Genomic DNA, 57,671 nt, shown 5'->3' with positions numbered 1-57,671 from the left:
ATCTCCTCCGGCAGCACCAGGTCGGAGAGGCCGTCGCTGCACATCAGCCAGGCGCTGGGGTCGGCGGCGTCGTCGCGGCCCACGTGCGGGACCATGCTGCCGCCCGAGCTGCCGCCCAGGGACTGGGTGATGAAGTTGGTGGTGACGGGGCGGCCGTCCTCGGAGGGGGGCAGCGCCGGGGAGTCGTCCTCGGACAGCTGCACCAGGCGGCGCCCGTCCAGGCGGTAGGTGCGGGAGTCGCCGACGTTGAACCAGAAGTTGCCGTCGCTGTTGAGCAGTACGCCCGCGACCGTGGTCCCCATCCCGGCGAACTCGGTGTGCTGGAGGGCGTGGTCCTTGATCTCCTCGTCGATGTTGCTCAGCAGCTGGGCGATCTCGTCCGGCCCGCCGAGCCGCGGCCCCATCTCCGCCATGCGGTGCACGGCGTGCTCGGAGGCGATCTCACCGGCCGCCTGGCCGCCGATGCCGTCGGCGACCGCCAGGATGACGGGTTCGCTCACCGGCAGCACGCAGCGGACCGGAGAGGTCATGTTCGCACTGGCGACGGTCAGGGCCCCCATGACGATGGCGTCCTCGTTGGCGGGACGGATAGCGCCCCGGTGCGTGAGGGCCGTGACGATGACTTCCCCACCAGCGACACCCATACGCCCTTCCTCCCGTTTCGTCGGCCGTGGCCGCTGCCCGACTCGTGCGCCGGACCCTTGGTCGAATCCCGTTCAACGTCTGGATTCTGCAACCGTACCGAGCCACTGCCGGGGTAGGTCAAAATCCGGGTACATCATGACGGAAAACACCCGGATATGCAGTTCCCGCACGGGATTCGAGTGCCGAAAGTGCTGCCCGGAGTACGTGTTGCTCCGCATTGACAGTAGCGGCCGCGGCGGGTGTCCGGCAGGGTCCCCCGCACCCTGCTTTACGGGCGGTCCCGATCGGCCGGTTCACGCTGTCCGACAGCGGTCGAAAACCTCCGGCCGGTTGTCCGGGGCGACGGGGTCTGACATAATGACCGCGTTGGGTGTCTAAGACGCAGACACACACGACCACCACTGTGCATCCACATACGGTCACGCACAGTGGCGAATGATACCCCTTCGAACAGGTCGTCTGGTGTGGTTCCCGTGCGTCTGCCCTTCTCCTTCCTCCCCCCTCTTCTTTCCCTTTCCCACAGCGGGCGTCGTGCGCCCGCTGCCCGGGCCGCCGCGCATCCACCGCCGAGCGCCCTCCTTCGGCATGTCCGCCGACGGTGAGCCGACAGCCCTCCTGAACCATCCACCCGTCCCGGGGGACTCCGACCCCGCTCCGGAGTCCCCCGGGCACCCCCAACGGGCACACCCGCTCGTGCCCTAGGAGCTCAGCCTCGTGAAGATCGCGATCATCGCCGAACACACCAACCCACTCCCCGCCCACCGGGGCGAACCGGCCTGCCCCGCGAGCCTGCACCTGTGCGCCCTCTCCCGCCAACTGGCCAAACGCGGCCACAAGGTCACCGTCTACGTCCGCCGCAGCGACCCGGACCAGCCCGAGGGGCGCACCCGGATGGCGCGCGGCGTCTCCGTGACCCACCTCGACGCGGGCCCGGCCCGCACGCTGGACGAGCAGGAGCACGCCGAGCACACCGGCGCGTTCGGGACCGCCCTGGCCGCCGCCCTCGACGAGGACCGGCCCGACGTCCTGCACGCCATCGGCTGGACCAGCGGCCTGGCCGCCCTGCACGCCCAGGCGCACAGCGAGCGCGACCAGAGCGCGATCCCCCTGGTGCAGACCTTCCACTCCCTCAACGCCGGCGAGCAGCGCTCCGGGCTGGACAGCGACCCCCAGCGCGCCCGCATGGAGTCCATCCTGGCGTCCCGGGCCGACCGGGTCCTGGTCGGCTCCACCGACCAGCAGAACGAGCTGGCGCGCCTGGGCGTGCCCCGGCACCACGTGAGCGTCGTGCCGTTCGGCGTGGACACCGACCACTTCACCGTGGAGGGCGGCACCTCCTCCGACCACTGGCGCTCCTCCCGCGGCGAGCGCCCCCGCCTGGTCGCGGTCACCTCCCCCGACCGCCCCGGCGGCGCCGAGCGCCTCGTGGAGTCCCTGCTGCGGCTGCCCGAGGCCGAGCTGCTGCTGATCTCCACCACCTCCCACACGGACGTCTCCCTGGACGAGAACGCCCGTCGACTCGAACTCCGGGCCAAGGAGGCCGGCGTCGACGACCGCCTGCACCTGGTCGGCCCGGTGGAGCGCAAGGAACTCCCGCGCCTGCTGCGCTCGGCGGACGTGTACGTGTCCGCCGCCTCCTACGACCCCTACGGAGGGGCCGTGCTGGAGGCCATGGCGTGCGGCCTGCCCGTGGTGGCCACCGCGACCGGGGCCGTCCCCGGCGCGGTCCTGCACCGCACCAGCGGCGTGCTGATGCGGTTCGGCCACCCCGACGAGGTCGCCCGGGCCGTGCGCTGGGTGCTCGGTACTCCCACCATGAGCACCGCGTACGGCATCGCCGCGGTGGACCGAGCCCGTTCCCGGTTCACCTGGCAACGGATCGCGATCGAGACCGAGATCGCCTACGACCGCGCCCGGCCCCGTCCCGCCGAGCGCGACGAACTCGACGAGGAAGCGGACGGCCTGGTGCTGTCCGCCGCCGCGCACTGACCCTCGTGGACCTCCTCGCTCCGCGTCCGCGTTATCGGCCCCCCGGTGTCTTCTCCGGGGGGCCGCAGCGGGTACATCTCGGACGGCGGCGCCCGCGCCCGGGCGCCGTGACCCCCGACCCGCCGACCACGGATCCATGACCTTCGAACACCAGGGCCTACTCTTCCGCCGCGACCGGTGGTTCCGCGAGGCGGTGACCGGGCTGCTCCGCTCCGCCGGGGACGTCCGCGCCGTCCTCGCGGTCTCCGACGAACGCGTCGACGGGCTGCTGTCCGCGCTGCCGGAGGCCGTGGGGGCGCGTGTGCACACCGTGGACCGCGCCCGCCTGTACGCCTCCCCCGGGCGCGCCCTGGCGGCGCTGCACCGGCTGGCGTCGGCGCACCCGGGCGGTGTCCTCGTCGTCACCGAGCCCCCGGCCCCGCGCGGGGCCCTGGAGACCCGCGAGTGGCGGCGCTGGGAGTCGGTGCTGTGCACGGCCCTGGCCCCGGCCCGGATGCGCCTGGTGTGCGCGCACGACGAACGTGTGCTGTCCCCCCGCGACCGGGCCGCGGTGCTGGCCACCCACCCGGTGCTGATCGGCGCCGACGGGCCGTACCCGAACCCGTCGTACCAGGGCACCGCCGCGTTCGGCACCCGGCCGCGCGCCCCCGAGCCGCTCCCGGTGCAGGGGACCGTCCACCGGTTGGAGATCGGCCCGTCGCTGCCGCGGCTGCGCCGGGAGCTGACCGCGCTGGGCGAGGCCGAGGGGATGGACGCCGACCAGGTGGAGCGCCTGGTGACGGCGGTCAACGAGCTGGCCGCGAACGTGCTGGAGCACGGGGCGGGCAAGGGCGGCGTGCGGGTGTGGCGGACCGAGGACCGCTGGGTGTGCGACGTGTCGGACGAGCGCGGCGGGCCGATCGACCCGCTGACCGGGTACCGGCCCTCCGACGGGCTGCGGCCCCGGGGCTACGGGCTGTGGATCACCCGGCAGATCTGCGACTTCCTGGAGATCACCGGCGGCGGCGAGGGGTCGTCGGTGCGGCTGCACTTCCTGGACAGGCGGACCGAGGACGTCCCGATCCCGATCCCCTAGTCCTTGAGGTCCTGGACGGCCCGGTCGACGGTCTCGGCGATCGGGATGACCTGGTCGATGCCGGCGATCATGAACAGGCGCATCACCTGGCGCTGGGGCTCGGCGACCACCAGCCCCACCCCCAGGTCGCGGGCCTGCCGGTAGGAGGCGACCAGGACTCCGATGCACCGGGAGTCGCAGAACCCGACCTTGGTGAGGTCGATGACCACGCCGTGCGGCGTCTCCGACGTCAGGACCCCGTCCAGTGCCTCGGCGAGTGCGGGCGAGGTCACCGCGTCCATCTCCCCCACGGGGGTCACGACGACGATCCCGTCCTCGCGACGGATCGGGATGTCTGATGACGTCACGCTCGCCACTCCTTGTCGCCGTCGGATCGGCCGGTCACCGCACCCGGCCCCTGCCCATCATGGCGTCTTTCCATCACGCTCGGGACTCATCAGCCCTCGTGCCCGGGCCCGCGTTCTCGGCGACGAGGTCCCGGGCGACGTCCACGACCCGTTTGCGGTTGCGCTGGGCGACCTCGCGCAGCGCCGCGAAGGCGGTGTCGGCGTCGCAGCCGCGGGCGTGCATGATGATGCCCTTGGCCTGGTCGATGACGGTGCGCGCGGTCATGGCGCGGCGCATGTGCGCGCTCTGGCGGGCCTCGTCGGTGCGCCGGCCCACGTTGAGCAGCGACGCCGCGGCGTGTTCGGCCAGCAGCGCGGTCAGCGGGGCGACCACCCCCTCGTCGAAGGCGTCCGGGCGCACGGAATGCACCCCGAACGTGACCACCCGGTCCGCGTCGGCGCCGTCGCCGGGCAGCGGGCTGGGCAGGGTGAGCGAGGATCGGTCCCCGCACTGCACCGCCATGCTGGTGTAGCGCGGCCAGCGGTGGGACTCGCGCAGCACGTCGCCCACCCGGACCCGGCGCATCTCCCGCACCGCCTCCACGGCCGGGCCCTGGTCGGTGGTGTACTGGTGCTCGAAGGCCGCGGCCAGGTCGGCGTGGGAGGCGCCGTAGTCGACGACGACGTGGCGCACCGACCCGTCGGGGCCCGCCACCTCGCGCCAGACCACCACGAGCGCCGCCGAGCAGCCCGGCACGCCCAGCGCGGCGGCGCGGCCCATCTGGTCCAGGGCGCGTTCGAGGGTGGTGCCCTCGCTGTGCCCCAGCGCGCCGATATCGCGGGCCAGGCGCTCGATCCACACGATCCGGCCTCCTTGCTTCTTTCAGGACCACGGTAGCCCCGTGCCGCCACGGGAGGGCACATCCGTTAGCGTCGTGATGGTCATGGCCGACCGCGACGACAGGGAGAGCCCGCGTGCACCTGGCGGAGCTGCAACGAGAGATCACCGCTCTGGGCGAGCGCATCGCGGCCCTGCGCGATACGCACACCATGTACCCCGACGACGGGCAGAGCACGGCCGAGGCCGCGCTGGCCGAGCTGGAGTACGCCGAGCGCCTGCTGGGCGAGGCCGGGTCACAGCTCGCTCAGGCGCACGCCGACCCGCCCGAGCAGCGCCGCCAGAACGACGACGGCGACCGCACCCTGCTGCGGGCCATGTTCACCGAGCTGAGCGTGCCGGTGGTGCTGCTCGACCACGAGGGGTACATCCGGCGGATCAACAACGTCGGCGCGGCCCGGCTGGGGAGCGGCCCCGGCTACCTGACCGGCAAGCCGTTCGTGCACTTCGTGGACCTGCGGCGGCGGGCGGCGATGCGGTCGTGGCTGGCGGCGGTGGTGCGCGGGGACGGCGACGCCGACCTGGAGTCCCGGCTGGCCCAGCGCGGCTGGGCCGAGGACGTGCACCTCACCCTGACCCGGGTGGAGCTGCCCACCGAGCCGAACCCGCTGGTGCTGGTGGCGATGTCGCCGCCGATGAACGGCGGCGAGGAGGAGGGCCCCGCCCCGCTGGAGACGGAGGTGGAGGACCAGGTGGTGGTGCTGGCCGCCCGCCGGCTGGACGTGCTCACCCGGATGACGCGGCTGCTGCTGCGCTCGGCCGGCCCGGGCGGGGCCGGGGAGCCGCTGGCGCTGACCGACGCCGCCGAACTGCTCGCCGACTCCTACGCCGACTGGGTGATCGTGGACGTGTGCGACCTGCCCGATCCGCTGGCGGCGCGGCGCGCCGTGGTGGCCGGCCCGCCCGACGCCACCGAAGAGCAGCGCGGGGAGGTGTCCGGGGCGGTGCCCGAGGACGCCGACATCCCCGGCGAGGTGCTGGGCCGCGGGCAGTCGCTGCTGTTCCCGCTGATCGAGGAGGAGGGCGTGCTGGGCCGCGCCTCCTCGGGGGCGCCGCTGCTGTCGGTGCTGGGCGCCGGTTCGCTGCTGTCGGTGCCGCTGCGCGGCAGCCGGGGCGTGCGGGGGGCGCTCACCCTGATCCGGCGCAGCAACCGGGGCAGTTTCCGGCTCGCCGACCTGGGCCTCATCGAGGAGATCGGCGAGCACATCGGCCTGGCCCTGCCGCCGCGTCCGGAGTAGCCGTGCCCGCTTCGGGCCGCCGCTTCGCTTCGGCCCGTCGCTCGGGTGCTCAGTCCTCGGGGCCGTGGAGGGTGTCGATGAGGGTGGACAGCCGGGAGAACGCGCGGTCCACCCGGCGCACCCCGTCCACCAGGGGCTGGTCGGTGTCCTGGTAGGCGTCGACGATGTGGCGGCGCAGCTCGGCCAGCTCCTCCTGCACCTGCCCCGAGCGCAGGGCGAGCTGGTCGGCCAGGACCCTGCCGGGCTCCCCGGTCTCCTGGCCCAGGTCGCGCTGGAGGGTGCGGGCCTGCTCGCGCATCTGCGCCTTGAGCTGGTGCAGCTCGACGAACACCTCGACCTTGGAGCGCAGCACCCACGGGTCGAACGGCTTGAGCAGGAAGTCGACCGCGCGCGAGGCGTAGCCGCGGAAGACCTGGTGCCGGTCGATCTCCTGGGCGGTCAGGAAGATGATCGGCACGTCCTTGGTCTTCTCGCGCTGCTTGATGTGCGCGGCCGTCTCGAAGCCGTCCATGCCCGGCATGACCACGTCCAGCAGGATGACCGCGAAATCCGTGCCCAGAAGGTGCTTGAGCGCCTCCTCGCCGGATCCGGCACGGACCAGGTTCTGGTCCAGGGACGTGAGGGCCGCCTCCAACGCGATGAGGTTCTCGTCGCGGTCGTCCACGAGGAGGATGTTGGCCTTCTGGGTCACGGCGGTCACTCCAGGTCTTGGGTCGGGTCGTCGTTGCCGGTGTTCCCCTTGGGGCCGGTGTCATCCCCGAGACTGCTGCGGTTGCTGTCTCCCTCCGCGCCATTGTGCCGGGTTCGGGCCCCGACCGCTGCCGCGGCCCCCGGGTCGGTGGCCGACCCGGGCGCGCTGTCGGCCGGGTCGACGGTCAGCCAGTGCCGCATCACGTCCAGCAGGTGGTCCAGGTCCACCGGCTTGGTGACGTAGTCGGTGGCGCCCGCCGCCAGGCTGCGCTCGCGGTCGCCCTGCATGGCCTTGGCCGTCAGCGAGATGATCGGCAGCTCCGCGAACTGGGGCATCTGCCGGATGCGCTCCGTGGTCTGGTTGCCGTCCAGGTCGGGCATCATCACGTCCATGAGGACCAGCGAGATGTCCTCGTTGGCCTCCAGCTTGGCGATGCCCTCGTGGCCGTTGTCGGCGTACAGGACCTCCAGGCCCTGCGCCTCCAGGGCGCTGGTCAGCGCGAACACGTTGCGCACGTCGTCGTCGACGATGAGGACCCGGCGCCCGGACAGCACCGCGCGGCGCTCGGGGTCGGTGCGGGCCTCGCCCTGGCGCTCCGGTTCGGGCTCGCCCGCGGACGCCGCCGGCTCGACGACGGGTTCGGGCGCCTTGAGGACCGGGACGGCGGGCAGCGCCTCGGTGCCCGGGTCGGTCAGCGCCGCCACCGCCGCGTCGAACTCCTCCGGGGGCATCCCGAAGTCGTCGTCGCGGCCGGACTCCAGGGCGGGCACCGCGTCCAGGCCGGTGTCCTCCCCGGCGCGCTCGGCGGCGTCGTCGGGCAGCCGCACCGGCAGCAGCAGGGTGAACGTCGACCCCTGGTTGGGGACGCTCTGCACCCGGATCTCACCGCCCAGCAGGCGGGCGAAGTTGCGGCTGATGGACAGCCCCAGCCCGGTGCCGCCGAACCGGCGGGAGGTGCCGCCGTCGCCCTGGTGGAACGCCTCGAAGATCACCTGGAGCTTGTCCTCGGCGATCCCGATGCCGGTGTCGGCGACGGTGAACGCGATGATCTCCTCGTTCTCGACGAACATCTCCAGGTCGGCGTCGTCCAGCGCCCACGCGGGTTCGATGAGCAGCCGCACCTCGCCCTGCGGGGTGAACTTGACCGCGTTCGACAGCAGGTTGCGCAGGATCTGCTGGAGCCGCTGCTCGTCGGTCCACAGGGTGTCGGGGATGTCCGGCGAGACGTCCACCGAGAACGCGAGCCCCTGGTCGCTGGTGACCGGCCGGAACGTGGCCTCCACGTAGTCGACGAGCTGGTCGATGGAGACGTCGCTGGGCGAGACCTCGGCCCGGCCCGCCTCGACCTTGGACAGGTCGAGGATCTCGTCGATGAGCAGCAGCAGGTCGCTGCCGGCCTTGTGGATGGTCTGGGCGAACTCCACCTGCTTGGGGGTGAGGTTCTGCTCGGCGTTGTCGGCCAGCAGCCGGGCCAGGATCAGCAGGCTGTTGAGCGGCGTGCGCAGCTCGTGCGACATGTTCGCCAGGAACTCGGACTTGTACTTGGAGGAGACCTGGAGCTGGTGGGCGCGCTCCTCCAGCGCGTTCCGGGAGCGCTGGATCTGCTGGTTCTGGAGCTCGATGGCCCGGTTCTGGTTGGCCAGCTGGGTGGCCTTCTGGCGCAGCTCGGCGTTCTTGTTGCGCAGCTCCTCCTGCTGGCGCTGGAGCTCGTTGGAGCGTTCGCGCAGCTGGTTGGTGAGCTGCTGGGACTGCTCCAGCAGGTCCTCGGTGCGCTTGTTGGCCAGGATCGTGTTGATCGTGGTGCCCAGCAGGGCGACCAGCTGGCGCAGGAAGTTCTTGTGGATCTCGCGGAACTCGTCGTAGGAGGCGAACTCCAGGACGCCCAGCGCCCGCTCCTCCGACAGGATCGGCAGGATGTACAGGTGGCGCGGCTTGGCGCCGCCCAGCCCCGAGTCGATGGTGACGTACCCGTCGGGGAGGTTGCCGACCTCCAGCTCGATCTGCTGGTCCAGGGCCTCCCCGGCCAGTCCGACGCCCTTGCGGATGCGGCGGCGCTGCTCGGAGGGCTCGAACCCGAACCCGGCGTAGAACAGGAACGCCTCCTCGTCGTCCATGTCCTCGGGCAGGTAGCAGGCGGCGTGCTGGGCGTTCATCAGCGGCGTCACCTCGGTCATGATGAGGCGGGCCAGCTCGTGCAGGTCGCGGTGCCCCTGGATGTGGCCGGAGATGCGGGCCAGGTTGGACTTGAGCCAGTCGGCGTCGCGCTGGGTGGCGGTGGTCTCGCGCAGGTTGGACACCATCAGGTTGATGTTGTCCTTGAGCTGCTCCATCTCGCCGCGGGCGTCGACCTGGATGTTGCGGGTCAGGTCGCCCTTGGCGACGGCGTTGGCGACCTCGGCGATGGCGCGCACCTGGGTGGTGAGGTTCCCGGCCAGGCCGTTGACGCTGTCGGTGAGGTGCATCCAGGTGCCCGAGACGCCCTCGACCTTGGCCTGCCCGCCCAGCTGGCCCTGGCTGCCCACCTCGTGGGCCACCCGCGTGACCTCCAGGGCGAACGCCGACAGCTGGTCCACCATCGTGTTGACCGTCGTCTTGACCTCCAGGATCTCGCCCTGGGCGTTGACGTCGATCTTCTTGGTGAGGTCGCCGGCCGCGACCGCGGTGGTGACCTCGGAGATGTTGCGGACCTGGGTGGTGAGGTTGTGCGACATCGAGTTGACGTTCTCGGTGAGGTCCTTCCACATGCCCGAGACGCCCTTGACGTCGGCGCGGCCGCCCAGCTTGCCCTCGGTGCCCACCTCGCGGGCCACACGCGTCACCTCGTCGGCGAAGGCCGAGAGCTGGTCGACCATCACGTTGATGGTCTCCTTGAGCTCCAGGATCTCGCCCTTGGCGTTGACCGTGACCTTCTTGGTCAGGTCGCCGGCCGCGACGGCGCGGGTGACCATGGAGATCTGCCGCACCTGGTAGGTGAGGTTGTTGGCCATGGAGTTGACGTTGTCGGTGAGGTCCTTCCAGACCCCGGACACGTCGCGCACGTGCGCCTGGCCGGCCAGCTTGCCCTCGGTGCCCACCTCACGGGCCACGCGGGTCACCTCGTCGGCGAACGCGGACAGCTGGTCCACCATCTTGTTGATGGTGTCCTTCAGCTCCAGCATCTCGCCCTGGGCGTCCACGGTGATCTTCTTGGTGAGGTCGCCGGCGGCCACCGCCGTCGTCACCTGCGAGATGTTGCGCACCTGGTAGGTGAGGCTGTTGGCCATCGAGTTGACGTTGTCGGTCAGGTCCTTCCAGATGCCCGACACGCCCTTGACGTTGGCGCGACCGCCCAGCTTGCCCTCGCTGCCGACCTCGCGGGCCACGCGGGTGACCTCGTCGGCGAAGGCGTCGAGCTGGTCGACCATCGTGTTCACGGTGTTCTTGAGGGCGAGCATCTCGCCCTGGACGTCCACCTGGACCTTCTGGGTGAGGTCGCCGCGGGCCACCGACGTCGTCACCTGGGAGATGTCCCGCACCTGGTTGGTGAGGTTGTCCGCCATGGAGTTGACGTTGTCGGTGAGGTCCTTCCAGATGCCCTGGACGCCGCGCACGTTGGCCCGGCCGCCGAGCTTGCCCTCGGTGCCCACCTCGCGGGCCACCCGGGTGACCTCGTCGGCGAACGTGGAGAGCTGGTCCACCATCGTGTTGACGGTGTCCTTGAGCTCCAGCATCTCGCCCTGGACGTCGATGGTGATCTTCTTGCTGAGGTTGCCGCGGGCGACCGCGGTGGTGACCTCGGAGATGTCGCGCACCTGCACGGTGAGCCGGGAGGCCATCTGGTTGACCGCCTCGGTGACCTCGCGCCAGGCGCCGGAGACGCCCTCGACGCGGGCGCTGCCGCCGAGCTTGCCCTCGGTGCCCACCTCGCGGGCCACCCGCGTGACCTCCTGGGTGAAGCCGCTCATCTGGTCGGCCATCCGGTTGACCGTGGTGGCCAGGCGCAGCAGGTCGCCCTTGAGCTCGCCCCGCCTGCCCTGGGTGGAGGCGCGCAGGGTCAGCTGGCCCTCGGCGACCGCGTCCAGGACCCGGGCGACGTCGGTGACCGGCTCGGCCACCTCGTCCAGGAGGGTGTTGAGGGCCATGGCGCTCTCCGCCCACGCGCCCCGGGAGGGGTTGACGTTGATGCGCTCGTTGAGCCGGCCCTCGTTGCGGACGATCGCGTCGACCCGCTTGACCTCGCTGCTGAGCTGCTCGCTGTGGTCGACGACCTCGTTGAACACCGAGGCGATCTCGCGGATCGTCCCGCTGCCCCGTTTGCGCAGGCGCACACTGAAGTCCCCGTCGCGCATCCGGTAGAGCGCGCGCAGGATCTCGTCCAGCTGGTCGTCGGCCACTGCACCGACCGCCTCGGGCATCGAACCCCTCCTCCGTGACCCTGGCATCGGCCACCATCGGGCTGTGAGCGGACGTATCGACTTACACTAACCGCCCGCGTCGACCCGCACAGGAGGGTTCGCGATGTCGATCCCCTCCCGGGACACACCCGGGAGGCGCCCGGGGGCGATAGGGCCGGATGGACCGGCCCGGGTGGCCGGGGCCGCGTATCGTGTCAGTGTCCACACCTCGTCCACACCTGCCCCCTCGTCCGTATCCAGCGACGAACCCAGTGATGAAGGACCCGACGGCTTGCCGGCACATGACACCTTGAAGGTCGCTCGACGAGAGTTCCCGCCCGCGCCCGAGACCGCGGCGGCGGCTCGCGAGTTCGTCCACGACACCCTGCTGTCCTGGGGGGTGCCCGACCCGTTCGACGACGTGATCCTGTTGGTCAGCGAACTGGTGACCAACGCGGTCATCCATGCCCGCTCGTCCCTGGAGGTGACGGTGCGCCGCCTGGAGGGCGCCGTCGAGGTGATGGTGACCGACTCCGCGCCCGAGCGCGCGGTGCCCCAGGCCGGCCCGCTCTCCGTGGACGCCTCGCCGTCCCGCGGCGAGGAGCGCAGCGGCGGGCTGGGGCTGGCCCTGGCCTCGGCGATCGCGTCCAGCTGGGGCGTGAGCTACGGGCGCGCCGACAAGGCGGTGTGGTTCCGCATCGACGACGCGGGCGAGGGGGTGTCGTCCCTGGAGGCCCCGGCGGCGGTGCGCCGTACCCCCAGCCGCCCCACCCGTCCCGCGCCGTGGTCCTCGCTGGACGCCGCGCTGGGCTCCCGGCTGAGCCTGCCCCAGCTGCTGGAGCGGACGGTGGAGTACGCCGCGACGGCGCTGGGCGGGGACGCCGCCTACATCGCGCTGGCCACCTCCGACGAGACCATGTGGGAGGTGCGCTCCGCGGTGGGGCTCACCTCCGGCGGCGCGCCGTGGCGGCCGCTGCGCATCCGCACCGAGGAGGCGTTCCCGTCGGCGGCGCCCGAACCCGGCGCGGTGATCAACGACGACCTGATGATCGCGCGCGCCCACCGGGGCCGGCTGTCGCGGGCCGGGATGCGGTCGCTGGTGACCGCCCCGCTCATCGTGGACGGCCGGGTCACCGGCCTGCTCGGGGTGGCGTCGCGGCGGGCCCGGCACTTCGCGGCGGCCGCCGCCAAGCGGCTCCAGGAGGGCGCCGACCTGATCGCGCTGCCCGTGGAGCGCGCCCGGCTGGCCGAGGTGGAGCTCAACCGGCGGGCCTCGCTCAGCTTCCTCGCCGAGGCCAGCGACCTGCTCGCGGGCACGCTGGACGAGCGGATGACGGGGGCGCTGGCCGCGCAGCTGATCACGTCCCGGCTGGGGCGCTGGTGCGCCATCCACACCATCAACGAGCTGGGTGTGCCGCGGCTGACGCACGTCATGCACGGCAACGAGAACTACAACGACGTGCTGCGCGAGCTGCTGGCCGGGGAGCCGCCGCGCGAGCAGCGCGACCCGCAGCCGCTGTGGGGCCCGGCCGACTTCATCGACGCCGACGGGCGGGAGATCGACGACGGGCTGGTGCGCGAGCTGGTGCGCGGCCCGGCGATCAGCATCCCGCTGGTGGCGCACGGGCGCGAGCTGGGCCGGATGACCATCGGCAAGAACGAGTCGGACGACTTCACCCGCGAGGAGGTGGACGTCTCCGACGACCTGAGCCGCCGGGTGGCCTCGGCGATGGAGAACGCCCGCCTGCACGAGCGGCAGGCCTCCATGAGCGTGGCGCTACAGCGCAGCCTGCTGCCCGCCAGGGAGAAGGAGCCGACGATCCCCAGCGTGGACCACGCGGTGTTCTACCGTCCGGCGGACGAGAAGAACGTGGTCGGCGGCGACTTCTACGACGTGTTCGCGGCCAGCGGCCGGTGGTGCTTCGCCATCGGCGACGTGTGCGGGACCGGCCCGGAGGCGGCCGCGGTGACCGGTCTGGCCCGGCACACGCTGCGCGCGCTGGCCAAGGAGGGGTTCACCCCCTCGCACATCATGCAGCGCCTCAACATGGCGATCCTGGACGAGAACACCTCGACCCGGTTCCTGACGATGCTGTACGGGGAGATGACCCCGGCCACCGACGGCGGGGGCGGGATGCGGGTGCGCATGGTGTGCGCCGGGCACCCGCTGCCGCTGCGGCTCACCCCCAAGGGCGAGGTGGAGCCGTTCGGCACCTCGCAGCCGCTGCTGGGGGCGTTCGAGGACGTGGGGTTCACCACCGAGAACGTGGACATCCGCCCGGGCGAGGTGGTGCTGGCGGTCACCGACGGGGTGACCGAGCGCCGCAGCAACTCCGACATGCTCGGCGACGACGGGCTGGAGCGGATCTTCACCGGCTGCTCGGGCCTGTCGGCCCAGGCGGTCATCAGCCGCATCGACCGCGAGCTGGAGGAGTACGCCCCGGGCGGCCACACCGACGACACGGCCATGCTGGTCCTTCGCTTCCTCTGATCCGGGGCCGGGAGATCCGCGAGGCGCCGGCGGGGTTCTGGAGGCCCTGGAGGAGAAGTCTTCGAGGAGAAGCCTGTGGCCGCAGGCCGTCCGTTGAGGGTGGCGGTGGGCGACGGGTGGGCCGAAGCGGAGCGGAGGCTCAAAAAATTACAGCCAGCCCATGTCCTGGGCGGTGCGGATGGCGGCCATGCGGTTGTCGGCGCCGACCTTGCCGATGGCGTTGGAGAGGTAGTTGCGGACGGTGCCCTCGCTGAGGTGGAGGGTGGCGGCGATGCGGGCGACGGTGGCGCCGTCGGCGGCGGCGCGCAGCACCTCGGTCTCGCGTTCGGTGAGGGGGCTCTCGCCGCCGACCAGGGCGGCGGCGGCCAGGTCGGTGTCGATGTAGCGGCCGCCGTCGTGGACCCGGCGGATCGCCCCGGCGAGCTGGTCGACGGGGGCGTCCTTGGCGAGGAACCCGCGGGCGCCCGCGGACAGGGCGCGGCGCAGGTATCCGGGCCGGCCGAAACTGGTGAGGATGACGACGCCGCAGCCGGGGGCGGACTCCTTGAGCCGGGCGGCGACCTCCAGCCCGGTGGCCCCGGGCATCTCGATGTCGAGCACGGCGACGTCGGCGCCGTGTGCGCCGACCGCGTCGGCGACGAGGTCGCCGCGCCCGACCTCGGCGACGACCTCCAGGTCGTCCTCCAGACCCAGCAGGGCGGCGATCGCCCCTCTGACCAGGTGCTCGTCATCGGCCAGCACGATCTTGATCAAGGTCGGCCCTTCGGTCTGTGTCGGTTCGGTCGCGGCGCGGTAGTGTTCCGGACATCTCGGTGCATAGGCCTCAGGGGCCGACGATCAGGACGGGGGATGTCCTCTTCGCTCGCTCTCCGGAGGAGAACGGACTCGAAACCCCGGTATATCGGGCTCTCACCCTGTTCTAACCCATGCGCCGCATGATGGAGCACATCAGATCGGAACATCGTCCCGCCAGCCGGAGGATGAGTTGAACCCCAACGAACCCACACCAGGTACCGAACCCGACGACGCGGAGAACCTGCCCGGGACCGACGCCGCCGGGTCGGTGGGGAACACCTCCGGCGAGCACGGGACCTCCGGTCCGCAGGGGCCGGAGCCCTCCGACATCCGGGGTGCGGGGGCACCCGGATTCACGGAGGGCACCGGCCCCAGGTTCGCGCCGCACGAGGCGGCGCAGGACCAGCCGCCGCGCTGGGCCACCGGCCCCAACGAGACCGACCGGGTCGCGTTCTCCTTCCCGCCCGAGGGCGGGGAGGGCGCGCGCCCGGCGGCCCAGGGGCCCGGCCCGGTGCCGCACGCCGCCGCCTCGGGGGGATTCGGGGCGGCGGGAGGGCAGGGGCCGCAGGCTCCGTACGGACAGGCCTCGCACGCACAGGCCCCGCACGGCCGGGCTCCGCAGGCACAGGGACACCCCGGGCCGCCGCAGGCCGCCCAGCACGGGCAGGCCCTGCACGGCCACGGGCCGCAGGGCCCCGGCGGGCAGGGGCCCCAGGGTCCGGGCGGGCCGCAGGGCCCCGGTGGCCCGCAGGGACCGTTCGGCGCCCCGCACTTCCCGGGCGGGCAGCCGCCCTACGGCCAACACGGCGCCGGCGGGGTCCCGCCGCAGCCCGAGCGCAAGAAGGGCTCGGGCCGGGTCGTCGGCATCGCCGCGGTCACGGCCCTGGTCACCAGCCTCATCGTCGGCCCGGCCGCCGCGCTGGGCACCGCCGCCCTCTTCCCCGACGGCCTGAGCGGCCCGGTCAGCTCCCTCACCGGTGAGCAGGGCGGGACCGCCACCGAGGGCGAGGTCGGCGAGGTCGCCGAAAAGGTGCTGCCGAGCGTGGTGTCCATCCAGACCGCCAACGGCGGCGGCAGCGGTGTGGTCATCTCCTCCGACGGGCAGATCCTCACCAACGCGCACGTCGTGGACGCCGCCCAGGGCGGCCCGCTGGAGGTGCTGTTCAACGACGGCACCTCCAAGCCGGCCGAGGTCCTTGGCTCGGACCCGGTGTCCGACATCGCCATCGTCCAGGCCCAGGGCGCCAACGGGCTCCAGCCCGCCGTGCTGGGCGACTCCGACCAGGTCGGGGTGGGCGCCGACGTGGTCGCGATCGGCTCCCCGCTGGGGCTGTCCGGCACCGTGACCACGGGTGTGGTCAGCGCGCTGAACCGGCCGGTCAACACCGGGGCCACCGAGAGCGGCAACGGGCAGACCTCGACGGTGATCAACGCGATCCAGACCGACGCGGCGATCAACCCCGGCAACTCGGGCGGCCCGCTGGTGAACATGGCCGGCGAGGTCATCGGCATCAACACCGCGATCGCCGGGCTCTCCCAGGAGAGCGGTTCGGTGGGCCTGGGCTTCGCCATCCCGATCAACCAGGCCAAGCCGATCGCCGAGCAGCTGGTCGCCGAGGGCAGCGCGAGCTACCCGGCGATCGAGGCCACCATCACCAACAGCCCCGACGGCGGCGCCGCCATCGTCGAGGTGAGCGAGGGCGGCGCGGCCGACGAGGCCGGGCTGCGCGCGGACGACGTGATCGTGTCGGTCGACGGGACCCGGGTCACGACGCCGGACCAGCTCATCGCGGAGATCCGCTCGCACCGCCCGGGCGACGAGATCACGCTGGGCGTGATCCCGGGGGGCACCGGCCAGGAGCAGGACGTGAAGGTGACCCTGGGCGAGCAGAGCTCGGCCTCGGTCGAGCAGGAGGGCGAGGAGGACTGACCCTTCCGGGAACGGGAGGGAGTGACCCCGGGGGGAGGGGATCGTTCGGAGGAACGGACACGAGGAGACCGCGGAGGCGGGGCCGTACGGCCCCGCCTCCGTCGTTCGTCCATCCGTCGTGCACCCCGCCTCCGTGGCGCGCCCGTCCTCCGTGCACCCCGCCCCGGTGTGGGGCGGGCACCACCACCGCGGGGCCCGGCAGCGCCACCACCGTGGTGGTGCGCGCCTACTGGTCCTACCCGGGGGTCGGGTCTAGCGTCGTCGGTGACGGCCCGGTGACCGACGAAGTCACCGGTCGACAACGGTGCGGTGATGAAGAGTGCTCGAACGATCACTCAGGGTATCGTTCCCTGCGTCGTGTGCTCGCCGGTCGCCACACCGTCACCCGGAGGTCGGCGATGGTCAACGCGGGTGCCCCACACTCGTGCGTACACGGCGACCCGACGTGCACCGGCTCAGGAGACACCCCGATATGACCACCTCGTTCCTTCCCGAATCCCCTCCGGCGGCCGAGGTCCGGACGGCCGCCGCGGGGCACCGCACGACCGTGCTCATCGGCACGGACACCTACCCGCCCGACGTGAACGGCGCCGCCTACTTCACCGCCCGGCTGGCCCGGGGACTGGTGCGGCGCGGGGCGCGGGTGCACGTGGTGTGCGCCTCCCCCGACGGGCACCCGCACGTGGTGGAGCGCGACGGGGTGGTCGAGCACCGGCTGCGGTCGATGTCGTCCCTGGTCCACGACAGCGTTCGGCTGGCCCTGCCGCTGGGGGTGCGCGGCCACCTGGACCGGCTGCTGGAGCGGCTGCGCCCCGACGCCGTGCACATCCAGAACCACTTCCTCATCGGGCGGATGCTGGCCGCCGCGGCGCGGACGCACGGCGTTCCGGTGGTGGCCACCAACCACTTCATGCCGGAGAACCTCTTCGACTACGTGCACGTCCCCGGGCCGCTGCGCCCGCACGCCGCCCGGATGGCCTGGCAGGACCTGGGCGCGGTGCTGTCCCGGGTGGACCACGTGACCACGCCGACCCCGGCGGCCGCCCGGCTGCTGTGGGAGCAGGGGTTCACCCGGCCGGTGGAACCCGTCTCCTGCGGGATAGACCTGGCCCGGTTCCGGCCCGTGGAGGGCGGGGACGCGCGGCGACGGCGCATCCGGGCCCGGCTGGGCGTCCCCGACCGGACGACGGTGGTGTTCGTGGGCCGGCTGGACGAGGAGAAGCGGGCCGACGAGCTGATCCGGGCGGTGGCGCGCACCGCCGCCGACGTCCAGCTGGTGCTGGCCGGGCACGGCGCCTACCGCAGGCGGCTGGAGGACCTGGCCGAGGCCGAGGGGGTCGCCGACCGGGTGGTGTTCCTGGGGTTCGTCGCCCACGAGGACCTGCCGGACGTGTACCGGGCCGCCGACGTGTTCGCCATCGCGGGCATCGCCGAGCTCCAGAGCATCGCCACCCTGGAGGCGATGGCCTCCGGGCTGCCGGTGGTGGCCGCCGACGCCATGGCCCTGCCCCACCTGGTGGAGGAGGGCGCCAACGGGTTCCTGTACCCGCCGGGGTCGCCGGAGGAGCTGGCCGCCCGGGTGGACGAGGTGGTCGCCGACGAGGCGCGGCGGCGGGCCATGGGCGCGCACAGCAGGGAGATGGCCTCCGCCCACCGGCTGGAGGACTCCCTGGCCCGGTTCGAGCGGATCTACCGGGAGGCGGCCGCCGAGGGCGTCGCCCTGCCCGTGGAGGGGTTCGCCCTCAACCGCCGGTAGCGGACTCCGGCGGGCCGGAGGGCGGTGGCGGTGGCGGCGCGGCCGGATCGACCACCGGGAGCGTGAACCCGATGGCGGCCCCGCCGCCCTCCCGGTTGCGGGCGAACACGTCGCCGCCGTGGGCGCGGGCGATCTCCCGCACCATGGACAGCCCCAGGCCCGAACCCGGCAGCCCGCGCGCCGAGGTGGCGCGGTAGAAGCGCTCGAACACCCGCCCCGTCTCGGCCGGGTCGATGCCCGGCCCCCGGTCCAGCACCTCCACGGTGCCGGTGCGGACGCGGATCTCGATGGGCGCGGAACCGTCCGGGTCGAACTTGGCCGAGTTCTCCACCGGGTTGGCCATCGCCCGCTCCAGCGCGCCGGGGCGCCCGTGCACGGTGCTGTCGTCGGCGTCCACGACGATCTCCCGGCCGGTGCGCCGCCGGGTGCGGTCGGCCACCTTGCGGGCGACGTCGGCCAGCCGCACCGCGCTGGGCGTCTCGTCCTCGTGGTCGCCGGTGGCCAGCCCCACCAGTTCGTTGACCAGGGTCGTCAGCTCGCGGGTCTCCCCGCGCAGGTCGTCGTAGAGGCTCGAACGCGCCTCCGGGGTCAACCGGTCGGCCCGGCCCAGCACCTGGATGTTGGTGTAGAGGCTGGTCAGCGGGGTGCGCAGTTCGTGGGCGGCGTCCTGGACCAGGCGCCGCTGCTCCTCCTGGGAACGGGCCAGCCGGGCCAGCATCGCGTTGAAGGCGTCGCCGAGGCGGTCCACCTCGTCGTTCCCGCCCTCCTCCCCCGCCGGGGTGTCGCGGCGCCCGGCCAGCGGGTCGAGGCGGCCGGTGGAGCTCACGTACTCGGCGGCGTCGGTGAGCCGGACCAGGCGCCCGGTGGTGCGGTGGCCGATCAGCCACCCCGCGCAGGCCGCGCACAGGGCGACGAGCAGACCCACCCACAGGATCTGGGTGGCCAGGCGGTCGAGCATCCGCTCGGTGGGCGACATCTGCTGGATGACCTGGAGGGCGCCCGCGCCCTCCCCCAGGGACACCGTCGCCACCCGGTAGACCTGGCCGTTCACAGCCTGCTCGCGGGTGGCCACGTCACCGGGTTCGGCGGCCAGGACCATCTCCATGTCCTCGTCGCTGGGGGTGAAGAGCACCACCTCCGGGGTGGCCGACACCTCCACCTGGCGGCCGCCGTCCGGGGTCAGCAGGTGGATCTGGAGGTCCTTGCTCGCCAGGATCGGGCTCCGGTCGAACGGTTCGTCCTCGCGCAGGGACACGATCTGGTCGGACAGGGCGGTGACGACGCGGTCGAACTCGTCGCGCACGTCGGCGCGGATGAGCGCGGCCGCCGTGGTGTAGGCCAGGGTGCCGACCAGGGCGATGGTGACCGCCACGACCAGCACGAACATCACGGCGAACCGGGTGCCCAGGCGCCAGCCGCTCGGGTGCAGGAGCACGCGGGGGGCGGTGCGTCCCTCGGACACGGCCCTCACCCCTGCGGGCGCAGCGTGTACCCGACACCGCGCACGGTCTGGATGAGCGGCGGACCGCCGTCCTCCAGTTTGCGGCGCAGGTAGCTGATGTAGACCGCGAGGTTCTTGGACTCGGGGCCGAAGTCGTAGCCCCAGATGCGGTCGTAGATGGTGGCGTGGTCCAGCACGATGCCCGCGTTGCGGACCAGCAGTTCGAGCAGGTCGAACTCGGTCTTGGACAGCTCGATCTCGCGGTCGCCCCGCCACACCCGGCGGGCGCGCGGGTCCAGGCCGAGTTCGCCGACGCGCAGCGTCCCCTCGTCGGGGTCGCCGGGGACGGGGGCGGCGCGGCGCAGCAGCGCGCGCAGCCGGGCCAGCAGCTCGTCGAGCTCGAAGGGCTTGGCGAGGTAGTCGTCGGCGCCAGCGTCCAGCCCCGCCACCCGGTCGGGGGTCTCCACGCGGGCGGTGAGCATGAGGATGGGGGTGCGGTCGTGCTCGGCGCGCAGCACCCGGGCCACGCCCAGGCCGTCGACGCCCGGCATCATCACGTCGAGGATGAGCAGGTCGACGGGGTCGGCGTGGACGGCGGCGAGTGCCTGGACCCCGTCGGCGACGGTCCGGACCGTGTAGCCCTCCAGCTGGAGGGCGCGCTCCAGCGACTCCCTGATGGCGCGGTCGTCGTCGGCGACCAGCACGGTGGCGGTGGTGGCGTCCATGGGCCTCATGCTGCCGTATCCGGGTGAGAGGCCGGTAAGAGGCGGTTCGGGCGCGTGTCAGAAGCCGCGGCCGTGTTCGCGCCGGTCAGGTGTGCGGGCCGGTGGGGGCGGTCCGGGCCGGGCGCCGGTCAGGCGGGCGGATGAGCGGACCGGCCGGGTGCCGGTCAGGCGGGCGGGGTGAAGGCGCGGGTGCGGGTCAGCCCCGCGGCCCGGCCCTTGCCCGCGATGACCAGGGCCATCTTGCGGGACGCCTCGTCCAGCATCTCCTCGCCGAGCATGACGGCGCCGCGCCGCTCCACGCCGGTGGCGTGGGCGTAGGCGTCCAGGATCAGCTCGGCGTGGTCGTAGTCCTCCTGGGCGGGGGCGAACACCTCGTTGGCGGCCTCCACCTGGAGCGGGTGCAGCACCCACTTGCCGTCGAAGCCCAGGGCCGCGGTGCGCCCGGCGGCGCGGCGGAACGCGTCCACGTCGCGGATCTGGAGGTAGGGGCCGTCGACGGCCTGGAGGCCGTGGGCGCGGGCGGCGGTGAGGATGCGCATGAGGACGTAGTGGTACGCGTCGCCGGTGTCGTAGCCCGGCGGCTGCTCGCCCACGACCAGGGACTTCATGTTGAGGGAGGCCATGAAGTCGGCCGGCCCGTACACCAGGCTCTCCAGGCGCGGGGAGGCGGCGGCGATCTCCTCCACGTTGGTCAGGCCCTTGGCGTCCTCGATCTGGGCCTCGATGCCGATGCGCCCCACCGGCAGGCCCGCGGCGCGTTCGATCTGGGTGAGGAGGGTGTCCAGCCACTGGATGTCGCGGGCGGCGGTGACCTTGGGCAATACCAGGGCGTCCAGGTTCGCGCCCGCGCCCTCCACCACGGTGATGACGTCGCGGTAGGCCCAGGCGGTGGTGGCGTCGTTGACGCGGACGGTGCGGACCTTCTCCCCCCAGCCGCCGTCGTTGAGGGCGGCGACCACGGTGGCGCGGGCGGCCTCCTTCTCGGCGGGGGCGACCGCGTCCTCCAGGTCGAGGAAGAACGCGTCCACGTCCAGGCCGCGCGCCTTCTCCACGAACCGGGGGTTGGACCCCGGCACCGCGAGCACCGACCGTCGCGCCCTGAGCTCACCCATCGCTTCTCCCCCTGCTCGTCCCCGCCGTGGTGCGGGCCCATCCTCCCACCCCGGCGTGCATAAAGTGGGACGGGGCCCACGGGTCCCGAGAACCGGGAGGAGCCGCCGATGTCCACCACCTCGTACCCGACCAGCGCCCACTGGGGCAGCTACCGGGTCCTGGTCCGCGACGACCGGGTGGTGGGGGTGCGGCCCGACCCGGCCGACCCTGCGCCGTCGCCCGTCATGGAGAACACGCCCGTCGCCCAGCACCACGCCTCGCGGGTGGCCCGGCCCGCCGTGCGGCGGCGCTGGCTGGAGCACGGGCCCGGGCCCGACCCGCGCCGCGGCGACCCCGACGACGAGTACGTCGAGGTGGGCTGGGAGCGGGCGCTGGACCTGCTCGCCGGGGAGCTGGACCGGGTGCGCACCGCCCACGGGAACGCGGCGATCTACGGCGGGTCCTACGGCTGGGGCAGCTCCGGCCGGGTGCACCACGCGCAGAGCCAGCTGCACCGGTTCCTCAACACCATCGGCGGGTACACGCGCTCGCGCACGACCTACAGCCACGGCGCGGTGGAGACCCTGTTCCCGCGCATCCTCGGCACCCCGGCGGCCAACAGGCTGCTGCACCGGGCCCCCTCCTGGGAGGTGATCCGGGAGCACACCGACCTGGTGGTGACGTTCGGCGGGCTGCGGGTGTCCAACATGTGGATGACCTCGGGCGGGCGGGCCGCGCACACCGCCGGGCCGTCGATGCGGGCGGCCTCCGAGGCGGGGGTGGGGTTCGTGTCGCTGTCGCCGCTGCGCGACGACACGCCCGACGACGTGAAGGCCGAGTGGGTGCCGCTGAGGCCGGGCACCGACACGGCGGTGCTGCTGGCGCTCATGTACGTGCTGTTCACCGAGGACCTGGCCGACCTGGAGTTCCTGGACCGGTACACGGAGGGCGCCGACGTGGTGCGCTCCTACGTTCTGGGCGGGCGCGACGAGCGCGGCGAGGGTCTCGGGCGGTCCCGCACCCCCGAGTGGGCGGAGCGGATCAGCGGGGTACCGGCCGCCGACATCCGGGAGCTGGCCCGGCGGATGGCGCGGGGGCGGACCCTGGTCAACGTGGGCTGGTCGGTGCAGCGCGCCCGGTACGGCGAGCAGCCGCTGTGGGCGGGGCTGGCGCTGGCCTGCTGCCTGGGGCAGGTGGGCCTGCCCGGCGGCGGGTTCGCCTCCGGGTACGGGTCCATGGGCAACTACGGCGGCGGGTCGACGCCGCTGGGGCTGCCGGTGATGCCGCAGGGCGACAACGCGGTCAAGGACTTCATCCCGGTGGCGCGCATCTCGGACATGCTGCTGCACCCGGGCGAGGCGTACCACTACGACGGCGAGGAGCGCCGCTACCCGGACGTCAAACTCGTCTACTGGGCGGGCGGCAACCCGTTCCACCACCACCAGGACCTGGCCCGGCTCACCCGGGCGTTCGGGCGGCCGGAGACCGTGGTGGTGCACGAGACGCACTGGACGGCGACGGCCCGGCACGCCGACATCGTCATCCCGTCCACGACGGTGCTGGAGCGCGACGACCTCACCGCCAGCCGGGGCGACCTCAGCCTGCGGGCGATGCCCCGGGCGGTGCCGCCGCACGGGGAGGCGCGCGACGAGTACGACACCTACGCCGACCTGGCCGAACGCCTGGGCGTGCGGGAGGCGTTCACCGAGGGGCGCACCTCCGCCGACTGGATGCGGGAGATCTACCGGCGGTGGCGGTCTCTGGTGAGGCGGCGCGGGCTGGAGGCGCCGGAGTTCGACGCGTTCTGGGCGGAGGGCCGGGTGGAGATGCCGGGCCGGGTCGAGGACGAGGCGCTGCTGGGGGACTTCCGCGCCGACCCGGACGGGCACCCGCTGCGCACGCCGAGCGGGCGGATCGAGCTGTACTCCGCGACGATCGCGTCGTTCGGGTACAAGGACTGCCCGGGGTACCCGGTGTGGCTGCCGGGTCCGGTGCTGTCGGACCCCGACGGGGAGTTCCCGCTGGTGCTGGTGGCCAACCAGCCGACCGGCCGCCTGCACGGCCAGCAGGACATGGGCGCGCACAGCATGCGCCAGAAGATCGACGGCCGCGCCCCGATACGCCTGCACCCGGCCGACGCGGCCGCGCTGCGGATCGCCGACGGCGACCTCGTGCGCGTGGTCGGCCCGCGCGGCTCCTGCCTGGCGGGCGCGGTGCTCAGCGACGCCCTGCTGCCGGGGGTGGTCCAGCTGTCGACGGGCGCCTGGTACGACCCGTCCTCGACGGAGGCCACCTGCGCCCACGGCAACCCCAACGCCCTGATCACCGACGAGGGCACCTCGTCGCTGAGCCAGGGCTGCACGGGCCAGCTCGCCCGCGTCCGGGTGGAGCGCTTCGACGGCACCCCGCCCCCGGTCCGCGCCTTCGACCCGCCCCGCGGCACCACCCCCGCCTGACCCCGGGGGCGGGGCCCGCCCGGGGCGCGGGAGACCTGCCCTCAAAATCAGGACAGAATTCGGACCGGTCGCTATAGTGGTCATCATGGAGACCATTCCGATCACGGAGGCCAAGGCGAAGATCGCCGAGCTGGCCGACCGGGCACAGCGTGAGCACGCCGACTACATGTTCACCAAGAACGGCCGTCCGGCCGTCGTGATGATGTCGGTGGCCCAGTACGAGTCCCTGATGGAGACCCTGGGCATCCTCGCCGACGGTGAGGCCCGCGCGGACCTCCGAGAGGCCGCCGAGTCTGAGGATTTCACCACCGAAGAGGACATGGCCGCACTGATGGAACAGCGGCTCGGCAGGAACTCCGCGGCATGAGGGTCGTCTACAAGAGCCCGGCGAAGCGGTCTCTGACCGAGGAACTGCCCGAGGCGGTGGCGGTGGCCGCGTACGAGTTCATCAACGGCCCGTTGCGAGAGAACCCCTGGCGCGTCGGCAAGCCCTTGGAAGAACCGTTCGCCGGACTGCACACGGCACGCCGGGGAACGTACCGGGTCATCTACAAGATCCGCCCGGACAAGGACCTGATCGAGATCCATTCGATCCGGCACCGGCGGGACGCCTACCGGGCCTGAGTCCCACCGCCCCGGCAGGCGGCGGGCGGAGCGGGTCGGCGCCCTGGCCGAGCGGTCGTTCATCGGGGTGAGCGTCCCGGCGTCGAAGGCCCGGCCCGAGTCGCGGACGGCCCGCAGCGGTTCCGAGGCGTGGGGGCCGTAGTCCGCGGCGTCCACGGACGCCTTCCAGTCCATCGCGTACAGGTCGCTCACCCGCACCTCGTGCCCGGCGGCCTCCAGTGTGGAGACCGCGAGGTCCTTGAGTGCGCCGTTGAGCGAACCCGGCTCCGGGTGGGCGTGGACGATCAGCGTCTTCATGGGGACTCCTCGGTGTCGGCTGCCTCGGGATCGGCTGCCTCCGATTCTGGGAGCCGCGGCGCCCGGCGTTCAGGGGCGCCCCTTCCGTCGGACCGGACTTCCTGGTAACGGCAGGGCCACCCTCACGGGCGCGGCCGCGGCCATACTGGAGGCATGGACACTGGGGGAATGGACGATCTCGCGGGCTTCCTCCGGACCCGGCGTTCCCGGGTCGATCCGACGACCGTGGGCATCCCCGGCGACAACCGGCGCCGGGTCGAGGGGCTGCGCCGCGAAGAGGTCGCGCATCTGTCCGGCGTCAGCTTCGACTACTACGTGCGCCTGGAGCAGGGCCGGGCGACCCAGCCGTCCGAGCAGGTGCTCGACGCGCTCGCCCGGGTCTTGGGCCTGGACGACACCGCACGCGGGCACCTGCACCGGCTGGCCCGGCAGCCCCGCCGCCGCGCGAAGACGTCGAGCGGACGGCGGATCCGTCCGGAGCTGCTGCGCGTCCTGGACCTGGTCGTCGGCACGCCCGCGGTGATCGTGAACCACCGCATGGACGTGCTCGCCGGGAACCGCCTCGCCGGGCTCCTCTACGGCCGGCCGCTGCCGGCTCTGAACACCGCACGGCACATCTTCCTGGAGGAGGACGAGCACGGCGGCCTGTACGCGGACTGGGAGGCCTGCACCCTCGACGCGGTCGGCCACCTGCGCCTGGCCGCCGGACGGTACCCCGACGACCCGCGCCTGGCCTCGCTGGTCGGGGAGTTGGCGGTGGGCAGCGAGCGCTTCCGCCGCCTGTGGGCCCGGGCGGACGTGCGCGCCCGCACCCACGGCCGCAAGGCGTACCGGCACCCGCTGGTCGGCCTGCTGGAACTGCACCAGGAGAACTTCTCCCTTCCGGACGGGTCGGGCATGGAGCTGCTGGTGCTGTCCGCGGTCCCGGGCGGCCCCGCCGAGGACGGGCTCCGCCTGCTCGCCGGCCTGGACACGGCCGACGGCGACACGCACCCCCCGGCCCGGACCCGGACCCGCGACTGACCCCACCGGGCACGACGTGAGCACACCGCTCACGTGTTCCCCGCGAACGGCCGTCCGGCCGTCGTGACGGTGCCGACGGCCCGGCACCCGTCCCGGCCGGAGGAGCGACGGACCCGCGAGGCCGTGGCCGAAAGTGGACACGGTAAACCCACCCCGGAGGCCTCTGAGCACGGGATATACGGCGCCCCGGATCTCCACCGGGGTGCCGTTCGGACCTTTCCCCACCGCAACCGGAGCCGGCGCATTCGATGACCTGCGACAACGCCCGAAAAAGGCAGGCGGCCAGGGCGTTTGGCACATCCGAAAACACCCGGTAATTTCTTTCCGGGCAACAACCCGATAAATCTTCCCCCATCAATCGGGAAAAGAAAGAGAACACCTTGAGAAGAGCATTTCTTAAAGTCGCCGCCGTTATCACCGGCGCACTGACGATCTCTCTCGCCACCTCCACAGCCACCTTGGCCGAGGAGGCTTACACGTCGGTCGAGGAGATCGAAATCCTCATCACCGATGACGGAGAGGTGCTCACCGTCGGCGAGGGAGAGGACGTCGAGAGCATCGAGGCCTACCAGGCCCAACTGGCCGACGAGACGGGAATCCGACCCTTCGGCACCGAATACGGATACTCCTCCAACGGAACGCTCCGGATCCAGTCGAATTCGGCGGCGACCTCCATCGACTACTTCAAGGACGCCGGAAGCTCCATCAAGGTGGAGTTCAGAAACTACTACAGCTCGAACAGGGGAACCGGGTGGTCGTGCCCGCAGACCATCGGTTCCGGGGGCCGGGGAGGCTGTGGCGCGAGGCACCCGTCCTGGGCCGGGTCGGCCAGGGTCCGGGGCGAGATGAGGGTCGTCGGAACCAGCACGATCATCCGGACGAAGTACACGACCCAGGCCTGAGCGCCTGAAGAACCCCCACCTGCCGGGTCCTGGCCGACGGCCGGGACCCACTCGATCAAGGCTGCCCATGTGGACCGTACTCTTCTTTGCCACGCCCGCGACCATCGGTGCGATCCTCGCCCTGCTCGCGGTGGCCTCCCTGCTCGCCACCCTGGTGTCCAGGCGCTCGGCGGCCGGGTTCTCCGGGTTCGCCCGCGTCACACTCACTTTCGCGTCGGTCGCCTATGTGGTCCTCCTCGCCGTCATTCCGATATCCGGGGTGGAGAAGGTCGGCGAATCGAACCGTAGCGTTACCTGGAACCCCTTGCAGTTCCTAGAGGAGAACCGGCAGGACCAGCAACTGGAGGAGACCTATACGACAACGCTGAACAGCGGGGAAATCGTGCTGTACAGCAGGGAGGAGCTGTCCGGCGAAGATCGCGCCGAACACCTCTCCTGGGAGCAGTACGCCTATTTCCTGCACGGAGCCCCGGACGACCTGACCGTCGTGAGAAGTGATGGCGGCGATGTCACATCCCAGGAGGAGATCCAGGTCATCGGCGAGATCGCCGACCGGATCCCCGAGGAACCGCTCGCATACGACTCCATGATGGTCGAAGAGAAATCCGTCAACGCCCTTCTCTTCGTTCCCCTGGCCTTGGTGGCCTTTCACGCGTTCTCATCATGGCCGCCACGTGTCTTTTTCGGACCCGCCCTATCGGTTCTCATCGAAACGGTTCAGTGGGCCCTGGCGTCAGGACGCAGCGTCGACGCGGGGGACGTCCTGATGAACACGGTCGGATCGCTCACCGGAACGGCGATGGCGTGGGGCTCGTACCTCCTTGTGGAGGCCCTCGCGGCGCGACGGTCCTCCGCCGGGGACCGTCGGCCGGGTGCCGGTGGTCTTTGAGCGGCGATCGTCCGCCCCGGCGGTGGAACGGCGTTGCTCCCCCGGCCCGGCACCCTCTAGGGTGCCGGGCATGAAGATCAGACCGGGTGGACTCGACGACCTCCCCACCGTCCTGGGCATGCTGGACAGCGCCGTCACGTGGCTCGTCTCCCACGGCCGCACCGGCCAGTGGGGCACCGAGCCCTGGTCGTCCCGGCCCGCGTCCGTCCAGCGCATCGGGGAGATGCTCGCCGACGCCGAGCCCTGGATCCTGGAGGTCGACGGCGAGCCCGCCGGCACCCTCGTCCTGGACTCCAAGCCCGGCACCGGCGTCGCCCCCGTCGACGAGCCCGAGGTCTTCGTCCGCCTGCTGGTCACCGACCGCCGCTTCGCCGGCCGCGGCGTGGGCGCCGCACTGCTGGAGCACGCCACCGAGGAGACCCGCCGCCGCAACGTCGACCTGCTGCGCGTCGACTGCTTCGCGGGCAACGAGGGCCGCCTGGTCGCCTACTACACCGGCCAGGGCTTCACCCCCACCGACACCTTCACCGTCGGCGACTGGCACGGCCAGATCCTCGCCAAGCGCCTGGGCTGAGGGGCCCGCCGGGGCTCAGTATTCGAGCTCCGGCCGCAGCGGTCCGCCCACCCGGTGCAGGTGGCGCAGCACCTCGGCGTAGGAGTGGAACAGGCCGGTCTCGTGGTACGCCAGCCCGAACCGCTCACAGGCCGCCCGCACCAGCGGCTGTGCGCGGCGCAGGTTGGGCCGGGGCATCGACGGGAACAGGTGGTGCTCGATCTGGTAGTTCAGGCCGCCCAGGAGCAGGTCGACCACCGGCCCGCCCCGCACGTTGCGCGAGGTGAGGACCTGGCGGCGGAGGAACCCCGTCTTCGTCCCCTCCGCCACCACCGGCATGCCCTTGTGGTTCGGGGCGAAGGAGCACCCCATGTACAGCCCGAACACACCCTGGTTGACCAGGATGAAGCACAGTGCCTGGAGCGGTGTGAGGGTCGCCAGCACGATCGCCAGGTAGCCGCCGAAGTGCGCCGCCAGCAGCGTCGCCTCCACGATCCGGGTCCGCGGCGGCAGGTCGGTCCGCTTCACGACCCCGATGGCCGAGGCGACGTGCAGGTGGAAGGCCTCCAGGAGCAGCATGGGGAAGAACAGCCAGGCCTGGCTCCGGGCCAGCCACCTCCCCGGCCCCCGGCGGCGCAGCAGGGCCTGCTCCCGGCTGAACGCCAGGGCCGCCCCGGCGATGTCGGGGTCCCGGCCCTCGTGGTTGGGGTGGGCGTGGTGCCGGTCGTGTTTGTCGACCCACCACCCGTACGCCAGCCCCACCAGCAGGTCGCCGTGGATCCACCCGATGACCCGGTTGGCCCGTTCGCCCTCGGCGATCTGCCCGTGCCCGGCGTCGTGGCCGATGAAGGCCGTCTGGGTGAAGAGCACGCCGAGCACCACGGCCGTGACCAGCTGCCACCAGGACGGACCGATCAGGACGAAGGCCGTCCAGGTGGCCAGGAGCAGGGACAGCGTGATGGCGATCCGCGCCGTGTAGTGGCCCCGGCGCCTGCGCAGCAGCCCGTGTTCGCTCACCTCCCGGGACAGGACCGCGAAGTCGCTCCCCCGTCTTCCGGGTGTCCGGGCGGGGTGCGTGGTCTCTCCTCCGGTCATGCGGCCATCGCCTCGCCCACCGTGGCGTGGATGGGCGGAAGGCCGCGCGTCCCGGTCAGTTCCAGGACCCTGGCGACCCGCCCCGAGGGCGCGGCCAGGCGCAGGTCGGTCCCCGAACGCTCGGCCCGGGCCCGTACCTCGGCCAGGAGGGAGAGTCCGGCGGCGCCGAAGAAGGTCACCCCGGACAGATCGATGACCACCCGGTCACCGTGGTCGCGCAGCACCTCGAACAGGCGGGTCCGGTACCCGGGGATCGTCACCAGGTCGACGTCGCCGGAGACCCGCACGAGTGTCCCCCTGTCGTGTTCCCGCCACGACACCGCGCCGCGGCGTGAGACGCGCGCGTCCTCCTCGTTCTCTTCGTAGAGCCCGCCGCCCTCGGATTCCCAGTTCATTTCCGGGGGTGTGCGGGGCGGTGGTGGAAGCAGGGACGCGACGTCCATGATCTCGTCGGCCTTCCTGGTGTTCGTGGACAGGATGGCCAGGTCGAGCGCCGACCAGGCGGAGAACGCCGCCACACCGGGCGGTACGACCAGCAGGCGGGTGCGCCTGCCATTGTCGCCCACCGCGACCACGAGGTCGGGCGGCATCTCCAGAGACCAGGAGAGGCGGATCGCGCGGCCGGCCACCGCGAGGAGACCCGGGCGGTGGTACCAGCCGGTCACCCCCAGTTCGAGCAGGTGGACGGGGCCCCGCCGGTCGTCGATGGCCAGGACGAGTCCGGGCAGCTCGGCGACGGGGTCGCCGGACCTGGGCCACCACCCGCCGTCCAGGACGGCACCGTGGTGCGGAATGGGGTTGAGCCTCAACCGAGGGGTCGACGGAGGGGTGTCGGAGACCGCTGGCGGGCGCTGGGTGAAGGCGGACATGAGTGGAGTACTCCACGATCCCCGGCTCGGAAGAGCCCTGCTCGCACCGGGCCGGCTGGTGGCGTGGACGCGGCGGACGCGTCACGCGCGGCGGGAGAGGGGACAGGTTCCAGGCCTGCACCGAAGTGGCGTGGCGGTCCAGAACGGCGGTCCGGATCCTGACCCGACGTCACACCCTCGTCCCGGCGTACCGGGCTCTCTCGGAACGGGGTATCGCCCCCGCTCCCTCCCAGCCTATGCCCCGGCCCCCCACCGCACAGGGGTGCGTGCACCCCTCTCCCGCCTCCTCGGCACAGCGGGGAACGTACCGGGCCCGGCGGTCAGCGGACCAGGAGGCGGTCGGCGGAGCGGGGCAGCAGCAGGCCGACGAGGCCGACGGTCGCGTACACCACCTGGCCGGGGGCCAGCATGCCGAGGACGGCCCCGCTGTTGGCGGTGGGCGAGCGCAGGAAGTCGCGCATGTGCGGGTGGGCGCGCGGCACCCCGTTGCCCGACACCAGCAGGAGCAGCACCGCGCCCAGCAGGACCGCCGCCCACACCGCGTCGAACGCGGACAGCCCCGCGAACCAGGTCTGGAGGCGCTCCAGGGCCAGCAGCGCGTAACCCGGTTCGCCCACCGGGATGTCCGGGGAGTCCACCGGGACGCGCGGCGCGGGCGCCGGGACCACCGCGAACGCCACCGCCGCCGCGGCCGCCAGCGCCGTGACCCCGCCGGTCGCCGCCAGCCCCAGCCGCCGCGCCAGGTCGCGCGCCGTGCGTGTCAGCTCCTCCTGCGACGGGTGGTGCCGCCACGGCCTGGCCCCCGACCGGGCCTCCCCCATCGCGTTCGCCCGCCGCTGCCGCAGGAACCGCCACGTGTCCCCCAGCGTCGCCGGGCCCCGGCGCGCGGCGATCGTGCAGGCCGCCAGCTCGTGCACGATCATCGCCAGCGTCGTCGTCAGCGTCACCGGCAGCTCCGCCCAGGCCAGCGCGGCCCGGCGGAACCCCGGCGCGATGTCCCCCGGCACCCGCACCCGCATCGCCACCGCGCGCCCGCGCGCCCGCCGCCGCAGCCCCGCCAGTGGCGGCAGCCCCGGCAGCGGCGGGGTGCTCTCGGCCGCGGTCGCGATGAGCCGGTAGTCCAGCGCCACCCCGCACGCCACCAGCACCACCAGGAAGAACGGGGTGAGCACACCGCCGCCGAGCAGGCCCAGCACCACACCCGACGCCGGGTGCAGGGCCGCCCCCGCCAGCAGCGCGTTCAGGTTCAGGTGCTCCAGGAACGCCGCCAGCACCGCCAGCGGCGGCAGCGCCCACAGCCACCGGCCCCGCCCCACGACCGCCAGCCCCAGCGCCGCCCCGACCAGACCGGTGGTCACCGCGTGCCCCGAGAACGCCGCGATGACGGCCCCGGTGTCCCGGTCCATGATCTGGCTGCCCCCCGGCAGGAACCACCCGCCGCCCCCGGAGCCGCCCACCGTGAGCGCGGTGACCAGGTGTTCGGCCAGCTGGAACCCGGCGCCCGAGGCCGCCGCCAGCAGCGCGAAGTCCACCGCCGCCAGCCGCCGGGCCCGGCGCGGCGCCACCAGGGGCAGCAGCGCGAGCGGCAGCAGCTTGCCGAGCTCCTCCACCGTCACCGCCACGTAGGTGTACGGCACCACGTCGTAGGTGCCCGCGCCCAGCGCCCCGGTGACCGCCCGTTCGACCAGCGCCAGCGGCCACAGCAGCAGCGCGCCCAGCGCCGCGACGCGCAGCAGGGAGGCGAAGGACACCGTTCGGGACCGGGCGATGAGCGCCAGCTGGAGCAGGACCGCGAACAGCACCGCCAGCGCCGGGAGCACCGGCCCCCGCACGTCCGACACCGCCAGCGGCGCGATGGCCGCCACCGCCAGAGCCGTCCACCCCGCGGCCCCGCGCAGGGCGCGCAGGCCGCGGGCCGCCGACCCGCGCCGGAACCGGTCGGCCCCGGCGGCGGCGCGTTCGTGGAGGTCGGGGCCGGGCGCCCGGCGCTTCCCGGTGTCCGCGCACCGGTACAGCGCCGCCGCCCGCACCAGTTCCGGGGTCTTCTCGATCTCCGCGCGGGACGCGAAGTGCGCCCGGGCCTGGGGGATGTCCGCCCCCACCAGTTCGCGCACGAAGTCCGCCGGGCCCGCCGCCACCGTCAGGTCGTCGGCGGTGATGAGCACCGCGGCCGAGAAGTCCTCCACGCATACCAGGAAGTCGGTGGGGTCGGGGCCCCAGCCGCGCACCAGGTCGATGAGGGTGTCGGTGTCCAGGGGGATCTCGGTGACGGGTTCGTAGGAGAACTCGGGCCGGGTCCGGCACACCAGCAGCCGCTCCACGCCCATGGAGCGCCCGGCCGCGATGACGGCGCGCACGAGGTTGCGGTCGCGCGGCACCAGGAACGGTGTGGTGACCTTGCCGTCGACCCGGATCCACTGCGGGTCCAGCTCGGTCGCTCCGGCGCACACGCGCAGGACCAGGTCCCGCGCGAGCATGGCCTGTTCTTCCATCGGGGTCCTCGTACCGTCGGGGGGCGAACGGGTCGGGGCCGGGGGTGCCCTGGGGGTTCGTGTCCCGGGGCGTTCCGGCCCGACCGAGCATAACGGCGGGGCCCCGGGCCGTCAGGGGGCGGGCTCGGGAGCCGTCCTGGGGGCGGGGACGGAGGCGGGATCAGGGGCGGAGGCGGGCTCGGGAGAGGGGGCAGGGGTGGAGCCGGGGGCGGGCTCGGGGACGGAGCCGGGTGTCCGGGCGGGGCGGGGCCCGGCCCCGAACGCGTCGGTGGACAGCTGCACGAAGTGCCGCACCCCGGGCAGGTCCAGGATCCAGCCGGTGAACGCCCACCCGAAGTTGAGGTGGTCCAGCGCCCGGGCCAGCGCGGACGGTCCGCTCCAGCGGACGCCCTCGGGGTTCTCGTAGGTGAGCCGGTACAGGACCTCGGGGTGCTCGTGGGCGTCCCGGATCCGGAGGGCGACCGGCGAGCGGGCCTCGATCCACGTGCGCACCCCCTGGCACATGGAGCAGTCGGCGGCCACGTACAGGGTTCCGGCGGCGCGGTGCGGCCAGGGCCGCCAGCGGGGCAGCCAGGCCCGCACCCCGGAGCGATAGCGGTCCCAGGCCGGGCCGAACGACTCGCGCAACCGCTCGCTCTCGTGCCAGGAGGCGAACCCGGCACCGTAGGCGACCGCGACCACGGCCCCGTACAGCAGCCGGGGGTCGGCGAACACCGCCGCCAGGACCAGGTAGACGGCGACCATGGTGGTCTGCATGGGGTTGCTGAGGTAGGCGTAGGGGCCGCTGGTGACCAGGCGTTCGGGCGGGTCGTAGGGCAGCGGGGTGCCGCGGCCGACGCGGGCGAACTCGCGGGCGGCGGCCAGCCCGGGCAGGGCGGCCAGGCCCAGGAGTTGCAGGGCGACCGGGAGGCCGCCGGGGAGGGCGGTCCCGGTGGTGATGTCGGTGGTGGGGCCGGTGCTGGGGCCGGTACCGGTTCCGGTGCCGGGCAGGATGCCCAGGGCTGCGACCGGGAGCACCACCATCAGCCCGAAGGACAGCACCGCCTGCGCCCACATGCGCGCCCGCACGGCCCGGCCCTTGCGGGTCCAGTAGGCGAGCATCAGGGCGGGGATCAGGCACAGCGCCGAGCCGACGAACTCGCCGAGCAGCCAGGTGCCGCTCAGGACCACGACGGGTTCGGCCAGCGGCATGACGATGATGTCGGCCCACACCAGCAGCGCGGTGAGCAGCGGCACCGGCAGGAACCGGAGCAGCATCGCGGGCAGGGCGCCCCACAGCAGCGCCCAGGCCAGCAGCAGGTCGACGGGGAGGCCCGCCCACACCGCCCCCTCGGCGTGGAAGGACCACCAGCCCGCGTGCAGGGCGTAGAGGTTGAGCGGGATGAGGGTGAGCAGCGCCCAGGAGGTGGAGACGATCATGGCGGCGATCTCACGGGGCCGGGGCGGCCGCCACAGGCACAGGATCGCGAGCGGTAGGACGGGGGTGAGCAGGCCGATGCCGCGGACGAGGAGGGCGGGGAGCTCGGGGTTCACCGGTCGGCCTCCGCGGTGGGGGCGGCGGGGCCGGCCTGGGGGGCGGCCGCGGCGGTGCCGGTGAAGGTGTCGGCGAGGTAGGCGGCGGCCAGGTCGGTGGTGTAGGCCTGGATCGGCCCGAAGTACCAGGACGGCTCGTAGGTGCGCTCGTAGTCGATGGTCCAGTCCATACGGGTGCCCTCCCCCTCGGCGGTCCAGGTGGCGGTGGCGCGCCGCATGTCCATCCAGCGGGCGAACGTGGCGTCCTCGGTGACCTGGAACACGACCCGGCCGCCGTCCGCGCGGACCTCGCTCTCGACGATCTCCAGGGCCAGGTGGCGCGGGGTGGGCTCGGAGCCGATCTGGAGGGTGGTGCGCGGGGTGAACTCGACGCGGCGGGTGTCGCCGACCTCCAGGCCGGTGCCGGTCGCGGCGACGGGCTCGGGGAAGGGGACCGCGCGCAGGAACGCCGCCTCGAAGGGGCCGTAGGCGGGCGGCGCGGCCAGGGCCGCGGCGACGGCTCCGGGTGGGGCGTCGACGAACGCGGAGCCCTCGCCCTGGTCGGCGCGGGGCAGGAAGGAGATCCCGGCGACGCCCTCCAGCACGAGGACGAACAGCAGCGGGACGGCGAAGAGGGCCTGCTGGGAGCCGCGTCCGCCGCGGGCGATGTGCGTGACCAGCGCGGTGATGATGGCGACCACGCCGTAGAACAGCGGCGCGGCCATGAGCAGGCAGACCATGCCCTCGCCGAGGATGACGGCGGACATGGCGAGGACGACGGTGAGGACCGTCATGGATATGCCCATGGCGCTCTTGGGCCGGGCGGTGAACACCACGAGCAGCGCGATGCCGGTGGGCAGGCCCAGGTAGAAGAGGGCGGTCTGGTCGAGCATGCTCCAGTGGGTCATCCGGATCCCGATGACCGCCGCCAAGAGGACCAGGACCAGGGCCGCGAGCAGCCAGCGTGGGCCGCTGGCCAGGGGGTTCTGGGACACGGGATCTCCTTCATCGTTCGGTTGAATCAACCGGTTTAATCACTCGATTAAACCGTATGATGAAGAAGATCGGAAGCGGCGGAGGGACGAGGTCATGGCCAAGAGCGGCGGCGCAGGGCGGCGGAGCAGCGAAGAGACCCGGGAAAGACTGATCTCCGCGGCCGCGGAGACACTACGCGAGGACGGCTACGCCGGGGCGTCGGCCCGGGCCATCGCCGCGCGGGCCGAGGCCAACTCGGCGCTGGTCTTCTACCACTTCGGCGGCGTGGACCAGCTGCTGCTGGCCGCGTTGGACCGGTCCAGCGCCGAGCGCATGGCCATGTACCGGGAGCTCACCGCGCCCGCGCGCACCCTGGAGGAGCTGGTGGAGGCGGCCGTCCGCATCTACCGCACCGACCTGGAGCGCGGCTACATCACCGAGTTCTCCGAACTGGTGGCGGCGGCGGTCACCAAGCCCGAGCTGCGCGACGAGATCCGCGACCGCGCCGAACCGTGGATCGCGTTCATCGAGCAGGAGTGGGAGCGGGTGCTGGGCGGCTCGCCGCTGGCGCGGCTGCTGCCCGCCCGGGAGGTGGCGTACGGGGCGCTGACGTTCTACCTGGGAGTCAACCTGTTCTCGGTGCTGGACGAGGACCACTCGCGCACCGAGGGGGTGTTCGAGCTGGCCGGGCGGCTGGCCCCGCGGGCCCGGCTGCTCACCCTGCGGCTGCCCCGCCGGGGGCGGGGGGCGACGGGAGCCGCGGAGGCGGAGGAGACCGACGGGGACGGCGAGGTCGGCGGGGCCGGCGAGAACGGGTGACGTGGGGGCGGCCCGGCGGGGAAGGCGGCGCGGCCGGGCCGGGGACCCGGGTGGCGGGTGGCGGCCACAGCGACCACCGCGACAGGCCGCCCCGCGGAACGCGGTAGGGCTCCAGGGCTACCGATGCGAGCGGATACCCCTGGCACGGGTGGCGGCCCCGGAATCCGGCGAGAACGGGTGACGTGGGGGCGGCCCGGCGGGGAAGGCGGCGCGGCCGGGGAGAACAGTGCGGCCGAACGGGCCCGGCACCGGAAAGGCGGTACGGCCGGGCCGGGGGACCCGGGAAGCGGGTGGAGCGGGTGGCGGCCACAGCGACCACCACGACAGACCGCCCCGCGGAAGGCGGTGAGGCTCCGAGGCTACCGATACGAACGGATACCCCTGGCACGGGTGGCGGCCCCGGCATCCGGCGGGGCCGGGTGGCCAGAGGCGGTGGCGACTGTGGCGTCCAGTGGGGTCGGCAGGGCTGGCGGGGCCCGGAAAAGCGGTCCGATCAGGACGGAACACCGCCGACCGCCCCCGGACTCCGGGGGCGGGTAGTCCTAAAGGACGAGAGGCAAGACCGGCCGAAAGTCCGAGGGCAGGCCCACCGCAAAACCCTAGGGTGGTAACCAAAGCTGAGGACTGGAGGAGGCCTGATGACGCACGGGATCGACGACATCGAGGTGGCACCGGGGATCGTCTTCCCCGACACCTCCGACGGGCGCACCCACGTGGCGGGGGCGATCATCGCTGCCCCGGACGGGAGGATCTTCGCCCAGCGGCGCTCCCCGGACCGCAAGGTGTTCCCGTACTGCTGGGACATCGTCGGCGGCCACGTCGAACCCGGCGAGACCATGCTGGCCGGTCTGGTCCGCGAGGTCGAGGAGGAGACCGGCTGGCGGCTGCGCCGGGTGGAGGCCGAGCTGTTCCGGATCGACTGGGACCCGGGCGACGGGGTGACCCGGCACGAGGTGGACTACCTGGTGCGGGTGGACGGCGACCTGGACGCGCCACGGCTGGAGGTCGGCAAGCACACCGAGTTCATGTGGGTGGACGAAGAACAGGTGCCACTGCTGCGCGATGCGCGCGACCCGGGCGACTACTTCATCACCGACATCGTCAAACTCGGCCTGGACGCCGCCCGCCCCCGCTGACCACCCCGTTCCCTGGCCGCCCCGGGCTCACTCGGCGATCCGCACAGCGGTGGGGTCCTCGGGATCCCACTCCACGGGGAGCCCGCCCCGGACATAGCGGCCCCTGACCTCCTCGACGTAGGGCAGGCCGTCGGCCTCGTAGCGCAGAACCAGGTAGGTGGTGCAAGGACCCCGACCCCACGCCTTGCAGTTGACGTCCACGATCTCGGCGGTGCCCGGCACCCGGGTCTCCGGCCGGTCCAACAGCGGAAGGACGAGTACTCCCAGTGCCGCGACCGCGAACACCACCAGCGACGGAACCCAGAACCAGCCCAGGCCCAACAGCCGGAACGGACGCGGCGGGTGCGGGGCGGGAACACGCTCGGCCCACCGGTAGGCGGCGCGGACCGCCACCGTCCCGGCCCCGACGACGCACACGGTCGCGGGCACCAGCGGCATGAGCCCCTCGGGGTCGACGGCCAGGCCGGACACCCCGCCCGAGGCCACCGGCAGTGCGGCGAGAGCGACGGCGGCCGCGAGCAGCGCCCCCGCCCCCAGCGCGGGGCGGACCAGGTCGCGACGGCTCCAGCCACCCGGTTCGGGTCCCTTGACGTGGGCCTTCGCCCGCCGCCAGGCCCAGCCGCCGCGGACTCCGGTCGGTGCCCAACAGGCGTGCACGGCGAACACCACCGCGGCCCCGAGCGGCAGCACCCACCACGGTGTCCACCGGTGGTCGGCCAGCGCCACCGGCTGCCGCCGGTCGGCCAGATAGCGGACGGTGACCTCCCGCGGATCGCCATGCCGGTACGACCCATGCGCGACGGCCGTGACCGCCCCACCGGGGGCGGTGGCCGTGGCGGCGCCCTCCTCGCCCGCGCCGGCAGCAGTGCCCTCCCCGCCGTCGGCGACGGCCACGACCCCCTCGGCAGCGGTAGCGGCCCCCTGCCCGGCGGCGGTAACGGCGGCCTCCTCACCCTCGGCGGCGTCGGTGCCGTCAACCGGTGGGCGTTCGGTGACCCCGCCGAGGTCGCCGTTCCGGTGACCACCGTCGGCGATCGTGGCCTCCTCACCCGTCTCGGAGCCGCCGACCGGCAGTCGTTCGGTGACCTCTCGGAGGTCACCGTTCCGATGGACATCGTGGACGTCGACGGTGACTTCCTCGCCGGCGGCGGTAGCGGCAGCCCCCTCGGTGGTGGACTCACTGCCGGCGGCGGTGGTCCGGTCATCGGGGGTGAAGGAGACCACGGGGTCGCCGTGGCGGATCTCCACCACGGTCGCCTCGGCGGTTCGGACGTGGTGCTCGAAGGCGGCGGCGCGGACGAGTTCGGCGGCGGTGCGGTGGACGGAGACACCGAGCAGTCCGCCCAGGACGACCACGGCGACGAGGGCGAGGACCGGGTGCGCCCGGGGACCGCGGGGGTGCCACAGGGGCAGGCCGCGTTCGTGTTTGAGGCGTTCGAGGAAGTCGACCAGGGTCCGGTCCGCGGTCATCGTGTCCACCTCACGTGTTCGGGGGCGGTGGTGGACCACTCCACGTCGACGGTGCGTTCGGCGCGGATCAGGTCCACGTCCCGGCAGGGGATCCTCACCGTGGTCCAGTAGGGCACGCCCTGGACCACGTAGCGCAGGACGGCCTCGCCGCGGCAGCCACCGCGGGAGCTCACCTCGCGGGTTCCGTAGGCCTCGGCGGTCCCGGCCTCGGTGGTGGCCATGGCCTGGTGCTCCCGGAGCAGGCCCCACGCCCAGCCGCCCGCCGTACCGCCCACGGCCAGGACCAGCGCGGCGGCCAGGAGCGCCGAGGCGGCCCGGGCCGGGAGGGTGCGGGCCGCGGCGGGCACGGTGCGGACCGGGGCACGGTCGGCGTAGCGCAACAGGGCGCGCACCGCCAGAACCGCCCCGACCGGGAGCAGCACCCAGGCGGCGAAGAGCAGGCCGACCGCCCCCACGTCGGGAGCCCGCCCCCGGTCGACCGCGGCCGCGGCCAGGCCCCACCCGGCCGCCAGGGTCCCGGCCCCGACGCACAGGACCGCCGGAACCGCCCGTGCCAGCACGGGGACCCACAGGTCGGCGCCCCGGTCCCGGTCCTGCTCGGGTCGGCGTCGGCGATTGCGGTCGCGTGGCGGACGGCGGCGGCGCCGCGTGTTCCAGGCGGCGACCAGGCCCCAGCGGGCCCACACCGCCGGAACGGCCAGGCAGACCAGGACGGCGAGCACGACGAGCCACCCCAGGGACACGTGGCCGTCCAGCACCGCCGCCCCCGGCAGCAGGGGCACGTGGCGGACGGTGACGTCGAGCGGGTCGCCGGGGAGGAAGGTGCCGTGGGCGTGGGCCCACACCGGTTCCGCGGCCCCGGTGTCGATCTGCACCACCGGGTCGCCGTCCTCCACCCGGACCACCCGCGCCGGGCGGGGCACCGTCGCGAACCAGCGCACGATCGACGGGGCGAACGCCTCGCCGATCAGGGCCGCGAAGAGCGGCGGGAGGGGCGCCCAGATCAGCCAGAAGCGGTCGGGTCGGGGTTCGGAGCGGGGAGCGCGGGGAGGTCTGCGGCGGTTCACGGGTCCTTCACCTCACTCGGACGTCGCCGGGGTCGTCGGCGTCCCAGACGATATCGACGGTGTCGTCCACCAGCAGTCCCTCGCCCAGGCTGTCGCCGACCTCGACGAAGCGGCGGTGGACGACGCCGTCCACCTCGTAGCGGATCTCCAGTTCGACCTCGCGGCTGTTGGAGCCCACACCCAGGACCTCGGCGGTGCCCCGCACGGGGCGGGCCATGGGCTCGGGGAATTCAAGCCTGATCACGGCGGCGAGCCCGACTGCCATGAGCAGGACCAGCGTCGCCCGGACCACGCCCGCGGGCAGCAGCCGGAAGGGGCGGGGGAAGCGGGTGACGGGGCGGTCCTCGGCGTAGCGGTAGGCGACCCGGATCAGCGCGATGAGGGCGCAGAACAGCAGCGGGGGCACGGGGATGAGCGTCCAGTACGTCTCGCGGGCCAGCACCTCGGTGCGGTCGGAACGCAGCAGGGCCACCACGGGGACCGCCGCGAGCACCACGAGGACCACGGCGGTGACCAGCAACGGCACCAGGCGGCGGGGGCGTTCGGGCGGGCCCTGCGCGTGGACGCGGAACCGGCGCACGAACCACCCGGCGCGAAAACCGAGCCGGTGGTGCAGGGAGCACAGCACCGCGAACAGCACCGGGGACCCCAGCAGGAGCGGCCACCCGGGCCACGGCGCCCGGTCGGCGAGCTGCGCCACGGTGTGGTCGCCGGAGAGGTAGAGGACCGGCACGATGCGCTCGGGGTCGGGGCGGTACTCCCCGTCGACCCAGGTGACGACCCTGCCACTGCGGGGCGTCAGGTACTCCACCTTCACCTGGGTGTCGTTGGTCTCCAGCACGGTGGCCCGCACCGGAACGCCCTCCTCCGCGAAGGCGGCCCGCTGGAGGACCCCGCCCACCCAGGCGGAGAACCCCATCCCGCACACGAGGCCGATGATCACGGCCAGCCCCGCCATCACGAAAATGAAAGCGCGACCGCCCGCGGGCTTGTCGTCCTTGCGAACGCGGTGGTCGGGCACGAGCCGTTCGAGGAGCTCGACGTGCGCCTGTCCGGGCCCGCTCACCGCACCCACCTCACGTACTCGGGCGCGGTGTCGGACCACTCCACGGGGATGGTGTCCACGCGCCGCAGGGCCTCCACCTCGGCACAGCTCACGTCCAAGGTGGTGCGGTAGGACAGATCGGCCGCCGTGTACACCGCCGCCGCCCGTCCCTCGCAACCGCCGCCCCGGTTGCTCGTCGTCCAGACCTCGTCGACGACGGCCGTTCCGGCCACGGTGGAGGTGGCGAACCACCACCCCGAGTGTTCCTTCCACATGATCGGGCCGATGAGACCCACGATCACGATGAGCAGGACGGTCGCCTTCAAGGACTGCACGCCCCAGCGCGGAAGCGTCCGGCCCCGGACCGGACTGCGCACCGCCACGGGGGCGTGCCCGGCGTAGTGGAACAGGGCGTTCGCCCCCAGTCCGAACCCGGCGGACACGGCCATGAAGAAGACGGTGAGCAGGGCGATCGATCCCGCCGAGAACTCGGGCACGGTGACGGCCCCCAGAATCGCACCGGCGGCACCCGCGAGCGCGCCGACGGCCAGGAGCACCGCGGCCGGGACCGCCCGCAGCAGCACGGGGACCCACAGTTCGGCGCCCTCGGCCCTTCCCTTGCGGGGATGGTTTCGGCGCCTGCGGCGCCACGAGGCCCGCAGCCCCTTGGGCGACCACACCGCGAGCACGACGCCGCAGGCCAGAGCCGCCAGGGCGGCGATCAGGGCGGGCGGCACATGGTCCCCCATGACCGCGACCTCGGGGGCGAAGGGGGCGTGGCGAACGATGACGTCCAGCGGTTCGCCGGTCGTGTACGTCCCGTGCGCCACGGCCCGGACCGGTTCACCGCCACCGGTGTCGATCAGCACCACGGGGTTGCCGTTCAGCACCGAGACCACCCGCGCCGGTCGGGGCACCACCGCGAACCAGCGCCCCGCCCACCCCATGAAGAAATACACGACGAAACCGAACATCACGGCCAGCAGGAGCGCGAGGCCGCCGAACGCCGCCAAGGGGCGGGACAGGAGCGGGCCGCTCAGCTCGCGCCATTCCTCGCGCAGCACCCTCCAGGCCGGACGCGGCGGGGCCGGGTAGGGGCCGCCGGGGCGCCCCTGTGGCCGCTTGCGCTTTCGACTCACCGAACGCCCTCCACCCGGACGAGGCTCGGGTCGTCGGCGTCCCAGGCCACCCGGGCCTCGTCGCCCGGGATGAAGTCGAAGCCCACGTCCTCGGTGACCTGGGTGTAGCGGATGCCGTCCACCTCGTATTCGAGGGCGACCAGGTCCCGGCAGCCCCGGGGGCTGCCGATCTCCCCGCCGCAGCCCGCGGCGGTCACCGTCGCGGTGCCCTCCTCGGGGTCGTCCACCCGGGTCCCCGCGGACAGGACCACCAGCAGCACCAGAGGGCCCCCGACACAGACCGTGAGGAACAGCGCCGCGTACGCCTCGGAACCGAACAGCTTCGGCGGGACCGGTTCCGTCGCTCCGGGGGCGCGTTCCAGGCACCGGCCCAGGCCGTGGACCAGCAGGTCCAGGCCGACGGGGAGCAGGGCCGCGCCGAGCAGTCCGAGGGCGATGAACAGATCGGAGTCGCTCCAGGAGTCGACGGAGGCCAACGAGCCGGCGATCAGGGCCAGCCCGCAGGCCGTGACGACGACGCCGGAGACCAGCCGCAGGGTGACGGCGAGGTTCAGCGGGCCCTCCGGCGGGCGGCCGCGTTCACGGGCCCGGACCCGGGCGCGGTACAGGACGGCGCGCGGGCCGTTCGGGTGGCGCAGCACCAGCCAGACGGCGACCGGGACCAGGGGGACCACGAAGAGGATCGGCGGGATCCACACGGCCCCGTCGACCATCGCCTCCGTCGGCCGGTCGGGCAGGTAGCGGACCGTCACCTCCGGGGAGCCGCCGCGCGGGAATTCGCCGCGGGTGGTCGTGGTGACCTCGGTTCCGTCCGCCGTGGCGAAGGTGACGGTGGGCCGCCCGCGGTCGACCTCCAGAACGGTGCCGGGGGCGGTCGCGGAGCCGGTCGCGTAGTCGATGCGGGTGAGGGCGTCCTCCACCCCGAAGCCCAGCAGGAACGCGGCCGCGATGCCGACGAACGGCAGGATCATGAAGGTCCGGACGGCGGTCGCGACCGGCCTCGGTTCCGGTCCCGGTTGCGGTTCCTCCGGGATGGTTCGGCTGTTCAGTTGTCGATCCCTTCTTCGCCCGACCGGACCCTCATCGGGTCTCCGGCATCCCACACCAGCGGGAGCCGTGCCCCCGCGTTCAGGTCCCGTCCGAGGTCTCCGACCACCGCGACGTACCGGAGTCCGTCGGCGTCGTATTCGACCACGACCCGGCCGCCGCAGCCTCTGCCGGTGTTGATGTCGCCGCACCCGGTGGAGAGGACGGTCCCGGTGCCGTGCACGGGGTCTTCGATGTGTTCGCCCCGAATCCCGACGACGAAGGCGGCGGCCACCACCACGATCACCACCGGAACGGACAGCACCCAGCCGCCGATGATCACCCCTTCCGGCAGCAGCCGCGGCGGAGCCGGGGGCTTCTCCCGGGACACATGCTCCAGGTACCGCCACCAGCCCTGGAACAGCAGGTTGAGGCCGGGGAGGAACAGCAGCGCGGCCGCAGCGGCCAGGAGGAACTCGGGATTGGCGCCCTCCCACATTCCGGTCGCCACCCGGAGCAGGGTGACGGCCAGGACGACCGCCGATCCTGTGGCCAGGACTCCCCCGGCGGCCAACCGCACCACGACGGGGGCGGTCAGCGCCGTGTCGGCGGCCCGCCGCCTGCGGGCCCGGTTGGAGCGGTGGAACCGGTGGGCGCGCTGCCGTGCCCGGTACAGGACGGCGCGCGGGCCGTTCGGGTGCTGGACACCGAACGCGATGAGGGCGAGGACCGCGGGGGCGCAGTACAGCAGGGGCGGCACCCACATGCCGTCCGACAGGGCCGCCTCCTCGGGTTCCCCGGGCAGGTGGAGGACGTCCACGTCCAGGTCATCGCCGTGAAGGTGGGTTCCCCGCGCGAGGGTGGTCACCTCGGTCCCGTCGGCGGTGGTGAACACGACCTCGGGCCGACCGTCCACGACCGCGGTGACCGTGCCGGGCGAGGTCTCGGCGCGGGTCGCGTACTCCCAGCGGGTGACGGCGTCGTCCACACCCCAGAACAGGCCGAACACGGCGAGGGCGCCCAGGATCGGGCCCATGATGAGGTTGACGGCGACGGCGTCCCGCCGCAGAGGGCTGTCCAGGAGCCCGGTCCGCGCGCTCATTCGGCCGTCCCCACCCTGAAGCCGGGGTAGCGGCCGCTGGTGGCCTCCGCCTCGTCCAACCGGACGTTGGAGGGGTCGTCGGCGTCCCACACGACCGGGACCTCCTGGCCCTCGTGGTAGGTCCAGCTCCGGGTCCTCAGCACGCTCTGGTAGAGGACGCCGTCCACCTCGTATCCGAGGGCAACGGCGTCGTTGCAGCCCCGGGCCCTACCGATCACGTCACCACAGCCCACGGCGAGCACCCTCGCGGTGCCCTGCACGGGGGTGGTGACGGGCTTCTCCTCGATCAGCAGCGCGAACACCGCCGCGAGCAGGAGCACGACGACCGGCGAGCACAGCAGGGCGAGGTGGGCCCGGTCGGAGAGCAGGCTCGGGGGCGCCGGGGGCTTCTCCCGGGGCGCGCGTTCCAGGTACCGCCATCGGGCCTGGAACAGCAGGTAGGCGGCGGGGCCGATCAGTGCTCCACCGACGATCACGGACGCGATCGTTCCGGCGGGGAGCTCTGCCTCCGCCGGTCGGGCCGAGGCCGCCATGACGAGCCCCGACGGCAGCAGCACCGCCGCGGAGATCGCGAGGACCGCCCCGGCGACCGACCGCAGCACGATGGGACGGGTGAACACGCGCTCCAGCGGTTTCCTCCGCTTGTACGCGCGGACCCGGGCCCGGTACAGGAGGTCGTGGGGACCACGCGGGTGGCGTACGGCCAGGACGAGCACGGCCAGGGCCAGCGGCAGGCAGTACAGGATCGGCGGCACCCACAGCCCTTCGGGCAGGGACGCCTCCTGCGGATCGGCGGGCAGGTAGAGGACCTCCGCCGCCAAGGGGTCGCCGTGTCGGTGGGAACCCCGTGCGACGGTGGTCACCTCGGTCCCGTCGGCGGTGGTGAACACGACCTCGGGCCGACCGCCGATGACCGCTGCGACGGTGGCCTCGGCGGTCTCCGCGCGGGTCGCGTACTCCCAGCGCGTGATCAGGTCGTCCCCGCCGCCGATGAAGCCGCCGCCGACCAGGGCCGCGGAGAACACGGCGAGCATGGCGCCGATCCCGACGGCGTCCCGGAGCGAGAGCCGGTCCAGGCGGACCCCGGCCGGGGACGGGGGGAGTTCGACGGGTCCGTGAGAGGAGCGTCCCCGGCTCGGACGGTAGGGGCGCCGCTTCGGGGTCTGCTTTCGGCGCCGGGTCACCGGACGTTCTCCGGCAGCGCGATGAGGGAGGGGTCGTCCACGGACCGGAGGACCTCGATGTCGGTGAATCGCACGGCCGCCTCCGCGGTGACGCAGTCGGCCCGCGCCGAGGAGGTGTGGGGCAGGCCGTCCACCTCGTAGACAACGGTCAGCGACCCGCTGCATCCGCTCCCGGCGCCTTCTCTGACCGAGCTCTCGATGATCCGGACCTTCTGGGGAACGGTGTCGTGGCCCGCCAAACGGTCCTCCCTGTCGTCGCGCACCGCCGACCCGATGACGGTGAGGAACCCCGCGGCGAGCACGGCCACCAGTGTCCCGGCGAGGAGGCGCGTCCCACGTGGCGGGTCGGCGTCAGGGGGACGGACGGGGGCCGGAGCGTACTCGGCGTGGATCAGCCGGGCCTCGGCCCCGAAGGCGAGGGCGTACATGAAGGAGGTGAAACCGACCGCCATGGCCCACTCGGCGTCGGGAGGGATCGGGGCACGAGGGGTCGACGCGTTCACGAGGAACACGGCCGAGCACAGGGTTATCCCCGCCGCGGCGACCGCCGCGGCCGCCCAGGCCAGCACCGGTCCCCACAGGGCGCGCCCGGTGCGGCCGCCGCCGCGCTCGTGGGCGGCGGTCCGCAGCCGTATACGGAACCGTCGCAACCGCTGGACCAGCAGGATCGTCACCAGGGTGGCGATGAGGAAGAGCATGACGACGGGGAACCACACGTAGGTCGCCAGGGGGTGGTCGACGCTGAGCAGGGTTCGGTCCATCGAGTGCTGGTACACGGTGATGTCCCGCGGCGACCCGGGGGCGTACCTCCCCGAGGCGACGGCGGTCAGGGACGGGTCTGTGCCGAGGGACGGGTCTGTGCCGGGGGACAGGTCGGCACCGACGGCGAACTCGACTTCCGGGGAGCCGCGGTGGACACCGATGACGGTGGCCGGGACCTCCACGGCGTGCACGGCGAAGTCGACCGTCTCCACGATGAAACGGATGGCCGCGCCGAACCAGAACCCGAGGAGGACGCTCGCGGCACCGGCGGGCAGGAGTGCGGCGAGGATGCGGTTCCTGCGCTGCTCCGCGTTGAACCGCGGGGTGGCGGGGCGGTGGGAACGAGAAGGCGTGCCGGGGGAAGGGGGGACGGTGGATCCCCCCGGTTCGCGGGGGGATCGGCGGGGGGAAGGGTCCCGGCTCGGGCGGCGGGGGCGCCGCTGCGGGGCCGGGCGGCGCTTCGATCGCCGCGAGCGGTGCGCGCTCATCCGGTCACCACCCGGACACGGGCGGGGTCGGACGCCGGCCATTCCACCTCGACCTCGGTGGCGCCGCGCAGCAGGTCCACGGCGTCGTCGGAGCAGAACTCCGTCACCCGATGCTCGTAGGTGAGGCCGTCGGCGGTGTACCGCAGGTCCGCGGACCACCGGCACGGGCCGCGACCGCCGACCTCGCCCTGGTGGAGGATCTCGGCCGTGGCGGTGGTGGTGGTTTCGCGTGCGAAGGCGCGGTGTTCCAGGTACAGGCCGGTGAGGCCGTGGGCCGCGAACCCCAGGGGGAAGCTCAGGAAGACGGCGCAGCACAGGATCACCCCTGTGCCCTCGGGCAGCAGCCGGATGGGGCGGGGCCGCCGCGGGGCCGGGGCGTGCTCGGCGTGGAGCAGCAGTGCCCGGGCGGCGAGGGCGAGGGCACCGGTGGCGAGGATGCCCGCGGTGATCAGGGGCGGGTAGGGCGTGGTGGCCGTGGAGGTGGCGGTCGTGGCGGTGGTCGTGGCGGCGAAGGCGGTGGTCGTGGCTGTGGTGGCGGTGGTCGTGGCGGCGGCAGCGGCCAGGGCCGCGGCGGGCACCACCCAGGGCAGGACCCGCCGCCACGCTTCGCGCGTGGTGCGTTCGGTGCCGTCCTCGTGGGCGCGCACGCGGTGGCGGTGGTGGACGTCGCGCAGCGAACCCCGGAGGTACCACAGCCCCAGGCCGAGGGCGGAGGGGATCGCGAGGGCCACCGCCCACCAGGGGCGCGGGGTGTACTCCTCGGTGACCACCACGGAGGGGTCGTCGGGCAAGTAGCGGACCGCGATGGCGCGGGGGCTGTTGTGGTCGTGGGCGCCGTGGTCGTAGCCGCCGCGGGCGGTGGCGGTGACCTCGGTGCCGTCGGCGGTGGTGAAGGAGACCCACGGCTCGCCGTTCACCACGGCCACCACGCGGGCGGTGGCCGGGCGTCCCTCCTCGGCGAGTTTTAGGTGTTCTGTTTGGTGGGAGGCCAGCGCGGCGAGGCCGGTGCCGGCCAGGCCGCCGACGGTGACCACGGCGAACAGAGCGAGCAGCCAGGCGGCCAGCGGCCGCATCGGGGCGTCGGCCGGGTCGGGCTGGGCGGTGAGCCATTCGCGTACCTGGCGGTCGGCGCGCTGTTGTGACCCGCGGCGCTGCCATTCGGGGGTCTGGTGGGGGTGACGGGGGTGGTGGGGGCGGTGGTGGGTCTTGCGGCGCCGTGTCACCGGGCGGCCCCGTGGGGGGTGGCGGGGCGGTGGGGGTGGTGGGAGCGGTGGGAAGGCGTGCTGGGGGAACGAGGCACGGGGGATCTCCTTCCGGGGCACGGGCGAGGGAACGCGGCTATGTCCAGTTTGTCCTTTTCATGGACGCGTCGGGGAGCGAAACGGTTTCCTTCCGGTTCGGAAACCCGTGGGGGTTCAGGTTCAGAGGAGACCTCGGTGCCGTGGGTCCGGGGCGGTGGGAGTGCTTTCCTTGATTCCTCTGGGGGTGGGAGGTTGCGGTTCTTCCTTCCGGCACCCTCTGGGGGCGGGCGGAGGGTGCCACTGCGGCCGTCGCCCTCTGTGGCGCAGGTTGTGGTTCTTCCTGTCGGCACCCGCTGGGGGGCAGGGCGTAGCGGGTGGTCGTGGCTGTCACCCTCTGCGGCGAAGGTTCCGGTACCTGCCGCCTCCGCCCCTGGGGCGGGGTCGCGATTCCCCTTCGGGTGTGGGGCCAGGGCACAGCGGATGACCACGGCCTCCACCCCCTGCGGTGAAGGTTCCGGTACCTGCCGCCTCCACCCTTGGAGCGGGGTCGCGGTCCTTCCTCCGATCTGGGGCTGATGCCGCGGATACCTGCGGCCTGCACCCCCTTGGGACTGGGGTGGTGGTTCTTCCTCCGGACACTCCCTGTGGTTGGGGAGGGTGGTGGGGGCGGGGGTTACTGCGTCTGTGGTCGGGCTTTCAAGCGAGGTCTGTGCAACCGCGGCTTTGCAGGCGGAGCGTCTTTCCGTGGACCTGTGTGGTCGGGGGTGTGCGCTGTGCCCCGACCCGTCCCCTGGAAACACCCCCACCGCTCGGGACGTGAGTCCAACGCGTACGTCTTTTTGGTCTGCCGGGCGTCGTAACGTGGGGACGGCTCCGCGCCCAGCCCGGGTCTGTACGTTCCCAGGGGGTGACCCGTGGAGACCAACGCGACCGAGAGCGGCCCCCTACACCGCCCTCCGCAGATGGTTGCCGTTCTGGAAACCTGCTCTTGCTGTCTCACCCCCTGGGGCACGGGCCCCGTCCCGCTCTACCGACACCCCCTGAGGTCGGGGCGGGAGGCCTCGTGCGGCCCTCACCCCCTGCGGCGGGGGTGGTCAGGGATGTGGCCGGGTTGTGGCTGAGGCCCCGGGGAAGGTGGAAACCCTCTGGGGTTGGGGCGGGAGGTCTCGTGCGGCCGTCACCCCCTGTGGCGGGGGAGGCGCGACACCCTCCGGCTGTGGCTAAGGGCTCCAAGAGGGGGATGGGGCTGTGGCTGAGGCCCCCGGGTGAGTGGGAAACCCCCTGGAATGGAGAGGTCCCGGTCGGGTGGGAAACCCCCTGGGGTCGGGGGCCGGAGGCCTCCTGCCGCCGTCACCCCCTGCGGCGGGGGTGGCCGGGAAAGTGGCCGGGCTGGGGCTGAGGACCCGGGCCGGTTTCCGGCTGGGGTCGGGGACCCCGGTCGGGTGGGAAACCCCTGGGGCGGGTAGCGGGGTTCTGTTGTTCAGAGGAGGGCCAGGGCTACTACGCCCGCGCAGGTCCAGGCGAAGCAGAGGTCCAGTGGGAACGCGCGTTCCCAGACCAGGCGGCGGGCGGGGGTGCCTGCGGTGGCCGGGCGGGTGCGGGCGACGAAGTCGTGCACACGGGCAACGGTCCGGTGGCGGTGTCCCGGGGTGCGCGCCCAGGTGGTGGAGGAGACCTCGGTGCCGTCGGTGAGGTGCACGGTGATGCCGCGCTCTCCTGATAGGTGCGCCACCTGTTCGACCGGGACGACCGTGGTCCGGCGCCCCCCGTACAGGTAGAGGTGGGTGCCGTCCAGGACGATGCGCGGGAGCAGCAGCCCCTGGGCGACCGCGCCGGCTGCGGCTGCCAGGACGACGACCGCCACCACGGCGGGCCAGCCCTCGACGGCGGTGAGCGCCACGGTGGCCGTGGCCAAGAGGATGAGCAGGGCGGCCCCCGCCATCCGGCGGCCGCGGTCGGCGAGGGTGCGCGAGGGCAGCGGGCGGGGTTCTGGGCGCCCGCTCGGCCCGCGGCCGGTACGCAGACGCCGCAGCCCTGCGTCAACGGAGGGCATCCCCCACATGGCGAAGGCCGCGAGCATGGAAACGGATGTGTATCCGGCCGGCTCCATGGCCCACATGACCAGCCCGACGGCCGCAGTCCCCAAGTAGAAGCGGGCGCAGGAGTGCGGCATCAGGACGGACCGCAGCAGGAGGAGGGTCATCCCCTCCACCGGTTCCCCGGCGACGGCGCGGTCCTTGCGGATGATCCAAGCCTCCACGGCCAGGGCCGCAGCGAGTCCAAGGAGGAACGCGGCACCGAGCAGGGCTACGGCAAGGGACATGGGGGGTGTCCGTCCGGTCGGTTTACAAGTCCCCCATCATGCCAGTCGGCCGCGGGCTCCCGGAGGGCCAGGAGCGCCTTGGAGATGCCCTCTAACAGGCCCAAACCCCCGACCGGGACCTCAGCCACAGCCCCATCCCCCTCTTGGAGCCCTTAGCCACAGCCGGAGAGTGTCGCGCCTCCCCCGCCACAGGGGGTGACGGCAGTAGGAGGCCTCCCGCCCCAACCCCAGGGGGTTACCCACCTGACCTGGGGACCTCAGCCCCAGCCCGGTCACCTACCCGGGGCCTTAGCCACAACCGGAGTGCGTTGTGCCTCCCCCGCCGCAGGGGGTGACGGCCGCACAAGGCCTCCCGCCCCAACCCCAGGGGGTGTCGGGAGGAAGGACCGCGACCCCGGCCCCAGGGGGTGAGACAGCAAGAGCAGGTTTCCCAAACGCCCGCCATCTGCGGAGGGCGGTGTGCGGAGACCGCTCTCGGTCGCGTTGGTCTCCACGGGTCACCCCCTGGGAACGTACAGACCCGGGCTGGGCGCGGAGCCGTCCCCACGGTACGAGGCCCGGCAGACCAAAAAGACGTACGCGTTCGATGCACGTCCCCGGTGGTGGGGGTGTTCTCCGGGGACGGGTCGGGGCACAGCGCACACCCCCGACCACACAGGTCCACGGAAAGACGCTCCGACTGTGAAGCCGCGGTTGCACAGACCTCGCTTGAAAGCCCAGACACCTGGTGTAGTAACCCTCGCCCTCATTGCCCTCCCCAGACACAGGGGGTGTCCGGAGGAAGAACCACGACCTGCACTCCAGAGGGTGAAACCCCGGCCCCGATCGCCCTCCCCGCCACAGGGGGTATCGGGAGGAAAAACCACAACCCCCACCCCAGAGGGTGACGGCCGCAGATACCTGCCGCCCCCGGACACGGGCGTGCCGGGAGGAAGGACCACCACCGCTACCATCGAAAGTGTGGCTGCGGTTCACCCCCGTGGCGAGGCAAGCGCGATGCCCTCCGGCTGGGGTGAGGACTCCAGGCCGGGAAACCCCCTGAGGCCGGGGCCGGAGGCCTCCTACTGCCGTCACCCCCTGCCCCGGGGCAAGCCCTAGTCAGTCGGCACCGGGCTCCCGAAGGGCCCGGAGGGCCAGGAGGTCCAAGAGTGCCTTCGGGATGCCCTCCAGCAGGTCCGAGGCGCTGACCGGGGCGCCCGCGCGCGCCAGTACCGCCGCGCGGCCGTGGAGGTGGGCGCCGCAGGCGGCCGCCTCCGTCGCGGGCAGGCCCGCGGCCATGAACGCGCCGATGACGCCCGACAGCACGTCGCCGGAGCCCGCGGTGGCCAGCAACGGGGTGCCCGTGGTGTTGGCGACGACCGGCGAGCCCGGGTGGGCGATGAGGGTCGTCGACCCCTTGAGCAGCACCGTGCAGTCCAGCTCGCGGGCCGCCCGGGTGACGTGGTCCAGGCGGCGGGCCTCGACCGCGTCGCGGTCGGTGCCCAGCAGCCGGGCCAGCTCCCCCGCGTGCGGGGTGAGCAGGGTCGGCGCCGTGCGTTCGCGCACCGGTTCCGTGAGGGTGCCGCCGGCCAGGACGGTGATGGCGTCCGCGTCGACCAGCACCGGGAGGTCGCTCTCCAGCACCACGCGGAGTTCGTCGGCGTTGCCCGGCCGGATGCCGCGCCCCGGCCCGATGACGACCGCGGCCGCCCGCCCCGGGTCCAGGCGGGTGCTGCTCAGCGGGTCCCTGACCTCGGCGACGACCTCCGGCCAGCGGTCGAGCACCTGGTCGACCACGGCCTCGCACCCCGCGTAGCGGACCATGCCCACGCCGGTGCGCAGCGCCCCGCCGACGGTGAGGACCGCGGCGCCCCGGTAGGGGGCCGAGCCCGCGCGGACGGCGAGGACGCCCCGGCGGTATTTGTCGGACTCGGGGCCGGGAACGGGCAGCAGCGCGGCGACGTCGGCGTCGTCGAAGGCCAGCAGGGCGGGTCCGGGCAGTTCGGGCCCCAGCCCGATGTCCACCAAGTGCACGCGCCCGGCGCGGGAGGCACCCGGGTCGACGAGCAGCCCCGGCTTGAACGTCCCGAACGTGACGGTGACGTCGGCGCGTACCGCGGCTCCCGGCACCTCGCCGGTGTCGGCGTCCACCCCGCTGGGCAGGTCGACGGCGACCACCGGTGCCGGGGCGTTGGCGGCCAGGGCCGCCAGGGCGGCGAACGGGGGCCGCAGCCCGCCGCGGCCGCCGATGCCGAGCAGGCCGTCGACGATGAGGTCGGCCTCGAACAGGGCGTCCTCGGCCTCCTCGGCGGAGACGGCGCGCCCGCCCGCGGCGCGCAGCGCCGCCAGCCCGCCCGTGTGCGTGCGGCCGGCGGCGGGGACCGCGCGGACGGCGGCGCCCCGGGCGGCCAGGGCGGCGCCGGCGTAGAGGGCGTCGCCGCCGTTGTCCCCCGGGCCGACGAGCAGCACGACCCGGGACCCGTACACGTGCGGCAGCAGGCGGGCGCACTCCACGGCCAGGCCGGCGGCGGCGCGGCGCATCAGCGCCCCTTCGGGCAGCCGGGCCATGAGCGCGGCCTCGGCCTCGCGGACGACGCCGACGGTGTGTGCGTAGCGCACGGGCGGACCTCCCGGAAAGGTGGCGGAAGCACCATCGTGCCGTATGGGGGCGGTGGGGCGCCGGGGGCGCCACGCGGGGGATTTTCCGGCCGGATATCACCATTCCGCTACACAACGGAGTGTCTCATTGACACACTGGAATCATGCCTCGACCGAGCAAGTACGTCTCCCGGGCCGATCTCGGGTGGGGTCCCTCGCCCGCCGGGCGCGCCGACCCCAAGAGCGGCCTGGTCGTCCACTACGACAGCGTCGACCAGAACCTCGCCAACAGAAACCACTCGGCCTGTATCGCCTACTGGAACAGCACCCGCCGCTTCCACACCGGCCCGAGCCGGGGCTGGGCGGACATCGGCTACTGCGTCGACGAGGAGACGCAGATCCTCACCGAGGACGGGTGGCGCCCCTTCGACGCCATCTCTCCCGGCGACCTCGTCCTGACCCTGGACCACACCACCGGCCTGTCCCGCTGGCAGCCGCTGCTGGCGGTGAACGTCTTCCCCGCGGTGCCGCGCGAGCTCCTCCTCATGGAGGGCCGCGGCCACTCCTCCCTGACCACCCCGGGCCACCGCTGGCCGGTGGAGCGCCGGACCGGCAGACCGCGGCTGGACCCGCGCCCGGGCAGCGGGTTCGCCCCCGCCTGGACCACCTCGCAGGACCTGACCGTCCGCGACCGCATCCGCACCGCCGCCCCCTGTGCGGACCTGCCGGGGCAGGCCAAGTGGCCCGACGCCCTGGTGGAGCTGGTGGCCTGGGCGTGGTCGGTGCCCGGGGACGCGACGGTGATCCGGCGTCCGCTGCGGCGCGGCACCGAGGACGCCGCCCGGGTGCGCGCCATGCTGCACGGCCTGTTCGGCGCGGCGTCGGCGGGCGCCCCCGAGCCGACGGACGCGGTCACCTGGTGGGAGGAGCACACCTCCTCGGAGGCGGTGTTCCGGCTGTCGGCGGGCGCCGACGGGGCGCTGGCCGAGCAGATGCCGGGGCGGGTGCCCTCGCACGCGTTCCTGCGTTCGCTCACCCGCGCCCAGCTCGACCTGTTCCTGCGGGTCGTCATGGCCTCGGCGGGCAGGGACGACCGGTTCCTGGACCGGCCGGACGAGGCGGGCGCGGAGGCGTTCCGGTTCGCGGCCGTCCTGGCCGGGCGGACGGCGTCGGTGCGCGGCGTCCCGCTCGGCGGGTGGCGGGTGGAGCTGTCCCGGGAGCAGACGTTGAGCCCCAGGGCGGTGGCGGCCCGCACCGACGGGTTCACGGTCGGGCCCGTCCGCCACGAGGGCCGGATCTGGTGCCCGACCACCCCGGACGGGACCTGGATGGCCCGGCGGGCGGGCACCGCGTACTTCACCGGGAACTCGTTCATGGCCTGCGCGCACGGCCACGTGCTGGAGGGGCGGGGGCTGTACCGGGTCCAGGCCGCCCAGCCCGGCGGGAACTCCTCGCACTACAGCGTCACCCTGGCCACCGGGCCCAGGGACCCCGTCACCCCGGCCCAGATCGAGGCGGTCCGGCAGCTGCGGCAGTGGCTGATGGAGCCGGCGACCTCCATCGCCGGCAGGGTCCTGGGGCACCGGGACTTCGTCGCCACCTCCTGTCCGGGTGACACGGCCTACCGGATGGTCCGGGACGGCACCTTCACCAAGCCCCCGAGCGGATCCGAAGGAGACGACGACATGCCCAGGCACCGCAGGTTCGAGAAGGACGAGGCACAGGAGCTGGCCCCGGACACGTGGACGAGCCTGAGGTTCGACCGGCGCCACGACGGCCACACCGGGGAGCTGTACGCGCTGGTCGGGGCGGACGAGCCGAACGGCGCGCTGTACGACGTGTCGGTGGGGGTGACGCTGGAGGGCCTGGCACCGGGCACCGAGGTGCAGCTGCGCGCCGCCGAGTACGAACCGGACGGCAACGGCGGCTGGAAGGTGGCCCGCAACCGTCCGGTGGACTCGCCCGTGCAGGCGGGCGGCAACGGCCACTTCACCTACGCCTGGAAGGGCAGTCTGGGGGCGGGCCGCCGGGTGCGCATCCGGGTGGCCCAGTACGGCGGGGCCCCGGCCCGGATCGTCCGGGCCACCGCCGACGTGTTCTTCTGGCCCAGGTGACACGGTCACGGCGGGTGATTGATCGGTGACCCCCGGGGCCGGATGCTGGACGTGACCGGCGACCGGCCCCGAGGAGCAGTCCCATGCCCGACCACCACCGCTTCGCCAAGGACACCCGCGTGACCCTGGCCCCGGCGACCTGGCACGACATCGAGTTCGACCGCCGCGACGACGGGGCGGCCGACATCCGGGCGCTGGCCCTGGAGGGCCGCTACGACCTGTCGGTGGGGGTGACCCTGATGGGCATCACGCCGGGCACCGAGGTGCAGCTGCGCGCGGTGGAGTTCGACGCGGGCGGCGATCCGCTCTCCGAGCGCCCGGCGGGCAGCGCCGTGCACGCCATCGGCCGCGGCCGGTTCGCCTACTCGTGGAAGGGCACGGTGCCCGAGGGCGGCCGGGTGGGGGTGCGGGTGATCCAGTTCGGCCAGGCCGACGCCCACCTGGTGTCCGCCGAGGCCGACGTCTTCACCTGGCCCACCTGAACGCGGGTCCTATTCGCAGCCGACCCCGTCGCCGTCGCGGTCCAGGTGCGACCCGTACCCCGGGTCGCCGCGCCGGACGGGCGCGGCTCCGGCCGCTCGCGCGGCGTCGCAGTTCTGGTAGTACACCGGGGCGCCGCCGTCGTCGTCGTTCCCGCCGCCCCCGCCGCCACCGCCGCTGTCGGCGCGCTCGGTCACGGTCTCGGTGACGGTGACCGTCTCGGTGGCGGTGACCTCGACCTCCACCTCGGTCTCCTCCGTCTCCGTGGCGGTCGCGGTGACCGTGGCCATGACGGTGGCCACGGCGGGTGCGGGGGCCGCGGTGTCGCTCCCGCCGCCGCCCACCGCGGCGGCGCAGGAACCGATGACGACCGCGAAGATCAGGGCGCCGGCGCAGCCGACGACCCCGAGGCCGATCTTGTTACCCGTGGACATGGGCGCGCCGGAGGGCGCGGACGGGGGGAACGAGGGCGAGGTCATGACCGCTCCGTATCGGGGGAAGGGGCGACGGAGCGGGCGCCGCGGTGTTCGTGGACCGGGTGGGGACACCGCGGACCGTGGTCAACGACGGTAGCCCAGCAGATCCCCCGATGTCCCCCTTTTCATGAAAAACACGGGCATGACGACGCCCCTCAGCCGAGGGGGCCTGAGGGGCGTCGTAGGGCCGCTGTGCTTCCTGAAACCCGTTCCCGCCTTCTAAGGGCGCCGAGCACGAGCCGAAGCGGAGCGGAGGTTCGAAAAAGGCACAGTCTAGAGCTGGTCCCAGGCCTCGGTGAGGACCTTGCGCAGGATCGACTCGATCTCCTCGAAGTGCTCCGGCCCGCAGGTCAGCGGCGGGGAGAGCTGGATGACCGGCTCGCCGCGGTCGTCGGCGCGGCAGATGAGCCCGGCGTCGAACAGCGCGCCCGACAGGAAGCCCTTGAGGAGGCGGTGCGACTCCTCGTCGCTGAACGTCTCCTTGGTCTCCTTGTCCTTGACGAGCTCGATGCCGTAGAAGTACCCGTCGCCGCGCACGTCGCCGACGATCGGCAGGTCCAGCAGCTTCTCCAGGGTCGCCCGGAACACCGGCGCGTTCTGTCGCACGTTGTCGAGGATGCCCTCGCTCTCGAACAGGTCGAGGTTGGCCAGCGCCGCCGCGGCCGCCACCGGGTGCCCGGCGAAGGTGATGCCGTGCAGGAAGGACGCGCCCTTCTCCTTGAACGGCTCCATCAGCCTCTCGCGGGCGACCATGCCGCCCAGCGGGACGTATCCGCTGGTGGCGCCCTTGGCGAAGGTGATGATGTCCGGCACGTAGCCGTACTTGGTGGCGCCGAAGTACTCGCCCAGGCGGCCGAACGCGCAGATGACCTCGTCGGACACCATGAGCACGCCGTACCGGTCGCAGATCTCGCGGACCCGCTGGAGGTACCCGGGCGGCGGCGGGAAGCAGCCGCCGGAGTTCTGGACGGGCTCGACGTAGACCGCGGCGATGGTGTCCGGGTCGTTCTGGACGATCGCCTCCTCGATCTGGTCGGCGGCCCACCGGCCGAACGCCTCGACGTCGTCGCCGTGGTGGGGCGCCCGGTAGAAGTTGGTGTTGGGCACCTGGAGGGTGCTGGGGACCAGCGGCTCGAACGGGGTCTTGATGCCCTGGAGGCCGGTGATGGACAGGGCGCCCATGCTGGTGCCGTGGTAGGCGATGCGCCGGCTGATCACCTTGTGCCGGGTGGGCTCGCCGATCGCCTTGAAGTACTGGCGGGCCAGCTTCCAGGCGGACTCGACGGCCTCGGAGCCGCTGGTGGTGAAGAAGACGCGATTGAGGTCGCCGGGCGCGAGGTCGGCGATCCGGTCGGCGAGCTCGACGGCCTTGGGGTGCGCGTAGGTCCAGATGGGGAAGTACGCGAGCTCGCGGGCCTGCTCGGCGATGGCGTCGGCGATCTCGGTGCGGCCGTGGCCGACCTGGCTGACGAAGAGCCCGGCGAGTCCGTCGAGGTACCGCTTGCCCTTGTCGTCGTAGACGTACACGCCCTCGCCGCGGCTGATGACGGGGACGTCGGCGTCGTTGTAGGCGGCCATCTCCGTGAAGTGCATCCACAGGTGGTCCTTGGCGGCCCGCTGGAGGTGCTCAGGACTCATGTGCGCTGCCACTTGGTGCTCCAAGTTCGTCGGTATCGCGGGGACCACGACTCGGGTCGACCCGGGGGTCACGTGCACGACCCTCTCAATAGAAATAGTCGCACTGTTCCACGTTCTGTCAAGTATCCGTTGAGAAACCTAATCTTTACAACGGAATCCATTGATAGATCTTGATCTCGCCGTTGCCGAGTGGCAGTGTGGCAGATCACAGCGCTATGCGCGCGCGCATCAACAGCCCGTCGGCGCACCGACACGCCCGACCGACCCGGGAGCAGAGCACCGTGACCCAAGACCTGCGCAACTTCGTCAACGGCGAGTACGTGGACACGGCCGACGGAATCCGCAGCGATCTCATCGATCCGGCCACGGGGAAGGTCTTCGCCACCGCCCCGGTCTCCACCGCCGAGGATGTCGACGCCGCGTTCCAGGCCG

Annotated in this window: 44 protein-coding genes and 2 pseudogenes (1 of these 46 running past the window's edge); 18 read left to right on the top strand and 28 right to left on the bottom strand. The window is 73.1% G+C overall.

Annotation, left to right across the window (positions count from 1 at the left end; translation table 11 throughout):
* Positions 1 to 644 carry the 5' portion of a PP2C family protein-serine/threonine phosphatase gene (locus tag ACJOT3_RS06350; protein WP_220563310.1) on the bottom strand. It extends 118 nt beyond the left edge of the window, so the window shows 644 of its 762 coding nt (coding positions 1-644); the start codon lies at positions 642 to 644; its stop codon lies off the left edge, out of view.
* A gap of 715 nt (positions 645 to 1,359) precedes the next feature.
* Here ACJOT3_RS06350 and ACJOT3_RS06345 point away from each other — a divergent pair.
* Positions 1,360 to 2,634 carry a glycosyltransferase gene (locus tag ACJOT3_RS06345; protein ID WP_406969774.1) on the top strand — a complete coding sequence of 425 codons (1,275 nt, stop codon included), beginning with the start codon at positions 1,360 to 1,362 and terminating at the stop codon, positions 2,632 to 2,634.
* A 136-nt stretch (positions 2,635 to 2,770) separates the two neighbouring features.
* On the top strand, positions 2,771 to 3,709 hold the full coding sequence (locus tag ACJOT3_RS06340; protein WP_406969772.1) for an anti-sigma factor RsbA family regulatory protein: 939 nt from the start codon (positions 2,771 to 2,773) through the stop codon (positions 3,707 to 3,709).
* On the opposite strand, the gene ACJOT3_RS06335 is transcribed toward ACJOT3_RS06340, so the two are convergent.
* Together ACJOT3_RS06335 and ACJOT3_RS06330 are read right to left on the bottom strand one after the other, a co-directional pair.
* Positions 3,706 to 4,056, bottom strand: coding sequence for an STAS domain-containing protein (locus ACJOT3_RS06335; protein ID WP_406969770.1), 351 nt, complete (start codon positions 4,054 to 4,056; stop codon positions 3,706 to 3,708). The two genes, ACJOT3_RS06340 and ACJOT3_RS06335, sit on opposite strands and share 4 nt — an antisense overlap.
* 73 nt (positions 4,057 to 4,129) lie before the next feature.
* On the bottom strand, positions 4,130 to 4,897 hold the full coding sequence (locus tag ACJOT3_RS06330) for an ANTAR domain-containing response regulator (RefSeq protein WP_406969768.1): 768 nt from the start codon (positions 4,895 to 4,897) through the stop codon (positions 4,130 to 4,132).
* A gap of 188 nt (positions 4,898 to 5,085) precedes the next feature.
* Here ACJOT3_RS06330 and ACJOT3_RS06325 point away from each other — a divergent pair, with 188 nt between their 5' ends.
* Complete coding sequence (locus tag ACJOT3_RS06325; RefSeq protein ID WP_406969784.1) at positions 5,086 to 6,171, top strand: GAF domain-containing protein; 1,086 nt, start codon at positions 5,086 to 5,088, stop codon at positions 6,169 to 6,171.
* 49 nt (positions 6,172 to 6,220) lie between these two features.
* Here ACJOT3_RS06325 and ACJOT3_RS06320 read toward each other — a convergent pair whose 3' ends face one another.
* Positions 6,221 to 6,862 carry a response regulator gene (locus ACJOT3_RS06320; RefSeq protein ID WP_406969782.1) on the bottom strand — a complete coding sequence of 214 codons (642 nt, stop codon included), beginning with the start codon at positions 6,860 to 6,862 and terminating at the stop codon, positions 6,221 to 6,223.
* Positions 6,863 to 6,867: 5 nt separating this feature from the next.
* Complete coding sequence (locus tag ACJOT3_RS06315; protein WP_406969766.1) at positions 6,868 to 11,256, bottom strand: HAMP domain-containing protein; 4,389 nt, start codon at positions 11,254 to 11,256, stop codon at positions 6,868 to 6,870.
* A gap of 289 nt (positions 11,257 to 11,545) precedes the next feature.
* On the opposite strand from ACJOT3_RS06315, the gene ACJOT3_RS06310 reads away from it, so the two are divergent.
* Positions 11,546 to 13,726, top strand: a complete 2,181-nt coding sequence (locus ACJOT3_RS06310; RefSeq protein ID WP_406969780.1) for a SpoIIE family protein phosphatase — start codon at positions 11,546 to 11,548, stop codon at positions 13,724 to 13,726.
* A 147-nt stretch (positions 13,727 to 13,873) separates the two neighbouring features.
* On the opposite strand, the gene ACJOT3_RS06305 is transcribed toward ACJOT3_RS06310, so the two are convergent.
* The gene (locus ACJOT3_RS06305) at positions 13,874 to 14,479 is read right to left on the bottom strand and encodes a response regulator (protein WP_406969764.1); all 606 of its coding nucleotides are present in this window, start codon (positions 14,477 to 14,479) and stop codon (positions 13,874 to 13,876) included.
* 232 nt (positions 14,480 to 14,711) lie between these two features.
* Between ACJOT3_RS06305 and ACJOT3_RS06300 the strand changes: the two genes are divergently transcribed.
* Entirely contained in the window at positions 14,712 to 16,451 is a 1,740-nt protein-coding gene (locus ACJOT3_RS06300) for a trypsin-like peptidase domain-containing protein (RefSeq protein WP_406969762.1), read from the top strand.
* A gap of 472 nt (positions 16,452 to 16,923) precedes the next feature.
* Positions 16,924 to 18,207, top strand: coding sequence for a glycosyltransferase (locus ACJOT3_RS06295; protein WP_406969761.1), 1,284 nt, complete (start codon positions 16,924 to 16,926; stop codon positions 18,205 to 18,207).
* Here ACJOT3_RS06295 and ACJOT3_RS06290 read toward each other — a convergent pair.
* From ACJOT3_RS06290 to ACJOT3_RS06280, 3 genes are all read right to left on the bottom strand, one after another.
* Entirely contained in the window at positions 18,194 to 19,669 is a 1,476-nt protein-coding gene (locus ACJOT3_RS06290) for a sensor histidine kinase (RefSeq protein ID WP_406969759.1), read from the bottom strand. The two genes, ACJOT3_RS06295 and ACJOT3_RS06290, sit on opposite strands and share 14 nt — an antisense overlap.
* 5 nt (positions 19,670 to 19,674) lie before the next feature.
* Positions 19,675 to 20,373 carry a response regulator transcription factor gene (locus tag ACJOT3_RS06285; RefSeq protein ID WP_406969756.1) on the bottom strand — a complete coding sequence of 233 codons (699 nt, stop codon included), beginning with the start codon at positions 20,371 to 20,373 and terminating at the stop codon, positions 19,675 to 19,677.
* 164 nt (positions 20,374 to 20,537) lie between these two features.
* Complete coding sequence (locus tag ACJOT3_RS06280) at positions 20,538 to 21,485, bottom strand: HpcH/HpaI aldolase/citrate lyase family protein (protein ID WP_406969754.1); 948 nt, start codon at positions 21,483 to 21,485, stop codon at positions 20,538 to 20,540.
* 108 nt (positions 21,486 to 21,593) lie between these two features.
* Here ACJOT3_RS06280 and ACJOT3_RS06275 point away from each other — a divergent pair, with 108 nt between their 5' ends.
* From ACJOT3_RS06275 to ACJOT3_RS06265, 3 genes are all read left to right on the top strand, one after another.
* Entirely contained in the window at positions 21,594 to 23,921 is a 2,328-nt protein-coding gene (locus ACJOT3_RS06275; RefSeq protein ID WP_406969752.1) for a molybdopterin-dependent oxidoreductase, read from the top strand.
* Positions 23,922 to 24,006: 85 nt separating this feature from the next.
* Entirely contained in the window at positions 24,007 to 24,288 is a 282-nt protein-coding gene (locus tag ACJOT3_RS06270; RefSeq protein WP_406969750.1) for a type II toxin-antitoxin system Phd/YefM family antitoxin, read from the top strand.
* Entirely contained in the window at positions 24,285 to 24,545 is a 261-nt protein-coding gene (locus tag ACJOT3_RS06265; RefSeq protein ID WP_406969746.1) for a type II toxin-antitoxin system RelE family toxin, read from the top strand. The genes ACJOT3_RS06270 and ACJOT3_RS06265 overlap by 4 nt, the downstream gene beginning before the upstream one ends.
* A 132-nt stretch (positions 24,546 to 24,677) precedes the next feature.
* Here the strand turns inward: ACJOT3_RS06265 and ACJOT3_RS06260 are convergent.
* Positions 24,678 to 24,842, bottom strand: a pseudogene (locus tag ACJOT3_RS06260) (NAD(P)H-dependent oxidoreductase); the annotation flags it as partial.
* 168 nt (positions 24,843 to 25,010) lie between these two features.
* On the opposite strand from ACJOT3_RS06260, the gene ACJOT3_RS06255 reads away from it, so the two are divergent.
* The 4 genes from ACJOT3_RS06255 (at position 25,011) to ACJOT3_RS06240 (ending at position 28,230) form a co-directional block, all read left to right on the top strand.
* On the top strand, positions 25,011 to 25,865 hold the full coding sequence (locus ACJOT3_RS06255; protein ID WP_406969744.1) for a helix-turn-helix transcriptional regulator: 855 nt from the start codon (positions 25,011 to 25,013) through the stop codon (positions 25,863 to 25,865).
* Between the two features lie 380 nt (positions 25,866 to 26,245).
* Positions 26,246 to 26,767, top strand: coding sequence for a hypothetical protein (locus tag ACJOT3_RS06250; RefSeq protein ID WP_406969742.1), 522 nt, complete (start codon positions 26,246 to 26,248; stop codon positions 26,765 to 26,767).
* A 67-nt stretch (positions 26,768 to 26,834) separates the two neighbouring features.
* Positions 26,835 to 27,656: a VanZ family protein gene (locus tag ACJOT3_RS06245; protein ID WP_406969740.1), complete on the top strand. Its 822-nt coding sequence runs from the start codon at positions 26,835 to 26,837 to the stop codon at positions 27,654 to 27,656.
* A gap of 70 nt (positions 27,657 to 27,726) precedes the next feature.
* Positions 27,727 to 28,230 (top strand): GNAT family N-acetyltransferase, encoded by a 504-nt coding sequence (locus tag ACJOT3_RS06240; protein WP_406969738.1) that lies wholly within the window; start codon positions 27,727 to 27,729, stop codon positions 28,228 to 28,230.
* 15 nt (positions 28,231 to 28,245) lie between these two features.
* On the opposite strand, the gene ACJOT3_RS06235 is transcribed toward ACJOT3_RS06240, so the two are convergent.
* The 5 genes from ACJOT3_RS06235 to ACJOT3_RS06215 form a co-directional block, all read right to left on the bottom strand.
* Complete coding sequence (locus tag ACJOT3_RS06235) at positions 28,246 to 29,304, bottom strand: fatty acid desaturase family protein (RefSeq protein WP_406969736.1); 1,059 nt, start codon at positions 29,302 to 29,304, stop codon at positions 28,246 to 28,248.
* Positions 29,301 to 30,173, bottom strand: coding sequence for an STAS domain-containing protein (locus tag ACJOT3_RS06230; protein WP_406969734.1), 873 nt, complete (start codon positions 30,171 to 30,173; stop codon positions 29,301 to 29,303). The genes ACJOT3_RS06235 and ACJOT3_RS06230 overlap by 4 nt, the downstream gene beginning before the upstream one ends.
* Before the next feature lie 320 nt (positions 30,174 to 30,493).
* A complete protein-coding gene (locus ACJOT3_RS06225; RefSeq protein ID WP_406969732.1) occupies positions 30,494 to 32,665 on the bottom strand; it encodes a PrsW family intramembrane metalloprotease in 2,172 nt (723 codons plus the stop codon).
* Positions 32,666 to 32,776: 111 nt separating this feature from the next.
* Positions 32,777 to 34,198, bottom strand: coding sequence for a methyltransferase (locus ACJOT3_RS06220; protein ID WP_406969730.1), 1,422 nt, complete (start codon positions 34,196 to 34,198; stop codon positions 32,777 to 32,779).
* Positions 34,195 to 35,172 (bottom strand): hypothetical protein, encoded by a 978-nt coding sequence (locus tag ACJOT3_RS06215; protein ID WP_406969728.1) that lies wholly within the window; start codon positions 35,170 to 35,172, stop codon positions 34,195 to 34,197. Before ACJOT3_RS06215 ends, ACJOT3_RS06220 begins: the two co-directional genes overlap by 4 nt.
* 94 nt (positions 35,173 to 35,266) lie before the next feature.
* On the opposite strand from ACJOT3_RS06215, the gene ACJOT3_RS06210 reads away from it, so the two are divergent.
* Both ACJOT3_RS06210 and ACJOT3_RS06205 read left to right on the top strand, forming a co-directional pair.
* Complete coding sequence (locus ACJOT3_RS06210; protein WP_406969726.1) at positions 35,267 to 35,971, top strand: TetR family transcriptional regulator; 705 nt, start codon at positions 35,267 to 35,269, stop codon at positions 35,969 to 35,971.
* A gap of 638 nt (positions 35,972 to 36,609) precedes the next feature.
* Positions 36,610 to 37,107: an NUDIX domain-containing protein gene (locus tag ACJOT3_RS06205; protein WP_406969724.1), complete on the top strand. Its 498-nt coding sequence runs from the start codon at positions 36,610 to 36,612 to the stop codon at positions 37,105 to 37,107.
* 27 nt (positions 37,108 to 37,134) lie between these two features.
* Here ACJOT3_RS06205 and ACJOT3_RS06200 read toward each other — a convergent pair whose 3' ends face one another.
* The 11 genes from ACJOT3_RS06200 to ACJOT3_RS06150 form a co-directional block, all read right to left on the bottom strand.
* Complete coding sequence (locus tag ACJOT3_RS06200) at positions 37,135 to 38,577, bottom strand: hypothetical protein (RefSeq protein ID WP_406969722.1); 1,443 nt, start codon at positions 38,575 to 38,577, stop codon at positions 37,135 to 37,137.
* Positions 38,574 to 39,644: a hypothetical protein gene (locus ACJOT3_RS06195; RefSeq protein WP_406969720.1), complete on the bottom strand. Its 1,071-nt coding sequence runs from the start codon at positions 39,642 to 39,644 to the stop codon at positions 38,574 to 38,576. The genes ACJOT3_RS06200 and ACJOT3_RS06195 overlap by 4 nt, the downstream gene beginning before the upstream one ends.
* A 7-nt stretch (positions 39,645 to 39,651) precedes the next feature.
* Entirely contained in the window at positions 39,652 to 40,710 is a 1,059-nt protein-coding gene (locus tag ACJOT3_RS06190) for a hypothetical protein (protein WP_406969718.1), read from the bottom strand.
* Positions 40,707 to 41,828 carry a hypothetical protein gene (locus tag ACJOT3_RS06185; protein ID WP_406969716.1) on the bottom strand — a complete coding sequence of 374 codons (1,122 nt, stop codon included), beginning with the start codon at positions 41,826 to 41,828 and terminating at the stop codon, positions 40,707 to 40,709. The genes ACJOT3_RS06190 and ACJOT3_RS06185 overlap by 4 nt, the downstream gene beginning before the upstream one ends.
* The gene (locus ACJOT3_RS06180) at positions 41,825 to 42,799 is read right to left on the bottom strand and encodes a DUF3592 domain-containing protein (protein ID WP_406969714.1); all 975 of its coding nucleotides are present in this window, start codon (positions 42,797 to 42,799) and stop codon (positions 41,825 to 41,827) included. Before ACJOT3_RS06180 ends, ACJOT3_RS06185 begins: the two co-directional genes overlap by 4 nt.
* A gap of 74 nt (positions 42,800 to 42,873) precedes the next feature.
* Entirely contained in the window at positions 42,874 to 43,956 is a 1,083-nt protein-coding gene (locus ACJOT3_RS06175; protein WP_406969712.1) for a hypothetical protein, read from the bottom strand.
* Positions 43,953 to 45,140: a hypothetical protein gene (locus tag ACJOT3_RS06170; RefSeq protein WP_406969710.1), complete on the bottom strand. Its 1,188-nt coding sequence runs from the start codon at positions 45,138 to 45,140 to the stop codon at positions 43,953 to 43,955. Before ACJOT3_RS06170 ends, ACJOT3_RS06175 begins: the two co-directional genes overlap by 4 nt.
* The gene (locus tag ACJOT3_RS06165) at positions 45,137 to 46,114 is read right to left on the bottom strand and encodes a hypothetical protein (protein ID WP_406969708.1); all 978 of its coding nucleotides are present in this window, start codon (positions 46,112 to 46,114) and stop codon (positions 45,137 to 45,139) included. Before ACJOT3_RS06165 ends, ACJOT3_RS06170 begins: the two co-directional genes overlap by 4 nt.
* A gap of 272 nt (positions 46,115 to 46,386) precedes the next feature.
* On the bottom strand, positions 46,387 to 47,613 hold the full coding sequence (locus tag ACJOT3_RS06160) for a hypothetical protein (protein ID WP_406969706.1): 1,227 nt from the start codon (positions 47,611 to 47,613) through the stop codon (positions 46,387 to 46,389).
* 1,498 nt (positions 47,614 to 49,111) lie between these two features.
* A complete protein-coding gene (locus tag ACJOT3_RS06155) occupies positions 49,112 to 49,954 on the bottom strand; it encodes a hypothetical protein (protein ID WP_406969704.1) in 843 nt (280 codons plus the stop codon).
* Positions 49,955 to 51,052: 1,098 nt separating this feature from the next.
* A complete protein-coding gene (locus ACJOT3_RS06150) occupies positions 51,053 to 52,552 on the bottom strand; it encodes an NAD(P)H-hydrate dehydratase (RefSeq protein ID WP_406969702.1) in 1,500 nt (499 codons plus the stop codon).
* A 143-nt stretch (positions 52,553 to 52,695) separates the two neighbouring features.
* On the opposite strand from ACJOT3_RS06150, the gene ACJOT3_RS06145 reads away from it, so the two are divergent.
* A complete protein-coding gene (locus tag ACJOT3_RS06145) occupies positions 52,696 to 54,645 on the top strand; it encodes a hypothetical protein (protein ID WP_406969700.1) in 1,950 nt (649 codons plus the stop codon).
* A gap of 83 nt (positions 54,646 to 54,728) precedes the next feature.
* Positions 54,729 to 55,127, top strand: coding sequence for a hypothetical protein (locus ACJOT3_RS06140; protein ID WP_406969698.1), 399 nt, complete (start codon positions 54,729 to 54,731; stop codon positions 55,125 to 55,127).
* A gap of 9 nt (positions 55,128 to 55,136) precedes the next feature.
* On the opposite strand, the gene ACJOT3_RS06135 is transcribed toward ACJOT3_RS06140, so the two are convergent.
* Together ACJOT3_RS06135 and ACJOT3_RS06130 are read right to left on the bottom strand one after the other, a co-directional pair.
* Positions 55,137 to 55,604 (bottom strand): excalibur calcium-binding domain-containing protein, encoded by a 468-nt coding sequence (locus ACJOT3_RS06135; protein WP_406969696.1) that lies wholly within the window; start codon positions 55,602 to 55,604, stop codon positions 55,137 to 55,139.
* A 270-nt stretch (positions 55,605 to 55,874) separates the two neighbouring features.
* Positions 55,875 to 57,239, bottom strand: coding sequence for an aspartate aminotransferase family protein (locus ACJOT3_RS06130; protein WP_406969694.1), 1,365 nt, complete (start codon positions 57,237 to 57,239; stop codon positions 55,875 to 55,877).
* Between the two features lie 215 nt (positions 57,240 to 57,454).
* Here ACJOT3_RS06130 and ACJOT3_RS06125 point away from each other — a divergent pair.
* Positions 57,455 to 57,671 (top strand): annotated as a pseudogene (locus tag ACJOT3_RS06125) (hypothetical protein); the annotation flags it as partial.

The sequence above is a fragment of the Nocardiopsis protaetiae genome (assembly GCF_045446735.1).
In the GTDB taxonomy this organism is placed as follows: Bacteria; Actinomycetota; Actinomycetes; order Streptosporangiales; family Streptosporangiaceae; genus Nocardiopsis; species Nocardiopsis protaetiae.
This window is presented reverse-complemented; position numbering and strand designations above follow the sequence as displayed.

Excerpts from the sequence above, each read along its gene's own strand:
- ACJOT3_RS06340 (WP_406969772.1), top strand. The coding sequence starts at position 2,771 with ATGACCTTCGAACACCAGGGCCTACTCTTCCGCCGCGACCGGTGGTTC.
- ACJOT3_RS06325 (WP_406969784.1), top strand. The coding sequence starts at position 5,086 with ATGTACCCCGACGACGGGCAGAGCACGGCCGAGGCCGCGCTGGCCGAG.
- ACJOT3_RS06315 (WP_406969766.1), bottom strand. The coding sequence starts at position 11,256 with ATGCCCGAGGCGGTCGGTGCAGTGGCCGACGACCAGCTGGACGAGATC.
- ACJOT3_RS06295 (WP_406969761.1), top strand. The coding sequence starts at position 16,924 with ATGACCACCTCGTTCCTTCCCGAATCCCCTCCGGCGGCCGAGGTCCGG.
- ACJOT3_RS06285 (WP_406969756.1), bottom strand. The coding sequence starts at position 20,373 with ATGGACGCCACCACCGCCACCGTGCTGGTCGCCGACGACGACCGCGCC.
- ACJOT3_RS06280 (WP_406969754.1), bottom strand. The coding sequence starts at position 21,485 with ATGGGTGAGCTCAGGGCGCGACGGTCGGTGCTCGCGGTGCCGGGGTCC.
- ACJOT3_RS06275 (WP_406969752.1), top strand. The coding sequence starts at position 21,594 with ATGTCCACCACCTCGTACCCGACCAGCGCCCACTGGGGCAGCTACCGG.
- ACJOT3_RS06270 (WP_406969750.1), top strand. The coding sequence starts at position 24,007 with ATGGAGACCATTCCGATCACGGAGGCCAAGGCGAAGATCGCCGAGCTG.
- ACJOT3_RS06265 (WP_406969746.1), top strand. The coding sequence starts at position 24,285 with ATGAGGGTCGTCTACAAGAGCCCGGCGAAGCGGTCTCTGACCGAGGAA.
- ACJOT3_RS06255 (WP_406969744.1), top strand. The coding sequence starts at position 25,011 with ATGGACGATCTCGCGGGCTTCCTCCGGACCCGGCGTTCCCGGGTCGAT.
- ACJOT3_RS06245 (WP_406969740.1), top strand. The coding sequence starts at position 26,835 with ATGTGGACCGTACTCTTCTTTGCCACGCCCGCGACCATCGGTGCGATC.
- ACJOT3_RS06240 (WP_406969738.1), top strand. The coding sequence starts at position 27,727 with ATGAAGATCAGACCGGGTGGACTCGACGACCTCCCCACCGTCCTGGGC.
- ACJOT3_RS06235 (WP_406969736.1), bottom strand. The coding sequence starts at position 29,304 with ATGACCGGAGGAGAGACCACGCACCCCGCCCGGACACCCGGAAGACGG.
- ACJOT3_RS06230 (WP_406969734.1), bottom strand. The coding sequence starts at position 30,173 with ATGTCCGCCTTCACCCAGCGCCCGCCAGCGGTCTCCGACACCCCTCCG.
- ACJOT3_RS06225 (WP_406969732.1), bottom strand. The coding sequence starts at position 32,665 with ATGGAAGAACAGGCCATGCTCGCGCGGGACCTGGTCCTGCGCGTGTGC.
- ACJOT3_RS06210 (WP_406969726.1), top strand. The coding sequence starts at position 35,267 with ATGGCCAAGAGCGGCGGCGCAGGGCGGCGGAGCAGCGAAGAGACCCGG.
- ACJOT3_RS06205 (WP_406969724.1), top strand. The coding sequence starts at position 36,610 with ATGACGCACGGGATCGACGACATCGAGGTGGCACCGGGGATCGTCTTC.
- ACJOT3_RS06200 (WP_406969722.1), bottom strand. The coding sequence starts at position 38,577 with ATGACCGCGGACCGGACCCTGGTCGACTTCCTCGAACGCCTCAAACAC.
- ACJOT3_RS06180 (WP_406969714.1), bottom strand. The coding sequence starts at position 42,799 with ATGATCCTGCCGTTCGTCGGCATCGCGGCCGCGTTCCTGCTGGGCTTC.
- ACJOT3_RS06175 (WP_406969712.1), bottom strand. The coding sequence starts at position 43,956 with ATGAGCGCGCGGACCGGGCTCCTGGACAGCCCTCTGCGGCGGGACGCC.
- ACJOT3_RS06155 (WP_406969704.1), bottom strand. The coding sequence starts at position 49,954 with ATGTCCCTTGCCGTAGCCCTGCTCGGTGCCGCGTTCCTCCTTGGACTC.
- ACJOT3_RS06145 (WP_406969700.1), top strand. The coding sequence starts at position 52,696 with ATGCCTCGACCGAGCAAGTACGTCTCCCGGGCCGATCTCGGGTGGGGT.
- ACJOT3_RS06140 (WP_406969698.1), top strand. The coding sequence starts at position 54,729 with ATGCCCGACCACCACCGCTTCGCCAAGGACACCCGCGTGACCCTGGCC.
- ACJOT3_RS06135 (WP_406969696.1), bottom strand. The coding sequence starts at position 55,604 with ATGACCTCGCCCTCGTTCCCCCCGTCCGCGCCCTCCGGCGCGCCCATG.
- ACJOT3_RS06130 (WP_406969694.1), bottom strand. The coding sequence starts at position 57,239 with ATGAGTCCTGAGCACCTCCAGCGGGCCGCCAAGGACCACCTGTGGATG.